At 69.5% G+C, this 56,107-nt stretch carries 54 protein-coding genes and 3 pseudogenes (1 of these 57 cut by a window edge); 25 read left to right on the forward strand and 32 right to left on the reverse strand.

Annotated features, from left to right (window positions below):
• A partial coding sequence (locus tag RF650_RS07715; RefSeq protein ID WP_368814157.1) for a transposase occupies positions 1 to 151 on the forward strand: 151 nt, incomplete at its 5' end.
• A gap of 120 nt (positions 152 to 271) precedes the next feature.
• On the opposite strand, the gene RF650_RS07720 is transcribed toward RF650_RS07715, so the two are convergent.
• Positions 272 to 775 (reverse strand): DUF4870 domain-containing protein, encoded by a 504-nt coding sequence (locus RF650_RS07720; RefSeq protein ID WP_035964427.1) that lies wholly within the window; start codon positions 773 to 775, stop codon positions 272 to 274.
• Positions 776 to 831: 56 nt separating this feature from the next.
• Positions 832 to 2,406, reverse strand: coding sequence for a DUF3533 domain-containing protein (locus RF650_RS07725; protein ID WP_131333679.1), 1,575 nt, complete (start codon positions 2,404 to 2,406; stop codon positions 832 to 834).
• A gap of 95 nt (positions 2,407 to 2,501) precedes the next feature.
• Here RF650_RS07725 and RF650_RS07730 point away from each other — a divergent pair, with 95 nt between their 5' ends.
• Both RF650_RS07730 and RF650_RS07735 read left to right on the forward strand, forming a co-directional pair.
• Entirely contained in the window at positions 2,502 to 3,197 is a 696-nt protein-coding gene (locus RF650_RS07730) for a TetR/AcrR family transcriptional regulator (protein ID WP_368814570.1), read from the forward strand.
• Positions 3,170 to 3,685 (forward strand): KUP/HAK/KT family potassium transporter, encoded by a 516-nt coding sequence (locus RF650_RS07735; protein ID WP_368814571.1) that lies wholly within the window; start codon positions 3,170 to 3,172, stop codon positions 3,683 to 3,685. The genes RF650_RS07730 and RF650_RS07735 overlap by 28 nt, the downstream gene beginning before the upstream one ends.
• Here the strand turns inward: RF650_RS07735 and RF650_RS07740 are convergent.
• The 3 genes from RF650_RS07740 to RF650_RS07750 all read right to left on the reverse strand — a co-directional run bounded on the left by RF650_RS07740 (position 3,651) and on the right by RF650_RS07750 (position 6,333).
• Positions 3,651 to 4,313, reverse strand: coding sequence for a CPBP family intramembrane glutamic endopeptidase (locus RF650_RS07740; RefSeq protein WP_131333682.1), 663 nt, complete (start codon positions 4,311 to 4,313; stop codon positions 3,651 to 3,653). The two genes, RF650_RS07735 and RF650_RS07740, sit on opposite strands and share 35 nt — an antisense overlap.
• Positions 4,314 to 4,317: 4 nt before the next feature.
• Positions 4,318 to 5,775: a tryptophan-rich sensory protein gene (locus RF650_RS07745; RefSeq protein WP_368814572.1), complete on the reverse strand. Its 1,458-nt coding sequence runs from the start codon at positions 5,773 to 5,775 to the stop codon at positions 4,318 to 4,320.
• A gap of 102 nt (positions 5,776 to 5,877) precedes the next feature.
• Positions 5,878 to 6,333 (reverse strand): Lrp/AsnC family transcriptional regulator, encoded by a 456-nt coding sequence (locus RF650_RS07750; RefSeq protein ID WP_131333684.1) that lies wholly within the window; start codon positions 6,331 to 6,333, stop codon positions 5,878 to 5,880.
• A gap of 369 nt (positions 6,334 to 6,702) precedes the next feature.
• On the opposite strand from RF650_RS07750, the gene RF650_RS07755 reads away from it, so the two are divergent.
• The 3 genes from RF650_RS07755 to RF650_RS07765 are packed head-to-tail and all read left to right on the forward strand — an operon-like array spanning position 6,703 to position 10,547.
• Positions 6,703 to 7,905 (forward strand): thiamine pyrophosphate-dependent enzyme, encoded by a 1,203-nt coding sequence (locus RF650_RS07755; protein ID WP_368814573.1) that lies wholly within the window; start codon positions 6,703 to 6,705, stop codon positions 7,903 to 7,905.
• Positions 7,905 to 8,915 (forward strand): alpha-ketoacid dehydrogenase subunit beta, encoded by a 1,011-nt coding sequence (locus RF650_RS07760; protein WP_239320908.1) that lies wholly within the window; start codon positions 7,905 to 7,907, stop codon positions 8,913 to 8,915. Before RF650_RS07755 ends, RF650_RS07760 begins: the two co-directional genes overlap by 1 nt.
• 3 nt (positions 8,916 to 8,918) lie before the next feature.
• The gene (locus RF650_RS07765) at positions 8,919 to 10,547 is read left to right on the forward strand and encodes a dihydrolipoamide acetyltransferase family protein (protein ID WP_368814574.1); all 1,629 of its coding nucleotides are present in this window, start codon (positions 8,919 to 8,921) and stop codon (positions 10,545 to 10,547) included.
• A 106-nt stretch (positions 10,548 to 10,653) separates the two neighbouring features.
• Here RF650_RS07765 and RF650_RS07770 read toward each other — a convergent pair whose 3' ends face one another.
• Both RF650_RS07770 and RF650_RS07775 read right to left on the reverse strand, forming a co-directional pair.
• Entirely contained in the window at positions 10,654 to 11,823 is a 1,170-nt protein-coding gene (locus RF650_RS07770; RefSeq protein WP_206400055.1) for a polyprenyl synthetase family protein, read from the reverse strand.
• Between the two features lie 41 nt (positions 11,824 to 11,864).
• Entirely contained in the window at positions 11,865 to 12,473 is a 609-nt protein-coding gene (locus tag RF650_RS07775) for a LysE/ArgO family amino acid transporter (RefSeq protein ID WP_368814575.1), read from the reverse strand.
• A 124-nt stretch (positions 12,474 to 12,597) separates the two neighbouring features.
• Here RF650_RS07775 and RF650_RS07780 point away from each other — a divergent pair, with 124 nt between their 5' ends.
• Positions 12,598 to 13,212, forward strand: a complete 615-nt coding sequence (locus RF650_RS07780) for a malonic semialdehyde reductase (RefSeq protein ID WP_064846850.1) — start codon at positions 12,598 to 12,600, stop codon at positions 13,210 to 13,212.
• A gap of 6 nt (positions 13,213 to 13,218) precedes the next feature.
• Here the strand turns inward: RF650_RS07780 and RF650_RS07785 are convergent, their stop codons facing one another.
• Complete coding sequence (locus RF650_RS07785; protein ID WP_085108500.1) at positions 13,219 to 13,692, reverse strand: MarR family winged helix-turn-helix transcriptional regulator; 474 nt, start codon at positions 13,690 to 13,692, stop codon at positions 13,219 to 13,221.
• Between the two features lie 17 nt (positions 13,693 to 13,709).
• Between RF650_RS07785 and RF650_RS07790 the strand changes: the two genes are divergently transcribed.
• A complete protein-coding gene (locus tag RF650_RS07790) occupies positions 13,710 to 14,501 on the forward strand; it encodes a hypothetical protein (protein ID WP_368814576.1) in 792 nt (263 codons plus the stop codon).
• A complete protein-coding gene (locus tag RF650_RS07795) occupies positions 14,489 to 15,241 on the forward strand; it encodes a CoA transferase (RefSeq protein WP_368814577.1) in 753 nt (250 codons plus the stop codon). Before RF650_RS07790 ends, RF650_RS07795 begins: the two co-directional genes overlap by 13 nt.
• Here the strand turns inward: RF650_RS07795 and RF650_RS07800 are convergent.
• Positions 15,207 to 16,391, reverse strand: a complete 1,185-nt coding sequence (locus RF650_RS07800; protein WP_131333692.1) for a PLP-dependent aminotransferase family protein — start codon at positions 16,389 to 16,391, stop codon at positions 15,207 to 15,209. The two genes, RF650_RS07795 and RF650_RS07800, sit on opposite strands and share 35 nt — an antisense overlap.
• On the reverse strand, positions 16,391 to 17,425 hold the full coding sequence (gene speB / locus RF650_RS07805; protein WP_098055286.1) for an agmatinase: 1,035 nt from the start codon (positions 17,423 to 17,425) through the stop codon (positions 16,391 to 16,393). The genes RF650_RS07800 and speB overlap by 1 nt, the downstream gene beginning before the upstream one ends.
• 215 nt (positions 17,426 to 17,640) lie before the next feature.
• Here speB and RF650_RS07810 point away from each other — a divergent pair, with 215 nt between their 5' ends.
• The 3 genes from RF650_RS07810 to RF650_RS07820 all read left to right on the forward strand — a co-directional run bounded on the left by RF650_RS07810 (position 17,641) and on the right by RF650_RS07820 (position 21,745).
• The gene (locus RF650_RS07810) at positions 17,641 to 19,086 is read left to right on the forward strand and encodes a sodium:solute symporter (protein ID WP_131333693.1); all 1,446 of its coding nucleotides are present in this window, start codon (positions 17,641 to 17,643) and stop codon (positions 19,084 to 19,086) included.
• A complete protein-coding gene (locus tag RF650_RS07815; protein WP_368814578.1) occupies positions 19,083 to 20,810 on the forward strand; it encodes a thiamine pyrophosphate-binding protein in 1,728 nt (575 codons plus the stop codon). The genes RF650_RS07810 and RF650_RS07815 overlap by 4 nt, the downstream gene beginning before the upstream one ends.
• Before the next feature lie 422 nt (positions 20,811 to 21,232).
• Entirely contained in the window at positions 21,233 to 21,745 is a 513-nt protein-coding gene (locus RF650_RS07820) for a nucleoside deaminase (RefSeq protein ID WP_368814579.1), read from the forward strand.
• 244 nt (positions 21,746 to 21,989) lie between these two features.
• Here RF650_RS07820 and RF650_RS07825 read toward each other — a convergent pair.
• The 3 genes and pseudogenes from RF650_RS07825 to RF650_RS07835 all read right to left on the reverse strand — a co-directional run.
• Positions 21,990 to 22,236 (reverse strand): annotated as a pseudogene (locus RF650_RS07825) (2Fe-2S iron-sulfur cluster-binding protein); the annotation flags it as partial.
• A 194-nt stretch (positions 22,237 to 22,430) separates the two neighbouring features.
• Entirely contained in the window at positions 22,431 to 22,637 is a 207-nt protein-coding gene (locus tag RF650_RS07830) for a hypothetical protein (RefSeq protein ID WP_035964387.1), read from the reverse strand.
• 4 nt (positions 22,638 to 22,641) lie between these two features.
• Entirely contained in the window at positions 22,642 to 23,199 is a 558-nt protein-coding gene (locus RF650_RS07835; protein WP_368814580.1) for a hypothetical protein, read from the reverse strand.
• A gap of 146 nt (positions 23,200 to 23,345) precedes the next feature.
• Between RF650_RS07835 and RF650_RS07840 the strand changes: the two genes are divergently transcribed.
• Entirely contained in the window at positions 23,346 to 25,979 is a 2,634-nt protein-coding gene (locus RF650_RS07840; protein ID WP_368814581.1) for an alpha/beta fold hydrolase, read from the forward strand.
• 177 nt (positions 25,980 to 26,156) lie between these two features.
• Here RF650_RS07840 and RF650_RS07845 read toward each other — a convergent pair whose 3' ends face one another.
• A complete protein-coding gene (locus RF650_RS07845; protein WP_368814582.1) occupies positions 26,157 to 27,497 on the reverse strand; it encodes an acyltransferase in 1,341 nt (446 codons plus the stop codon).
• A gap of 273 nt (positions 27,498 to 27,770) precedes the next feature.
• Between RF650_RS07845 and RF650_RS07850 the strand changes: the two genes are divergently transcribed.
• The 4 genes and pseudogenes from RF650_RS07850 to RF650_RS07865 form a co-directional block, all read left to right on the forward strand.
• Entirely contained in the window at positions 27,771 to 29,435 is a 1,665-nt protein-coding gene (locus RF650_RS07850; protein ID WP_368814583.1) for a sensor histidine kinase, read from the forward strand.
• A 1-nt stretch (position 29,436) separates the two neighbouring features.
• A complete protein-coding gene (locus RF650_RS07855; RefSeq protein WP_035964377.1) occupies positions 29,437 to 30,093 on the forward strand; it encodes a response regulator transcription factor in 657 nt (218 codons plus the stop codon).
• Positions 30,094 to 30,101: 8 nt separating this feature from the next.
• The gene (locus RF650_RS07860) at positions 30,102 to 31,271 is read left to right on the forward strand and encodes a DUF4097 family beta strand repeat-containing protein (protein WP_368814584.1); all 1,170 of its coding nucleotides are present in this window, start codon (positions 30,102 to 30,104) and stop codon (positions 31,269 to 31,271) included.
• A gap of 215 nt (positions 31,272 to 31,486) precedes the next feature.
• A pseudogene (locus tag RF650_RS07865) lies at positions 31,487 to 31,672 on the forward strand (transposase family protein); the annotation flags it as partial.
• A 227-nt stretch (positions 31,673 to 31,899) separates the two neighbouring features.
• On the opposite strand, the gene RF650_RS07870 reads toward RF650_RS07865, so the two are convergent.
• The 5 genes from RF650_RS07870 to RF650_RS07890 form a co-directional block, all read right to left on the reverse strand.
• Entirely contained in the window at positions 31,900 to 32,535 is a 636-nt protein-coding gene (locus RF650_RS07870; protein WP_131333701.1) for a vitamin K epoxide reductase family protein, read from the reverse strand.
• A gap of 70 nt (positions 32,536 to 32,605) precedes the next feature.
• Positions 32,606 to 33,844 (reverse strand): MFS transporter, encoded by a 1,239-nt coding sequence (locus RF650_RS07875; protein ID WP_207387852.1) that lies wholly within the window; start codon positions 33,842 to 33,844, stop codon positions 32,606 to 32,608.
• Between the two features lie 117 nt (positions 33,845 to 33,961).
• A complete protein-coding gene (locus tag RF650_RS07880; RefSeq protein WP_145007141.1) occupies positions 33,962 to 34,297 on the reverse strand; it encodes a co-chaperone YbbN in 336 nt (111 codons plus the stop codon).
• A 76-nt stretch (positions 34,298 to 34,373) separates the two neighbouring features.
• Positions 34,374 to 36,812, reverse strand: coding sequence for a heavy metal translocating P-type ATPase (locus RF650_RS07885; RefSeq protein ID WP_368814585.1), 2,439 nt, complete (start codon positions 36,810 to 36,812; stop codon positions 34,374 to 34,376).
• Entirely contained in the window at positions 36,812 to 37,039 is a 228-nt protein-coding gene (locus RF650_RS07890) for a heavy-metal-associated domain-containing protein (RefSeq protein ID WP_368814680.1), read from the reverse strand. The genes RF650_RS07885 and RF650_RS07890 overlap by 1 nt, the downstream gene beginning before the upstream one ends.
• A gap of 211 nt (positions 37,040 to 37,250) precedes the next feature.
• Here RF650_RS07890 and RF650_RS07895 point away from each other — a divergent pair, with 211 nt between their 5' ends.
• Positions 37,251 to 37,577 carry a hypothetical protein gene (locus tag RF650_RS07895; protein WP_207387853.1) on the forward strand — a complete coding sequence of 109 codons (327 nt, stop codon included), beginning with the start codon at positions 37,251 to 37,253 and terminating at the stop codon, positions 37,575 to 37,577.
• Here the strand turns inward: RF650_RS07895 and RF650_RS07900 are convergent.
• The 3 genes from RF650_RS07900 to RF650_RS07910 form a co-directional block, all read right to left on the reverse strand.
• A complete protein-coding gene (locus RF650_RS07900; RefSeq protein ID WP_131333706.1) occupies positions 37,559 to 38,002 on the reverse strand; it encodes a heavy metal-responsive transcriptional regulator in 444 nt (147 codons plus the stop codon). The two genes, RF650_RS07895 and RF650_RS07900, sit on opposite strands and share 19 nt — an antisense overlap.
• A gap of 124 nt (positions 38,003 to 38,126) precedes the next feature.
• Positions 38,127 to 39,098 carry an NAD(P)/FAD-dependent oxidoreductase gene (locus RF650_RS07905; RefSeq protein ID WP_368814586.1) on the reverse strand — a complete coding sequence of 324 codons (972 nt, stop codon included), beginning with the start codon at positions 39,096 to 39,098 and terminating at the stop codon, positions 38,127 to 38,129.
• Between the two features lie 143 nt (positions 39,099 to 39,241).
• Positions 39,242 to 39,742: an ArsI/CadI family heavy metal resistance metalloenzyme gene (locus RF650_RS07910; protein ID WP_368814587.1), complete on the reverse strand. Its 501-nt coding sequence runs from the start codon at positions 39,740 to 39,742 to the stop codon at positions 39,242 to 39,244.
• Between the two features lie 125 nt (positions 39,743 to 39,867).
• On the opposite strand from RF650_RS07910, the gene RF650_RS07915 reads away from it, so the two are divergent.
• On the forward strand, positions 39,868 to 40,209 hold the full coding sequence (locus RF650_RS07915; protein ID WP_368814588.1) for a metalloregulator ArsR/SmtB family transcription factor: 342 nt from the start codon (positions 39,868 to 39,870) through the stop codon (positions 40,207 to 40,209).
• Positions 40,206 to 40,781 (forward strand): N-acetyltransferase family protein, encoded by a 576-nt coding sequence (locus RF650_RS07920; RefSeq protein ID WP_368814589.1) that lies wholly within the window; start codon positions 40,206 to 40,208, stop codon positions 40,779 to 40,781. Before RF650_RS07915 ends, RF650_RS07920 begins: the two co-directional genes overlap by 4 nt.
• Positions 40,782 to 40,815: 34 nt before the next feature.
• On the opposite strand, the gene RF650_RS07925 is transcribed toward RF650_RS07920, so the two are convergent.
• The 7 genes from RF650_RS07925 to arsB all read right to left on the reverse strand — a co-directional run bounded on the left by RF650_RS07925 (position 40,816) and on the right by arsB (position 47,200).
• Complete coding sequence (locus RF650_RS07925) at positions 40,816 to 41,895, reverse strand: ArsO family NAD(P)H-dependent flavin-containing monooxygenase (RefSeq protein WP_207387854.1); 1,080 nt, start codon at positions 41,893 to 41,895, stop codon at positions 40,816 to 40,818.
• Positions 41,896 to 41,977: 82 nt separating this feature from the next.
• Positions 41,978 to 42,613 carry an arsenate reductase ArsC gene (locus RF650_RS07930; protein ID WP_311254167.1) on the reverse strand — a complete coding sequence of 212 codons (636 nt, stop codon included), beginning with the start codon at positions 42,611 to 42,613 and terminating at the stop codon, positions 41,978 to 41,980.
• Positions 42,614 to 42,641: 28 nt separating this feature from the next.
• Complete coding sequence (locus RF650_RS07935; protein WP_368814590.1) at positions 42,642 to 44,090, reverse strand: FAD-dependent oxidoreductase; 1,449 nt, start codon at positions 44,088 to 44,090, stop codon at positions 42,642 to 42,644.
• Positions 44,083 to 45,108, reverse strand: coding sequence for a thioredoxin-disulfide reductase (trxB, locus tag RF650_RS07940; RefSeq protein WP_368814591.1), 1,026 nt, complete (start codon positions 45,106 to 45,108; stop codon positions 44,083 to 44,085). The genes RF650_RS07935 and trxB overlap by 8 nt, the downstream gene beginning before the upstream one ends.
• Before the next feature lie 13 nt (positions 45,109 to 45,121).
• Positions 45,122 to 45,595 (reverse strand): arsenate reductase ArsC, encoded by a 474-nt coding sequence (locus RF650_RS07945; protein ID WP_131333713.1) that lies wholly within the window; start codon positions 45,593 to 45,595, stop codon positions 45,122 to 45,124.
• Positions 45,596 to 45,643: 48 nt separating this feature from the next.
• On the reverse strand, positions 45,644 to 46,075 hold the full coding sequence (locus tag RF650_RS07950) for a low molecular weight phosphatase family protein (RefSeq protein ID WP_131333714.1): 432 nt from the start codon (positions 46,073 to 46,075) through the stop codon (positions 45,644 to 45,646).
• A 30-nt stretch (positions 46,076 to 46,105) separates the two neighbouring features.
• The gene (gene arsB, locus RF650_RS07955) at positions 46,106 to 47,200 is read right to left on the reverse strand and encodes an ACR3 family arsenite efflux transporter (protein WP_131333715.1); all 1,095 of its coding nucleotides are present in this window, start codon (positions 47,198 to 47,200) and stop codon (positions 46,106 to 46,108) included.
• An 85-nt stretch (positions 47,201 to 47,285) separates the two neighbouring features.
• Here arsB and RF650_RS07960 point away from each other — a divergent pair, with 85 nt between their 5' ends.
• Complete coding sequence (locus RF650_RS07960; RefSeq protein ID WP_368814592.1) at positions 47,286 to 47,660, forward strand: ArsR/SmtB family transcription factor; 375 nt, start codon at positions 47,286 to 47,288, stop codon at positions 47,658 to 47,660.
• Between the two features lie 63 nt (positions 47,661 to 47,723).
• The gene (locus RF650_RS07965; RefSeq protein ID WP_242670516.1) at positions 47,724 to 48,269 is read left to right on the forward strand and encodes a DinB family protein; all 546 of its coding nucleotides are present in this window, start codon (positions 47,724 to 47,726) and stop codon (positions 48,267 to 48,269) included.
• Between the two features lie 79 nt (positions 48,270 to 48,348).
• Here RF650_RS07965 and RF650_RS07970 read toward each other — a convergent pair.
• Positions 48,349 to 48,941, reverse strand: a pseudogene (locus RF650_RS07970) (recombinase family protein).
• A gap of 51 nt (positions 48,942 to 48,992) precedes the next feature.
• Here RF650_RS07970 and RF650_RS07975 point away from each other — a divergent pair.
• A complete protein-coding gene (locus RF650_RS07975; protein ID WP_368814593.1) occupies positions 48,993 to 49,511 on the forward strand; it encodes a relaxase/mobilization nuclease domain-containing protein in 519 nt (172 codons plus the stop codon).
• 649 nt (positions 49,512 to 50,160) lie between these two features.
• On the opposite strand, the gene RF650_RS07980 is transcribed toward RF650_RS07975, so the two are convergent.
• Positions 50,161 to 51,351, reverse strand: a complete 1,191-nt coding sequence (locus RF650_RS07980) for an alcohol dehydrogenase catalytic domain-containing protein (protein WP_368814594.1) — start codon at positions 51,349 to 51,351, stop codon at positions 50,161 to 50,163.
• A 435-nt stretch (positions 51,352 to 51,786) separates the two neighbouring features.
• On the opposite strand from RF650_RS07980, the gene RF650_RS07985 reads away from it, so the two are divergent.
• Together RF650_RS07985 and RF650_RS07990 are read left to right on the forward strand one after the other, a co-directional pair.
• Positions 51,787 to 53,010: an MFS transporter gene (locus RF650_RS07985; protein ID WP_368814595.1), complete on the forward strand. Its 1,224-nt coding sequence runs from the start codon at positions 51,787 to 51,789 to the stop codon at positions 53,008 to 53,010.
• A gap of 43 nt (positions 53,011 to 53,053) precedes the next feature.
• On the forward strand, positions 53,054 to 54,340 hold the full coding sequence (locus RF650_RS07990; RefSeq protein WP_368814596.1) for a cytochrome P450: 1,287 nt from the start codon (positions 53,054 to 53,056) through the stop codon (positions 54,338 to 54,340).
• 163 nt (positions 54,341 to 54,503) lie between these two features.
• Here RF650_RS07990 and RF650_RS07995 read toward each other — a convergent pair whose 3' ends face one another.
• Positions 54,504 to 56,107 carry the 3' portion of a peptidoglycan DD-metalloendopeptidase family protein gene (locus RF650_RS07995; protein WP_368814597.1) on the reverse strand. It continues 442 nt past the right edge of the window, so 1,604 of the gene's 2,046 nt are visible here — the last part of the coding sequence; its start codon lies off the right edge, out of view; the stop codon is at positions 54,504 to 54,506.

Raw genomic sequence — 56,107 nt, forward strand, 5'->3', positions numbered from 1 at the left:
CGGGCCCACGGAAGCGGTCAATGGCGTCATCGAGACCATGCGTCGCGTCGCCCGCGGCTTCCGCAACTTCGACAACTACCGGTTACGGGCTCTGCTCGCCGCAGGCGGTCATCGCCCCTGGCGGAGAACCGCTACCCACACTCAGCTGTGAAGGCCCCGAAAAGCCACTTCGGACGGACCGAAGTGGCTTCTCGATGCCTCGATTTCCATTAACGGCTTCGCGCTGCCTCAGCAGTTGAGGAGCGGCTCACCCTCCGCGGGTGCGGCGCGCTCAGCGCAGGATCGGCAGCTGCATGGGATAGCGGTACACCACGCCCCGGCCGGCCCTGACCGCGGCCATGATGTGGCACACGAGCAACAGGACCCAGTACGCGGCGATCAGCAGCAGCCCCAGGGGCGAGAGGATCACCGTGAACAGCAGGATCCAGCCCACCAGGTTGACGAGCCACATGGTCACGTTGAAGTTGAACGCGCCCGCGGCGGCCGACCGCAGGAACGGGCTCTTGTCCTTGTAGACGAACCACACGATGAGCGGGCCCAGGAAGCCGAGCCAGCCCACGGAGACGATCGCGGCGATCGGGCCCGCGAGGTGGGTCAGCACGGCCACGGTGCGCTCGTCATCACGGGGCCCGGAGGAACCCGCGCGGTAGCCGTTGGGACCCTGGGCGTGCGGGCCGCCCTGCGCGTACTGCTGGCCGCGGGGGTCGGGCCCGCCGGGGCCCGTGGGTCCCTGCGAGCGGTAGTCGGGACGCGGTTGCTGCGGTTCGTAGCTCATGTCATCTCCGTGGTGTCCGAGCCGGGAAGGCTCACTGGTCGTGTCCTGGCTCCAGCCTAGGAGGAGGCGCCGTTCGGCACGGAGGGGTTATCCGCAGTCTTGGAGAGGGGTTTCTCCCCGTCGGATGCCGCGGCACGGGCGCTGTGCTTGCCGCCGCCGGCAGAGCCGCGCAGACCCACCCACTTGTCGTAGCCCCAACCGCCCAGCACACCCACGAGCAGAGCGAGCGCGAGCATGACGAACAGTCCGATGACCCCTGTGGTGAGACCGGCCTCCGGGATCGCGTCGAAGAACAGCGCGGAGCGGATGGACGTGAAGATGTGATGCAAGGGCTCGATCGGGGCGATCGCACGGAAGAACCCCGGAACCGCCTCCAACGGGACCACGGCGCCCGCGGAGGGCAGGCCCATGAAGACGAGGTAGGCCAGGCACAACAACATGCCCACGCTACCGCCCACGGAGATCAGGGCCAGGGCGATGGCCGAGACCGTGGACATCGCGAGCCACCCGAGCAGGAACACGAGCAGCCCGTGGGGAACGGGCATGCCCACGGCGGAGGCCACCCACATCATGAGCGCGGACGCGGGCAGTGCCGCGACCACGAACGTCAGCCACTTCATGAGGAAGCCCACCGGGCGGGGCAGCACGGCGCGTTCGTAGTCCTTGAAGAACGGGCCCATCTCGAAGGGCGCCATGCCCATCCGCGCATCCATGAGCAGGTTCAGGGCAACGGACCCGGAGAACCCCACCACGAGCAGGAGGATGGAGTAGTAGAAGGCGCTCATCCCCAGCGCAGTACCCTCCTGGAGGTCGTTGTACGGCTTGGAGACCATGGACACCGGGTCGGCCAGGGTCTTCTTGGCCACGGAACTGACCGTGGGCGAGAGATTCTGGGCGATCTGCTCCGCGGAGCCCTCCTGGGCCTTCTGCACCTGCTGCGCGAACTGCTGGACCTCGGGACCGCCCTGCGCGGCTTGGCGCTGTAGCTGCTGGGATTGTTGCTGCTGGGACTGCTGCAGTTGCTGCAGCACCTGGTTGTATGCCTGTTCCTCGGCGGGAGCCACAGATTCCGAGAGCTGCTCGCCGAGCTTCTTGCTGGCCTCGCGCACGCCGGGCTCGACCGCCCCCGTGGCCAGTCGGGTGCCCAGGGAACCAGCCTGCGGGTCCGTGTAGACCGTGACCTCGGGGCGCGCGGCCTTATCCCGGGTGAGGGACCCCTCGATGAGACTCACGGTGTCCTCGGAGAAGGACTCGGGCACCACCACGGCGGCGTAGAGCTCACCGCGATCCAACTGTTCCCGTGCCTCGTCGATGCTGAGCTGCCGGAGGTCGATCTTGTCCTCCTCCGCGGCCTTGTCCGCGAACTTCTGGACGAGGTCCTTGCCCAGGTTCTCCTGGCTGGCCTTGCCGTCGGCCTGGGGCACCTCCGCGCCCTTGTCCTGGTTGACCACGGCAATGGGGAACTCCTTGAAGTGCTTGTCCGGGCTGGACAAGCCTCCCAGGTAGAGGGCGGTGCCGATCACGCCCACGGCGATGATCGCGAGCATGGGCAGCAGCCAGAACCCGGCCTGGCCGAAAGGCCGTCCGAGTCGGGCCCGGAGGGAGTGGGCGGGAGCGTGTTTGGGTGTCACAGGTTTCTCCTGGCGCGAGGAATGCACGACGTGTCTGGGGGTTCCTGATCACGATACACTGATGTATTGAGATGTGACGACGAGGCGATGGATACGTGAGCAACCAGACAGACGCACCCGCTGCACCCGCTGCGGACCTCTCGGAGGGCCCGCGGTCCGTCACGAATGACCCCGCCACACAGCAGGCCGCGCGGGACAGGCGTTCCCGCAGCGCCACGCGGCTCAAACTGATCCGCAGCGCCCCGGCCGTCTTCGCGCGGCAGGGGATCGACGGCGCCTCGGTGAGCGACCTGTGCGCGGCCGCCGGTTTCACGCGCGGTGCGTTCTACTCCAACTTCGAGTCCAAGCGGGAACTCGCGATCCTCGCGTTCGAGGACCTCGCCACCCAGCTCGTGGACACCCTCGGCACGGAGCTGGACCACTGGCTCGGCTCGGGACTGGACGTAGAGGACGTGGTCACCCGCATCATCGAGGGCGTCACGGACCAGGTGGCCAACGTGAACCAGCAGGCCCTGCGCGTGGAGCTGTCCCTCGCGGCGTTCCGCTTCCCCGAGGTGCGCCAGCAGATGGCACCCATCCGCGCGCGGGTCTTCCACGCCATCGAGCAGGCCCTCGTGCGGGTCGCGCAGACCCAGCGCCTGGAGTTCCTGGTCTCCCCCGGGGACGTGGCCCGCATGCTGCTCACCAGCTACTCGGGCCAGCTCGCGGACCACATGGCCATGGGCGGCTCCGGGCACGGCGCGCAGCAGGTGATCCCCACCATGTGGCTCGCGTTCACGCGCCCCACCTGATCCCCGACCCCCTGCTCCTCGGGGTGCTCGTCCTGTTGGTGGTATTCCGCAGTTCAGAGCAACTGGCGATCGTCTACGGATTGGCCGTGACGGGCACGTTCCTGCTGACCACCACGCCGTTCTTGGTCTACGCGCACCCCAACACGGTCTCCACTCCCCTCGCGCTGAGCGAGAACGCGCGGTTCAACCGGGTCATCCACGAAAAGGTGTTCATCGTGCGCACGGTTCCCGCCAACGTCCCGCACCTGGCACCTCAGGACGCAGTCACGGTGGATCGCACGGGTGCGGACTCCGATCACATCACCCAGTTGACCCTGCACTACGGGTTCCTGGGCGACCCGGACGTCCCCGCCGGCCCGCGGATCGCGCGTGACCAGGGGGTGGACACCGCCCCCGGAAGCCCCGCAGCCGCGGGACGACCGGCGGCGATCGAACGCGAGCCGGACGGACCGGTCACACCACGAACGGCAACACGAACAACATGGTGAGCGACCAGATCAGGTGGGTCACGATCCCGGGGACCAGGGAGCGCGTGCGCTCGCGCAGGTACCCCACGAACGCGCCGAGTGCGGCGGCAGCGAGCGCAAGCAGGGGGATGCCGGCCAGGGACGTGACCGCGGTATAGGCGATCGTGGTCACGAGGATCCGGCGGCCCCGCGGGAGCACGCGCCACAGCGCGCCGCGGTAGTAGGTCTCCTCCGCGACGCCGTTGACCGCGGTGGTCAGGGCCACCATGAACAAGCTCCCCACGCGGGCGTGGTTGAGCAGTTCGTGGACGGGCCCGGCCAGGAACGGCACGAACCGCACCATGAAACCGCCCGCGACGAAAAGGGCGGCCAGCAGCAGACCTCCGATCACCGCGTCCCGCAAGCCCTTGGGGGTGACCTTCCAGGGCAGGCGCTCCCCCGTCATCCGCACGGCGATCGAACTGCCCATGATGTATACCCCCGCGAGGATGAAGGTCGCGGGGGTGAACCACGGGTCCCCGGCGGGGATGCGCAGGGACCACGCGAGACCTGCGGCGGCCAGGAGGCCCGTGATGATCACGACCCACACGGTGCGCTTGCGCGTGGCCTGGGTGGCGTCCCCGTAGGGGCTGACCCGGTATTCGCTCACATCATCACTTCCTGCGCCGATTGAGTGCTCGGAGGGTGTTGGTCAGGACGGCGGCGAACGCGGTCCAGCCCGCGTACGGGCTGAGCACAGCGCCCTTCTCGGGGGACACCTTTGCGCTACGGCGCACGAGGTCCGCACTGCTGAGTGTCAACAGGACAGACTCCACGGAGGACGCGGTGAGCTGCTTGCGGTGGAAGAACAGGATGCTCCACCCGGCGTTGAGCACCAGGTTGGTCCCGAGCGCGGCGATGTAGGCGCGCTTCTCCTTCTCCTCTTTCCTCTCCCCGAGGTCCGCGATGGACAGGGCCCCCACCGCGGCGATGTCCGCGTACAGAGCCGTCCATGCCACGGGGAACAGCCAGGCCGGGGGCTGGAACGAGGGCTTGCGCAGCGTCTTGTACCAGCGCGAATTGGGATCGGTCGCCAGGGAACCGACCACCGCCGTGGCCGTCACGGCCCCCGCGGTGGTCAGGAAGACGCGCCGCCACCGGCCGAGGTCCTCGTTCTTCACGGCGGCGCGCACGGCATCCGCGAAGGGGGTGTGACCACCCTTCGGGGCGCCGATGTAGTCGTCCAGGTCCCGTTCGTGCAGCACGGTGTCGTGCTGGAGGCTACCGATCAGCGGCCGCACGAGCTTGGTCTTGACGGGGGTCATGAGCCCGATCCAGTACGCCGCGAGGTTCGCGGTGGTGACGGGCGCGGTGAGCATGAACCGCCCGCCCTTGCCCACAGCCCGGGCGTACTGGTCCAGCATGTCCGCGTACTCGATGGCGTCCGGACCGCCCACATCGAACGTGCGGTTCACGTCCGACGGCAGGTCCGCAGCCCCCGCGAGGTAGTGCACCACATCCGCCACGGCGATCGGCTGGATCCGGTTGCGCACCCACTGGGGGGCGATTGCACCCGGCAGTCGCTCGGAGAGGTGACGGATCATGATGAAGGACGAGGACTCATCCCCGATCACCACACCCGTCTGGAGCGCCGCAGTGGGTACCCCGGAGTCCATGAGCGCCTGCCCCACCTCCACCCGCGAACGCAGGTGATCGGACAGTTGCTCGACCGGCTCGTCCGTGGGGTGCAGTCCCCCCAGGTAGACGATCCGCTGCACATGGGCGTCGTGGGCGGCCCGCGCGAACGTCTCCGCCATCTCCACTTCTTCCTGTACGAAGTTCTCGGAGTCGCCCATGGAGTGCAGCAGGTACCACGCGACGTCCACGTCCTTCAGGGCGCGGGCGACGTCGCTCGCGTCCGAGGCGTCCCCCTCCACCACTTCCGCGCGGCCGGGTTCGGCGCTCTGCCCATCGGGGACGACAGCGTCCCCCCAGGGGAGGTCGCGCACCTTCTCCGCACTGCGGCTGAGCAGGCGCACCCGCCACCCCCGCTGCAACAGTTCCTGGGCCACCTGGCCGCCAATGTATCCCGTGGCTCCCGTGACCAGGGCGAGCCGTGCGGTCTCAGTCATGCGAACTCCCAACCGTGAACGATCCGTGGATGACCGCGGCGGCCACCCCATCCATGTCGATCGTATGCTGAGCATCCCACGCCATCCACGGGCAGGGCTCCGTCACCCGCGGACGTCCACGTCCTCGAAGATCAGGAACGTCTGCGTGTCCACGACCTCCGGCATGGGCTGGATGCGGTCGAAGATCACATCCCGCAGTTCCGCCGTGCCCCGGGCGCGCACGAGGAGCATGACGTCGAACGTGCCACCCACCAGTGCGATGTGCTGCACCTGGGGGATCTTGCGCAGCTTCACGCACAGGGACGGCCACGTGTTCTGCTTCAACCGCACTGTTACGTATGCCGAGGCCTCAAGCCCCGCCCGCGCGGGATCGATCACTGCGGTGTAGCGCAGCACCACGCCCTGTTCGTGCAGCCTGCGGATGCGCTCGTAGGCGTGCGCGCGGGAGATGTGGACCTTGGCCGCGAGCGCGGTCACCGATTGCCGTGCGTCCGCCGAGAGTTCCTCCAGGATCCGCCGATCCGTGTCGTCCAGTTCGGGGCGCTCCCGCTCCGCCATCCGGTACTCCTTCTCTGTCATCGTGCCCCGCGGTCTCTCGTCATGGGCCTCGCGCGCCATGACCATGGGCCTCACGCCCCTTCGCGACGGCCCGCGTGCTCCGGGGCGACGACGCCGCGCCGAGCGCCGTCGTCACCGGTCGCGACGCGGTAGACGAAGCAGCATGACGCACGTCACTACCAAGCATATTGTCCATGAGAGCGTCCCAAGATCACCGTTCGTCCACGAATTCCCCCCGGTGTGGAGACGGGGCGGCCGAATTTTCCATACTGTGCGGACGATGTGTCCACCCCGCCCTTCGCTGCGCGCTGCCGCGGAACGAGGTGCCGGGCACCACCGAGTTCCACACAGAGAAGAAAGGGACGCGCCATGAGCGAGCCCACCTCCGCCGGTGGCGAATCCGCCGCCCAGGAGCACACCCCGCCCGTGAATCCGGCGGTGGAGGCCTCCAAGAACTTCGGGATCACCCCCGAGCAGTACATGCTGCCCGCGAGCAGCGAGATCCGGTTGCTGAACCCCGACGGCAGCGCGGTCCCGGAGTCCGAGCAGGGTCAGGAGCCCGGCCACGAGTACCCCATGCCGGAGAACTCCCGCCTGCTGGACGCCTACGAGAAGCTCGTGGTGGGCCGGCGCATCAACGACCAGAACATGGCGCTCGTGCGCCAGGGCCGCATGGCGGTCTACCCGTCCAGCCACGGCCAGGAGGCCTGCCAGGTGGCGGCTGCCCTGTGCCTCGAGGACGACGATTGGCTGTTCCCCACCTACCGTGACTCCGTGGCCGTGATGTCCCGCGGTGTGGATCCACTGGAGGTCATGAGCACCTACCGCGGGGACTGGCACGGCGGCTACGACCCCCGCAAGTACAAGGTCTCCGTCCAGGCCACTTCGCTGACCACGCAGCTGCTGCATGCCGTGGGCGTGGCCCACGCCGCCAAGCTGCGCGGCGAGAACACGGTGACGTTGGCCATGTGCGGTGACGGGGCGACGTCGGAGGGGGACTTCCACGAGGCCCTGAACTTCGCGGCCGTCTTCCAGCTGCCCGTCCTGTTCCTGGTGCAGAACAACGGGTACGCGATCTCCGTGCCGCTGTCCTCGCAGACGCGCGCGCCGTCCCTGGCCCACAAGGGTGTGGGCTACGGGATGGCCAGTGAGCGCGTGGACGGCAACGACCTCGCGGCGCTGCTCTCCGTCCTGGGCCGCGGTGTGGAGCTGTGCCGCCAGGGCGGCGGTCCGCTGCTCGTGGAGGCCATGACCTACCGCATGCAAGCGCACACCAACGCGGACGACGACACCCGTTACCGCGAGCGCGACGAGGTCAGGGAGTGGGTGACCAAGGACCCGATCACCCGCATGCAGCGCTACCTCTCCGACCAGGGCGTGCTGGACGACGCCGCGTCCCAACGGATCTCGGAGCACGCCGAGGCCATGGCCCAGCGGCTGCGCGAGGCCATGGCCTCCAAGCCGGAACTGGATCCCCAGGACCTGTTCCGCTTCGTCTACCACGAACCCACGACCCAGTTGCGCGAACAAGCCGCTCGGCTGGCCGACGAGCTCTCCCGAGAGGAGGCGTGATGAGCGTTTCGAAAGTCAGTTTCGCCAAGGCGCTGAACACCGCACTCGCGGACGCTATGGAGGCGTCCCGGGAGGTCGTGGTCTTCGGTGAGGACGTGGGGACCCTGGGCGGGGTCTTTCGCATCACGGACGGGTTGACCGCGCGCTTCGGCCGCGAGCGTTGCTTCGACACCCCGCTTGCGGAGTCGGGGATCATCGGCACCGCGGTGGGCATGGCCATGAACGGCATGCGCCCGGTCGCGGAGATGCAGTTCGACGCGTTCGCGTACCCCGCGTTCGAGCAGGTGGCCTCCCACGTGGCCAAGATGCACAACCGGACCCGCGGCAAGCTGCCCATGCCCCTGGTCATCCGCATCCCCTACGGCGGTGGCGTGGGCGGTGTGGAACATCACTGCGACTCCTCCGAGTCCTACTACGCGCACACCCCGGGGCTGAAGGTCTTCACCCCGGCCTCCGTGACGGACGCCTACGTGATGCTGCGCGAGGCGATCGACTCGCCGGACCCCGTGGTGTTCTTCGAGCCCAAGCGGCTGTACTGGTCCACCGCGCAGGTGGACCTGGACGAGCTGCGCTCGCAGTACGAGAACGGGACGCTGCCGCGCCGGGAGGGCCACGCAGTCGTCGCCCGCGAAGGCAGTGACGCGACCCTGATCAGCTACGGGCCGTCCGTGCCCGTGTGCCTGGCCGCAGCCGAGGAAGCCGCCCGGGACGGGATGTCCGTGGAGGTCGTGGACCTGGGCTCCGTGGTCCCCTACGACGACGAGACCGTGGCCGCCTCGGTGCGCAAGACCGGGCGCGCCGTGGTCGTGGCCGAGGCCCAGGGCTTCGCGTCCGTGGCCTCGGAGATCGCCGCGCGCACCCAGGAGCGCTGCTTCCACTCGCTCGCCGCCCCGGTGCTGCGGGTCACGGGATTCGACATCCCCTACCCCTCGCCGTCCTTCGAGCACCACCACATCCCGAGCTCCGAGCGCATCCTGGATGCCCTGGACGACCTGCAATGGGAGGACTGACCCGTGAGCATCAATGTGTTCAACCTGCCCGACCTGGGCGAAGGGCTCACCGAGGCGGACATCCTCCGCTGGCTCGTGGCCGAGGGTGACACCGTCACCATGGACCAGCCGATCGTGGAGGTGGAGACCGCCAAGTCGGCCGTGGAGGTACCCACCCCGTTCGAGGGCGTGGTGCACACGCTCCACGGCGCCGAGGGCGACACGCTGCTGGTGGGCCAACCGCTGATCTCCGTCTCCGACGGCATCGAGGCCCCGGAGTCCGCCGCGGGTTCCGGCTCCGACGACGACGCTCCCGAGCCCACCCACGGGGCCGGGTACCGCGAGGAGGAGCTGGCGGGCACCCGCCCGTCGACCGAGCTCTCCGTGGACGAGGCCGACCCCGAGGCCGGCGAGGACGAGTCCTCCGGCAACGTGTTGATCGGTTACGGGACGTCCGCCGCGGGGTCCTCCCGGCGACGGCGGCGCAAGCGCGGCGGTCCTGCCGCTCCGGACGGCGCTGCCCCCACGGGCGCGGCTGCCCACACGCACGACGCGCTGACCGCGGCACCCCGGATGGCCCTCACGGTCGTCTCGCCACTCGTGCGCAAGCTCGCGCGCGAACACGGCGTGGACATCACCGCGCTCGAGGGCACCGGCCCGGGCGGTCTCATCATGCGCCGCGACGTCCTCGTTGCGCTCGACCAGGTCGAGGACCAGCGTTCCCGGGCCGACGCCGCCGGGCCGGCTCCCACGGGTCTGGCCACGGCTGGTCCCGCGGCCCCGGGTCTCACGACCGGTGCACCCGTTCCGCCGCCCCCGGCACCGGGTGGACCGGGGGCTCAGGGTGGACCTGCGGGCCTGGCCGGGGCTCCGAGGCCGCCCGCGGCGCCGTCGTCCTCGCCGGAGCTCGGTGGGACGGGTCAGGACGTGGACCCCCGCACGGGGTTGGGCGTGGCCGTCCGGGAGCCCGTCGAGGGTGTGCGCAAGACCATTGCGGACGCCATGACGCGCTCGCGAGGCGAGATCCCCGAGGCCACCGTGTGGGTGGACGTGGACGCCACCGAGCTGCTGCGCTTGCGCGCCGAGCTCAAGGCCGCGGACCCGCAGACCACGCCCAGCCTGCTCGCGCTGATCGCGCGGTTCACGTTGGCCGGGCTGCAGCGGTTCCCGCAGTTGAACGCGCGCATGGACACCGCGCCGGACGGATCCCGCACGATCACCCGGTTCCAGGGCATCAACCTGGGGCTCGCCGTGGAGTCCGAGCGCGGGCTCATGGTGCCCAACCTGCGCAACGCGGACCGACTCAGCGCCGTGGAGCTCACGGGGGCCATGCGGGAGATCATCGACGTCGCCCGCTCCGGCAAGGCCTCCCCCGCGCAGCTGAGTGGTTCCACGTTCACGCTGAACAACTACGGGGTGTTCGGCACGGACGGTGCCACGCCCATCATCAACCACCCGGAGGTCGCGATCCTGGGGATCGGGCGGATCATCGACAAGCCGTGGGTGGTCAACGGTGAGCTCGCGGTGCGCAAGGTCGCGACCCTGTCGATCGCGTTCGACCACCGCGTGTGCGACGGCGGCGCGGCGGGTGGCTTCATCCGCTTCGTGGCCGACTGCATCGAGAACCCCGTGGGGGCGCTCACGCAGATCTGACGCCCTTCCGGGGTTTGCCGGTGAGCATCACGACGGCGCCCGAGCTTCGGCCCGGGCGCCGTCGGCGTGCACGGGCGGAGAACCATTCCGACCGAGGAATATCCCGTCAGACCGCCGTCTCGCGCTCCAGCCACGCGATGAGGCTCTGCACCAGGGCGGGCGGCAGGTCCGTGGCCGCCATGGTGTCCTTCGCACGGCGCACGGCGGTGTCCACCATGCGGGCCACCGAGCGGGCCGCACCGGAGCGGTCGAGGAGGTCGCGGGCGTGGGCGACGTCGTCGTCCCCCAGCGGCTGCCGCACGGCCCGCTCTCGCAGCGCCTGCCACTCCGCAGCATAGTCACCCGCCTCCACGAGGACCCCCGCAACCGTGCAGCGGTCCGGGGTCAGCACGGGCGACGCGCCCGCGGAGCCCGCTTCACCCGCAGCGTCAGGGGAGCCGGCGGCCGCGCGCAGCTCACCGGTGAGCTGGTGGGCCACACCCAGGGAGCGCCCGATGGTCGCCAGGGCGGTGACGTGCGCGGTGGGGGCCCCGCCCAGGACGGCGCCCGCGCGCAGGGGCGCCTCGTAGCAGGGCACCGCAATGGCCAGCCGGATGGCGTCCAGGGCCTTGTCGTGCGGAACGGGCTGGGTGCGCCGGGCCACCTGGGCCACGAGGCGCTCGCCCGCCACGGCGTGGAACACGGACTCGTCGAGGATCTCGAGCAGGCGCAGCATGCGCGTCTCCGGCACTCGGGAGGTGGCGATGAGCCGGTAGGCGCCGGTGAGCGCGAGGTCACCAGCCGCCGAGGTGAGGTCCGCACGGGAACCATCGCGGTCTGCCCACCCGGCAGGGTTGCTCCCGGAGGCCCCCTCCACGGCACCCGGGGCGTGCGCGATCGCACCTTGCACCGCGGCGTCGTCGTGCTGCTGCGGGGACCCCGACGGCACGCGGTCCGCCGCGTGGGCCGCGCGCGTCATTCCCCGCAGACCGTCGGCGTCGGCGCGCAGCACGATGGCGGTGTGGAGCAGCTCGAAGGAGGCGGCCACGGCGTTGAGCACCGGGCGGGTGGGTCGCGCGGGATAGGCCTCCACGGAGGTCATGACCAGCTCCTGCTGCAGCCCACGGCCCGCATCCGTGATCTGGGCGATGTGCTCCCACACTCGCTCATAGCCGGGACTCAGATCGGCAGCCCTGCGGCCCGAGTGGGAGAGGAACCCCCGCAGTGCAGAGGTGGGGGTGAACTCCTGGGACCTGCGCCCGGTGCCGCTGCTGGTGTAGGAGGAGGTGGGAGTCATGCCTCCATTCCAGCACACCAGCCGCCGGGGCGGTGCCCGGATCAGACGGCGGGCATCAGCGCCAGCTGGATCGCGATGAACACCATCACCACGCCCACCAGGGCGTCCACGATGCGCCAGGTGAGCGGGGTGTTCAGCACGTGCGACAGCGCCCGGGCCCCCGCGCCCAGTGCGGTGAACCAGATGACCGAGCCAGCGAACGCGCCCCCGGCGAAGATCCAGCGCTGCTCACCGTGCTGGTTGGCCAGGTTCCCCAGGATCAGCACCGCGTCCAGGTAGGCGTGCGGGTTGAGCCATGTGAACGCCAGGGTGGCGAGGACCACGCGACGCAAGGACCCGGCGTCGTCGCCCGAGACGTCCATCGCCTGGGGCTTGAGAGCCGAGCGGAAGGAGGTGACCGCGAAGACCAGGAGGTAGACCACGCCGGCCCAGCGGAAGAGGTTCAGCAGCCAGGGCACGCGGTCGATCAGGAAGCCGATCCCGGCGGTCCCCAGGCCGATCAGGAAGATGTCCGAGACGATGCAGATGCCCACCACCTCACCCAGGTGCTCGCGGCGGATCCCCTGGCGCAGTACGAACGCGTTCTGGGCGCCGATCGCCACGATGAGGGCGAGCCCGGTCACCAGTCCGGGAAGGAACGCAGAAGTCACCAGAGCAATGTACAGGTGTGCGTGACGTTGCCGACATTCGACCCCTCACGCGCCGCAACGTGGGTATAGTTTCCGGCGAAATGATTTCGGGTGGCCTGTCCACCCGCCTGATGGAAGGACCCCCATGACGACCGTGACCACCGAGGAACTGCCCCTCGCCATCTCCTCCGAGGACGCCGAGCGCCTGTTCATCGACGCCCGCACCGCGAGCCACTTCACCGAGGAGCCGGTGACCGAGGATGAGAAGCGGGCGATCTACGACCTCACCAAGATGGGCCCCACGGCGTTCAACTCGCAGCCCCTGCGCATCACCTGGGTGGAGACCCCCGAGGCCCGTGAGCGCCTGGTGCAGCACATGAGCGGCGGCAACCAGGAGAAGACCCGCCAGGCGCCGCTGACGGCGATCCTGTCCTACGACGAGAACTGGCACCAGCGCTTCCCCCAGTTCCTCCCCGCCGCCCCGCACCTGCAGGGCATGTACGACGAGAACGAGGACCTGCGCCTGACCAGCGGCAAGGCCAACTCCCACATCCAGGTGGGCTACTTCATCGTGGCCGCCCGCGCCGTGGGTCTGGCCGCCGGGCCCATGACCGGTTTCGACGCCGAGGCCGTGGACCGGGAGTTCTTCGCCGGGACGGGCAAGCGCTCGATCGTGGTCGTGAACCTGGGGCACCCCGTGGCCCCCGCCTACGAGCGCGGCCCCCGCTTCCCCGAGGACGACGTCACCGAGACCCTCTGACCCGGGTCAGTCCCCGCTCGACTCCTGGGCCCGCGCGAGCTTGGCCAACACCGGCAGTGCGGCGTCCAGGAGGTCGAGTTCCTCGGCACTCAATTCGTACAGCACATCCGCGACCCGTTCACTGCGGTGCTGATCCTCACGCGCGAGCACCTCTTCCCCCTGCGGGGTCAGCGACACCAGGACGGCCCGCGCATCGGTGGGGTCCGGATCGCGTTGCACGAGTCCGGCCTTGCTCAGCCGGTCCACGCTCTGCGTGGCTGTGGGTGTGCGCACCCCGAGGTTCGAGGCGATGCTCGTCATGCGGGCACCGCCCGGTTTGAGCATGGTCAACAAGCTGATCTGCTGACTCGTGAGCTCCCGCGCCCCCTCCATGCTGCGTAGGAAGTACACCCCTTGGCGCAGCACCGCACGCAGTCGCGCGGCGCTGCGCAGCATGCGGGCTCGGCGGTCGTCGGCGGCCGGAGCGTGCGAGGAGTCCATGACTCACAATCCTAAGCATGCGCGGTACGGCCTCCTCCCCCGTGAACCCCGCGGAGCGCGCCCGTGTGCTTGAATCGTGGCCCACGGTTCCGGCCCCGGGAGGCAGCGGCATGCAGGAGATCCTTTCGGCCCTCGACGGGCTGCTCCCGCGCGCGAGTGAGCACGCGGCGACCGTGGTGCACGGTAGTGGTCGGTACTGGTCCGGGCCGTTGGACGTCCAGCGGCTGGCGGTTTCGGGGGTGGGGCTGGCAGTGGCGGGCGCCCAGCAACTCGCCCGCACCATGGGCCATCGGGACAGCGTCATCACGGCGCGGCTGCCGGAGGTCATCGCGGCGTTCGGCTCGGTCTCCCACCTCCGCCTCGACGGGCAGTCCCTGCCCGGCTTCGCCCCGTGTTCCGGTTTCTTCCCCGTGTCGGACGGCTGGCTGCGCACGCACGCCAATTACCCGCACCACCGCGAGCGTTTGTTCCGCGCCCTGGACATCACGCACGACGACGCCCTCGCACCCGCCCTCGCCCAGCTCACCGGGGAGCAGGCCGAGTCCCGGATCGTCGCCGAGGGCGGCATTGCCGCTCGCGTGGCCACGGAACAGGAATGGCGCGTAGATGCGGCGTCCGAGCCGGGGCCGTGGCTCGAGCTCACCCCGGCGGACATCCCCGTCCGAGTGTTCGACCGTGCCGGTTCCAGCGCGTCGACCCGTTCGTCCGATTCCGCAGGCTGTCCGTCCAGTTCCGCGAAGGGTCCGTTCGCGGCACCGCGGGGACGGCGTCGCTCACTCCCCTGGCGGGCGTACGCGTGGTCTCCCTGACCCGGGTGATCGCGGGCCCCACGGCCACCAAGTTCCTGGCGGCCCTGGGCGCGGACGTGCTGCGCATCGACCCGCCTGCCCTGCCCGAACTGCTCGGCCGGCACCTGGACACCGATGCGGGGGTGCGCTGCGTGTCGTGGGATCTGGCGGATTCCGCGCGGGCGGGGGATCTGGCCGACGCCCTGGACGCCGCGGACGTCCTGCTCACGGGGTACCGGCCCGGCTCCCTGACCGATCTCGGTCTCGACGCCGCGAGCATCCGCGACCGCTTCCCTCACCTGGTCCACGTGGAACTCAGCGCGTGGGAACCTTCCGGCACCCGGGGCGGACAGCGTGGATTCGACAGCATCGTCCAGGCCGCCACGGGGATCGCCCATCACTACGGTGCGCGGGACGAGCACGGGAGGTGGCGCCCCGGGGCCCTACCGGTCCAGGCCCTGGACCACACCGCGGGCTACGGCATGGCCGCCGCGGCCTGCGCGCTGCTCGCAACGGGGACCGCGGGCCACGCACGGGTGTCCCTCGAACGCACCGCGCGGGCCCTGTTGGATGCGCGCACTCTCCGGGCCGCGCAGGACGCCCATCTCTCCCCCGCGACCCTGACCGCGCCCACCGACCACGGGATGCTCGAGTACGTCCCGTCACCGGTCCGCGTCGACGGCGCTCGGCCTCCGGCGGAAGCACCGCGGTGCGAGCACGACGGCGTCAGAGGTCCCGCAGCACCTGCGCGAACCGCTTGACGCCCTCCCGGATCCGCGCGGGAGCAACACCGGAGAACGCGAGCCGCACCGCGTCCGAGTCCCGGCCGTCCATGTAACACGCTGAGCCCGGTACCAGCACCACCCCATGGGCGATCGCCTCCGCGAGGACGTCCTTGCCTGCCAACTCGTCCGCCGTGACCCACGTGAAGAACCCGCCCGTGGGCGTGGTCCACCGCGCCGAGGACGGCATGAACTCGGTCAACGCCGCGTCCATGGCTTCCCAGCGCTCGCGATACAGCGTCACAGCGTCGTCGAGCGCGGGCTCCCAGTGCTCGGAACCCACCCACGCCGTGACGAGGGACTGTGCCAGGTTGGACGGGTGGATCACCACGGACTCCGCGGCGATCTGCAACCGGCCCCTGACCTCCGGGGGTGCCGCGATCCAGCCGATCCGCAGCCCCGGGGCGAAGATCTTGGAGAAGCTGCCCAGGTGGATCACGTGCTCCGGGTCCATCCCGTGCATCGAGGCCAGGGGCTGCGCGCGGTCGAAGGACAGCAGCGCGTAGGGATCGTCCTCGATGATCATCACGTCCCGCTCGGCGCACACTCGCACCAGTTCGCGCCGCCGCTCCACCGGCATGGTCACGCCCGTGGGGTTCTGGAAACTGGGGATCACGTACACGAACGGGACGCGCTCACCCTGCGCCGCGGCGTCGTCCAACGCGTCGGCGACTGCGCTCGGGTCCATGCCGTGCTCGTCCACCGGGACGTGACGCACGTCCACCTCGTACGCGCCGAACACGCCCAGCGCACCCACGTAGGTGGGGCCCTCGGCCAGGATCACGTCCCCGGGATCGCAGAACAGCTTGGTCACGAGGTCCAACCCGGCCTGGGACCCGGTGGTCGGCAGGACGTCCGTCTCCGTGACCGTGGACCCGCCCCGCGCCATGAGCCGCACGCCCAGTTCGCGCAGGCCCGCGGTCCCCGCGCCGGAACCGTACTGCAGGATCTCACCGGCGCGCTCACGGATCAGCTGCGCGGCCAGATCCCCCACGGTCCCGCCCGGCAGCACGGACAGATCCGGGTTGCCCCCGGCCAGGGACACCACCGAGGGGTCCATGGCCGTCTCGAACACCGCGCGCACCGGGGAGGGCCGGAACTCCCCCGCGCGGGACGCGAACGCGCTCATCACTGGCCCCCGTAACGGGCACCCGACATGCCGTAGGCGGGGCCGTCCGCGGACGCGCCGGCGCCCAGGCTGATGAGCGAGATCAGCTCGTAGACCACGTGGGCCGCGGCGATCCCGGTCAGTTCGGCGTGGTCGTAGGCGGGGGCGACCTCCACGACATCGCACGCGACGACATCCAGCCCGCGCAGACCGCGCAGGATCTCGAGGACCTCGCGGCTCGTGATGCCACCGGCCTCGGGCGTGCCGGTGCCGGGTGCGTGGGCGGGGTCCAGGACGTCGATGTCCAGGGAGACGTACAGCGGGCGGTCCCCCACGCGCTCGCGCAGAGCCGCGACCACGGCGTCCACGCCGGAGCGCATGACGTCCGCGGAGGAGACGATCTCGAAACCGAAGCGGGCGTCGTCGTCCAGGTCTTGGGTGCCGTAGAGGGGCCCGCGGGTGCCCACGTGCATCACGGCGTCCGTGTCGATGATGCCTTCCTCGAACGCCCGGCGGAACGGGGTGCCGTGGGTGTACTCGGCACCGAAGTAGGTGTCCCACGTGTCCAGGTGGGCGTCGAAGTGCAACAGCGCGATCGTGCCGTGGCGTGAGTGGGCGGCGCGCATGAGCGGCAACGCGATCGTGTGGTCCCCGCCGATCGCCACGACCTTGGTGGACTCCCCCATGAGCTCCTTGGCGGCGGTCTCGATGGACGCGATGGCCTCGGGGATGTCGAACGGGTTGCCCACGATGTCCCCGGCGTCCGCGACCTGCAGGTGGGCGAACGGCGAGTGGTTCTGCGCGGGGTTGTAGGGGCGCAGCAACCGGGAGGACTCGCGCACGTGATTCGGACCGAAGCGCGCACCGGAACGGTAGGAGACGCCCGAGTCGAACGGCACGCCCACCACGGCGATGTCCGTGTGCTCCACCTGATCCGTGCGGGGCAACCGCGCGAACGTGGCCGGCCCAGCCCACCGCGGTGTCAGGGCCGCGTTGACGGGGCCCACCCGTTGCTCACCCGCTGCATTGGTTTCGACGACGCGTTCCGGTTCCACTGCTGAACTCCTTACCTCCCGGGGATCACCCGGGGACGTGCACCGCGGTTCTCGGGGCATGGTTCCCACGAACACGGCACCCGCGGCGGCGTGAACCACCACCGCGGTGATACTTTTTGTGACCTGGTGCATAGAACCCTAGTGCCAACCACCCCGCCCACGAGCGCATCCGATCGCGCGCGCGGACACCCCGAGTTCTGTCGAGGAGACCCCCCGTGAACGTCCTGGTCATCGTGCTGTACCTGATCGCCATGGTGGTGATCGGGCTGTGGGCGGCACGCCGCGCCCGCACCGCCACCGATTACCGGGTGGCCGGGCGCCGGCTGGGAACGGGGTTGTACACCTCCACGATGGCCGCCGTGGTCCTGGGCGGCGCCTCCACCGTGGGCGGTGTGGGTCTCGGGTACCAGTACGGGATCTCCGGGATGTGGCTCGTGGTGGCGATCGCCGTGGGCCTGGGGGTCCTGAGTCTGTTCTTCGCCGCGCGCATCCAGTCGCTCAAGGTCTTCACCGTCTCCCAGATGCTGCAGTTGCGCTACGGCGCCAAGGGCGGGGCCACGGCGTCCTCCTTCGTGATGCTCGCGTACACGATCATGATCGCGGTGACCTCCACCGCGGCGTACGCGGCGATCTTCTCCGTCCTGTTCCCGATCTCCCGGCCGTGGGCCATCCTCCTGGGTGGCGCCGTGGTGATCGCATACTCGGTGCTCGGTGGCATGTGGTCCATCACCCTCACGGACCTCATGCAGTTCGTGTTCATGACCGTGGGGATCTTCGCGATCCTCCTGCCGTTCTCGCTGGCCGCCGGGGGTGGGTGGTCCGGGATCCGTGAGCGGCTGGACTCCTCCTTCTTCGACCTGGGCGTCATGGGTCTGCAGGGGATCATCACGCAGTTCGTGATCTACGGATTCGGCATGCTGATCGGCCAGGACATCTGGCAGCGCGTGTTCACCGCCCGCTCCCCCGGGGTCGCCCGCTGGGGCGGGGTGATCTCCGCCGGGTATGTGGCCCTGTACGGCGTGGCTGGCGCCCTGATCGGCACCGCTGCGGCCGCCGTTCTTCCCACCCTCGAGATGCCGGACGAGGCCTTCGCGACCATGGCCCAGCAGCACGTCCCCGTGGGCCTGGGTGGTGTGGTGCTCGCCGCGGGCGTCGCGGCCATGATGTCCACCGCCTCCGGGGCCACGATCGCCGCGGCCACCGTGGCGCGCGTGGACGTGGTCCCCACGCTGCGCGGCCTGTTCGGGGCGTCCGACGCAGACGTCGCCCGCTCCCGCTCCGAGGACGCCTCCGTCCTCAAGGACCGCGTCTACGTGGTGGTCGTGGGCCTGCTCATCACCGTGATGTCCATGCTGGTCAGCTCCACCGTGGTGGCCCTGACCATCGCCTACGACCTGTTGGTGGGCGGACTGCTCGTCGCGATCCTGGGTGGGCTGCTGTGGCCGCGCGCCACCGCGGCCGGCGCCATGTGGTCCATGGGGGTGGGGGTCGTCGCCACAGTGGCGGGCATGATGGTCTTCGGGGTGCTCGCCAACGCACCCATCTACATGGGGCTGATCGCCTCCGCAGTGGTGTTCGTGGCGGTGTCACTCATGAGCAGGCCCACCCCGTCCGACGTCAGTCAGGAATGGAACCGACGGATTCAGGAGTCCAAGGCATGAGCAACGAGAACACGGTCACCGCCGCCCCCGGGGGGTTCGAGAACCCGGCGGGGGCGGCGTCGTCGCACCCCGAGCGCACCACGGCCCGCGCTGTCCTGGAGACGCTGCGCGGCTACGGGATCGACACGGTCTTCGGCATCCCGGGCACGCACTCGCTCGAGTTCTACCGGCCGCTGCGCGAGCTGGGGATCCGCCCGATCACCACGCGCCACGAACAGGGCGCGTCCTACGGCGCGGACGGTTGGTCCCAGGTGCGCGGGCTGCCCGGCGTGGTCATCACGACCTCCGGACCCGGCCTGCTCAACTCGCTGTCCGGCGCGGCCACCGCGTACGCCGAGTCCCGGCCCATGATCCTGCTCTCCCCGGGGCGGCCCGTGGGACACGACTTCCGGGACATCGGCTCGCTGCACGAGACCAAGAACCCGTCCGCCGCGGTCAATGCGATCGTGGGCGTGTCCCGGCGCGTGACCTCCGCCGCCGAGGCCGTGACCATGATCCACGACGCCATGCGCGACTTCGCACACTCCCGGCCGCGGCCCATCCACATCGAGATCCCCCTGGACATCCTCGAGGCCCCCGCGGACGTCCCCGAGTCCGCGACCGCACCCCGCCCCCTGGGCGAGCCCGCGCCGGCACCGGAGGCCGACGTCGCCGCGGCCGTCGAGGCGCTCGCCGCGAGTGAGCGCCCGGTCATCCTGGCCGGCGGTGGTTCCCTGGCCGCCGGGGAGCACCTGCTCGAGCTGGCCGAACTGCTCGAGGCACCCGTGATCACCACGACCAACGGCAAGGGAGCGATCCCCGAAAAACACCGGCTCTCCCTGGGCGCGGACCTGCGGCTGAGCACGGCCCACGAGTTCCTGCGCTCGCGGGACGCCCTGCTCGTGATCGGCTCCAAGGTGGGCGAGGCCGAGCTGTGGGGCGGCGACATCACCCCGCAGGGGCCCGTCGTGCGCGTGGACATCATGCGCGACCAGATGCTGTGCAACCTCACCCCGGACGTCGAGGTCCCGGGCAACTCCGCCGCGGTGGTCCCCCAGTTGCTCGCGGGTCTGCGGGCGCGGGCCGACGCCGGGGGGCCCGGCCACGCCGCCGGCTCGGGTGACGTCGTCGGCTCGGATGCGGCGGGCGACGTCGCGCCCTCCGCGCGGAGGGCACCAGACCTGCGCGAGGTCTTCGATGCGATGGACGAGGAGGGCCGCACGTGGGCCCCCGAGCTCGCGGCGCTCAACGAGATCATCATGAACGTGGTCCCGGACGACACGATCCTGGCGGGCGACTCGTCCCAGGTGACCTACATGGGATCCACCACGTTCTTCCGCGCACCCGTTCCTCACTCCCTGCTCTACATGGGGACGTACGCGACGCTGGGTTACGGCCTGCCCGCGGCGATCGGCGCCAAGCTGGCCGCGCCCGAGCGCCCGGTGGTGTGCCTCGTGGGGGACGGCGCCCTGATGTTCTCCATCCAGGAACTGATGACCGCGGTTGAACTGGGCCTGGACCTGCCCGTGATCTGCGTGGACAACGGCGGCTACGGGGAGATCCGGCAGAACATGGTGGACCGCTCCATCCAGCCGCTCGGTGTGGACCTCGTGCAGCCGGACTGGGTGCGCTTGGCCGAGGGCTTCGGCGCCACTGGCCTCTCCGCGACCATGGACATCCTCGCGGACACGGTGCGCACGGCGCTGGAGACCAAGGGGACGAGTTTGGTGCACCTCAAGATCTGAGTGTGCCCGCCTGGGGCGCGGCCGGGTGAGGCGTGCGGCCGGACGGAGGCGCATGCTTCACCGGCTCGACCGTCACGTTGCCCTTTCCACCTCCCTGGGCATTTCTCGTGGAGCGAATGCACGCAGGGCGGCAGAAATCTGCTTCGACGGAGTAAAAGCAAAGGCGCATCCAGCGCTCGCACCGCAATCACGTGAGTCATCCGTTGGATCCAGGAGTGGGCACCCACTGGCCGTTGCGAGGCCCGAGGTCTCCTAGCTGTACAGCTAGGAGATCGCCATCGTGGACGACCACGTGGTGGAGGAGACGCGCCGTCGCGTGGAGAGCGGCGAGCTCACGGACACCGGCCAGATCCATCGCGTCTACAAGAGCGACTCCCCCTGATTCTCACCACCGCAATCTAAGACCCATGACAGGAAGCACCATGACCCCTCCCACCCACATCACCTCGGCCCCGGCCGACGCCTCCGTGCAACGCCACCTCCGCAGCGCGATCGACGTGGCCGTGCGCAACGCCTCCGAGGACGGCGGCCCGTTCGGCGCCGTCGTCGTGACCGAGGACGGGCGCGAGTTCACGGCGGTCAACCGCGTCACCGCGGACAACGATCCCACCGCCCACGCCGAGGTCTCCGCGATCCGCGCCGCGTGCGCAGCCCTGGGCACGTACGACCTCAGCGGCGCAGTGCTCTACTCGAGCTGCGAACCGTGCCCCATGTGCCTGTCGTCCTCGCTGTGGGCGCGCTTGGACGCCGTGTACTTCGCCGCGGACCGCCACGACGCCGCGGACGGCGGCTTCGACGACGCCGCGTTCTACGACTTCTTCACCGCCACCCGGGCCCAGCGGGACGAACTGCTGCCCGTGCACCACGTGGGCATCGACAACTGCACTGCACCCTTCGACACATGGGCGGCCAACACCTCCCGCACCGCGTACTGACCCGAATCCATCCACTGCACCACCGCTTTCGGAGCACAACACGTGCTCACCATGTACGGCGCGATCGTTGCTGCCCCCTCATCATCGGCCAGACCGCGGGGCTGGCACCCGAACGTATCGCGCGGATGATCTCGTCCGGGCGGCGCACGCTCTGGCGATAGCCGGTGTAGTACTCGTCCAGCAGCGGGACCCGGTGATCCAGGGCGCGCTCGTGATCCGCGGCGTGTTCCTCTCCGGTGACCTCCGTGACGACCGCCTGGCCGTCGAACGCCAGGCGGGCGGCAGACACGCGTTGAGGGAGGTCCACCGGATGCGGTCGGTGCCGTCCGGGCGGGCCACGAGCACGGCGCACGCCCCGCACTCGCCCTCCGCGCAGCCTTCCTTGGCCCTGGTCAGTCCGCGTTCCGCAGGAAGTCGAGCAGTCGGGTGTGGGGGCTGACGTCGTTGAACCCACATTGCCGACCGTGGATGGTCAATTGGATCTCGCTCATGGCACTGAAGTCCTCGTGACAAGCCACCGGTCACGACGTGGAGTGTGGATCCTCAGCTGTTCCGGGAGCTCCCTGGTGTCGCACCAGTGCATTTCTTGGTTGCTCGCCCGGTGGATAGTCCGATGCAGGACCCGCCGTAGGCTTCCCTCAAGGAAACCCAGATCACATGTCGGCGCAAGGCGCGGGGTCCGCCCTCAGTCCTTGTTGATGAGCTTTCCGATCCCGCTGGCGGCGCACAACACGAACACGGTGCCGGCCAGGATCAGCAGGAAGAAGGGGATGGCCGGGGACGACAGGGTGGCCTCCGGGAACCAGGAAGCGCTCACGTAGGACACCCAGGCACACAGAATCAAGACTGCGCCACTGACGGCGAGGATGATTTCTCCCTTGAATTTCTTCATGGTCCTATCCCTTGAAATAGGGTGCGCCGAATGCCCTGACCATCCAGTAGTAATAACTGGCGGTGCCGATGCAGCGTTTGTGTTCGATGCCCGCGCTCACGTAGGTGCGTGTGCAGGTGGCATTCATGGCATTGCGGAATTCGCTGTCGCATTGCGCGCGGGAGCGGCCAGCGTCACCCTCGGCCAAGTAGCACACGTCGTGCGCGTTGCAGTCGGCGTTGAACAGCGCGTTTTGGTAGCCATGGCCGGGCACGGGGTTCGAACAGCCGTTGACCTGGGCCGAGGCGCTCATGCTCACCACCCCGGGGAAACGGTGGGGTGTCGTGGTCTGGGTCGCGTAGTCGATGTCCGCGGCGACCTGCGTCTCGCTGATGCCCGCGGCGTTGGCTGCTCGCACGATCCGGGCGTATTCGGATGCGGATATCCCCATCGATTCCGCCGTTGTCGTGGTCACCGGTTGCGCACTCGTCGTGGACACCGGCTCCGACGCGAAGGAATTCGTCACGAACAGGGCGAGGAACAGCAGGGCAAGGAGCGTGATTCCCGCTGTCCTGCGGACCATCCCACCTACGGCATCCATGTCGATTCTTTCGCGTGGGCGATGATGTGGACCCCAGCCTAGGAACCCCATGGTCCACGGACAATGGCCATCCGGCCACTTTCCCGGGGTAGCGCGTGCGGTGCCCGCGAGGACCATACGATGAATCCATGAGCGAGCACGCCGGCGCAGCGCTGCCCGAGCACACCGACATCCTGATCATCGGGGCCGGCCTCAGCGGGATCGGGGCGGCCTGCAAACTCCGCCACGAACATCCCGGCAAGAGCATCACGGTGCTCGAGTCCCGCGGGAACTCCGGTGGCACGTGGGATCTCTTCCGCTACCCGGGGGTCCGCTCCGACTCGGACCTCTACACCTACGGCTACGACTTCCGCCCGTGGACCCGACAGAACCCCATCGCGAAGGGCTCCGCGATCCTGGACTACATCCGCGACACCGCTCGCGCCTCCGGGGTTGACAAGCTCATCCACTACCACCGGCGCGTCACCGCCGCGGATTGGTCCTCCGGGACCAGCCACTGGACCGTGACGGTCGAGCGCACCGCGCCACCCGAACCCCGCGCGGGGGTGGCTCCGAGCGACGTCGGCGGCGGCGCACCCGGGCACTCGGCTGATGGCCCGCAGCCTGACGACGCCGCACCGTCCAGTCGCCGCCCCCGTAATGACACCGTGTCGGGCAACGCCGAACGCCCCGCAACTTCCGATCGATCCGCCCACGCCGCGGTCGACGGCGCCGCGCGGCCCGAACCCATCGGCACCGGCGAGACCCAGCCGATCACCGCCACGTGGGTGTTCGTGGCCACCGGGTACTACGACTACGACCGTCCCCACATCCCGGACTTCGCGGGGGTCGAGGGGTTCAGGGGCCAGCTCGTGCATCCCCAGTTCTGGCCCGAGGACCTGGACGTCCGGGGCAAGAAGGTCGCCGTGATCGGCAGCGGGGCCACCGCGGTGACCCTGCTGCCCGAGCTCGTCACGCGGGGTGCCGAGACCACGATGGTGCAGCGGACGCCGTCGTACATCCTGCCCCTACCCTCCCCCGGCGTGGCCGAGAAGGTGCTGTTCATGGCGCTCGGCAGGGCACGGGCGGCGCGAGTGCTGCGCCCGCTCATGGCCGCGGGGCAGAGAGCACTGTGGGTGGCGAGCAAGGCCGCGCCGCGCGTGGTGCGGGCGGGAATCGCGGCCGTGAACCGCCGTCGCCTCCCTGCGGACGTCTCCGTCCGGGGGCACTTCACCCCGCCGTACGACCCGTGGGACCAACGGCTGTGCGTGGCGCCCAACGGGGATTTCTTCGCCGCGTTGCACGAACCCAACGCCCATATCGTGACCGCGGGCATCGACCGTTTCGACGCGGACGGCCTCGTCCTGACGGACGGGCGGCGGGTGGCGGCGGACGTCGTCGTGAGCGCCACGGGCTTCGACCTGCTCATGTTCGGCGGCGCGCGCTTGAGCGTGGACGGGCGACCCGTGAACCTCCCCGAGCGGATCGCCTACCGCGGCGCCATGCTGAGCGACGTGCCCAACCTGGCCTTCGCGATTGGGTACACGAACGGGTCGTGGACGCTGAAGATCGGACTCGTGGTGGACTGGCTGTCCCGGTTGATCGCGCACACGGATTCCGTGGGCGCGGCGTCCGTGCGCCCGGTCGCACCCGAGGGTCTGCGCACGCGCCCGTTGCTGGACTTCGACGCCGGCTACGTCCAACGCTCCCTCGACCAGCTGCCCCGCCAGGGGGGCACGGCGCCGTGGCGGATGGCCATGAACTACTTCGATGACCGGCGTCAGTTGTTGCGTAAGCCGGTCGTGGATCGATTCCTGCGGTTCGACGACGCCGCCGCTCCCGTTCCCGAGCAGCTGCCCGCCCTGCTCACGGGCCCCGGTGAGAGCGGTGAGGAACGCACGGTGCAGTTGGATGATGACCGCTTCATCTGCGTGCGCCTGGACGGGCCGTCCGACGGGGCGCCGCTCGTGTTGATCACCGGGCTCGCGTTCGACCTGGCCACGTGGCCCGTGTCCTTCGTCCATGCCCTCGCGGATCGCGGGTACCGGGTGATCCGCCTGGACAACCGGGACGTGGGCCGTTCCTTCCGGGTGACCTCCACGTCCCCTTCGGCCCGCCGGTTGCTGCGCGGGCCCCTGCCGGAGGGGCAGTACTCCGTGGAGGACATGTCCGAGGACGTCGCGGACACCCTGCGGGCGCTGGGGGTCGAGCGAGCGGATGTCATGGGGTTCTCACTCGGTGGGATGATCGCCCAGTCGTTGGCGGGCCACCACCCCGAGCTGGTGCGGCGACTCATTTCCCTGTGCTCCACCACGGGCGATCCGTCCGTGGGGACGGCCGCGACCTCCACCGCGGCGTTGCTCATGTTCCCCGGGGCGAAGACCCGGGACATGTACATCCGGGGGCGATTGGTCATGTCCCACCACCTGGCCGGTCCGGGGTTCCCCGTGGACGTGGCGTACGAACGTCAACTCGCCGCAACCCACTGGGACCGCAGCCTGGATCCGCGAGGTGAGGCTGAGGCGATGCGCCGTCAGATCGGGGCGATCCGCTCATCCGGGGACCGCACGGAGGTGCTGTCCCGGATCACCGCCCCCACGCTGGTGATCCACGGGGACAAGGACAAGATCGTGCGCCCGGACGGCGGCCCCGCCACGGCCGAGGTCATCCCCCATGCGCGCTTCGTCCGGATCCCCGGGATGGGCCACCAGGTGCACCCCATGGTGGTCCCGCGGTTGTTCGAACTGGTCATCGACCACCTGGGGGATCCGCGGGAGGGGTGAGCCTCTTCCGGCGGGGCTCCCGCGCCGAGGCGTAACTCTCAGGCACTCCGAGGCCATGGCGTAATTTCTGGTCGCGTGGAAGCCACTTCACTCCACCCCATGTGGCCTCCGCGTGCCCACAATTCGCCGCGTGGCCTCAGCGTGCCTCACAGTGTCCAGCGCTAAAGCCGTGTGGCCTCAGCGGGCCTGGGAAGTGGGCGCTGTCTCGGCCCGCTCGGCCCGCGAGGGGACGCGGCCACTGCGCAGCAGCACCACCGCGGCCACCGCTCCCACGGCGCCGGCCACCGTCAACGGCACCGTGAGCAGTGTGACGATCTCCCACAACGGCGGCACCACGGCACACACGAGTGCCACGACCACGGCGGCATTGGAGAACCGGATGGGGCGGGCGCCCCACGGTGCCGTGGATGAGGATTCGAGCCGCCGCAATACCGTGGCCACCACGAGCACCACCGCCCAACACAGGACGGTCAAAGGGATCCGCAGCCACCACCAGGCGGCGGAACCGGGGACGGGGTCGTAGCCCACGGCGAAGAACCACACCGCCATGACCGCCACCACCACGGGCAGGTGCCACAGGTAGATGGTCAACGCACGAGTGCCCACCACATACACCACCGCGCGGACCACCCGGGAGTGCATGGCCCGCCGCAGCAGCGGGGAGAACACCTCCAGCAGACACGCCTGAGCGAAGCCCAGCAGCACCATGCACACGGTGGGCGGATTGAGGTTGGTGAGCATGTCCGGGGCGTAGGACCCGGAGGCCACGCACACCCCGGACACGGTGTAGCATCCCGCGGCAAGCGCCACGAGCACCGGTCGACGCCGCGCCCCGAACCACCCGTCCGCCCGGAAGAAGCCGAACTGCTGGATGAGCGGCCACACGAACACCATGTTGAGCAGCCCCCACCACTGCCAGCCGGTGGTCAGGCGCAGCAGGTCCACGACCACCGCACACGAGAACAGGAACCAGCACCACACCCACCCCATGCGTTCGTGCAGGTCCACGAACAGCGGTGCCAATCCCTGGCAGACGAGGTAGGCCGCCAGGAACCACAACGCCATCCCCACACCGGACAGCGCGAACGTCACGAGTTCGATCCCGGCTCCCGCCACCACCGCGATCCCCGCACCGAGGGTGAGCACACACCACAGCACCGCCGCGGGTTGGATCAGCCGCAGCGTGCGTTCCCGCACGTACTCGCCCCGCGCCATTCCCCGGGCCCGACGACGCCGCCACGCCCCCGCCGTGGCCGTCCCACCCACCACGAAGAACAGGGGCATGATCTGCAGGAGCCACGTGGCCCACCAGTACCAGGGCTGCTGGGTCGGGACCAGGACAGAGCGGATCTCCCCGGTGGCGGGATCCGCCGTGAGGGTGACCATGAGGATGTGACTGCACACCACGGTGATCACGCACCCCACGCGGGCGACGTCCACGGCGGGGTCGCGTTCGAAGTCCCCCGCGGGGACGGAAACGGCAGTGGGCCGCCCGAGGGCGCGGACGTCGTCGTTCATGGCACACACTGTAGGGCGCGCGAACACGGAACCCCGGGCGGGCGCGCACATGTGGATCATCCGCGCCGCCGCGGCACCCGGATGGGACGCACCTGGCGCCTCACGAGACGCGCGCTCGTGGAGCGGACGCCGCACCCCGCAGCACGCACCCCGCACCACGTAGCAGGCGCCCCGCAGACCACATCCCGCAACCCGGGGGTGCGGAAAACCCCACCCCGACTCGGTGGCCAGCTCTGGCGCTGGATCCACGGGGGTGTCCGTAGCGTGGAGGCCATGAGCACCACAGCCTCGAATCCCACGCCACCGTGGGACGCCACAGAGCCCATCTCCTCGGACATCGAACGCACCCGGCCGATGCCCTCGGCCGGTTCCTCACCCGCAGACGCTGAGACCACCCGGACCCTGCCGCCTCCCGGGCACCCGGAACCCCCGCGGGCCGCCTCCGTGGCACGCCCGGCACCGGAAGGGCCGCACATCGCTCCCCGCGAGTGGCGGACCTTCTCCCTCAAGACCCTGTTCTTCGGGACCCTGGACCTCGTGGTGGACTCGGTGCTCAACACCGTGCTGCTCGTCGTGATCCTCACGTTCCTCGCGGTGGGAGCCGCAACCGTTCCGGCGCTGGGCCTGGGCGTGTTGATCCTCGCCGCGACCGTGTACGTGATGATGGGGGCGGTGTGGCTGGAACGCAGGCGTTCGGCTTCGTCGTTCGGCCTGGACATCCGGGACCCCCAGCGCCGCCGCAGCCCGCATACCGACTGGGTGCGGGTCCCGCACCAGTGGTGGCTGGACGCGAGCGACGGGTCCCTGTGGCTCGGCATGCTCCACGTGGCGCTCACGTGCGCGCTGGGCTGGCTCATGCTGTTGCCCTTCGTGGTGGGTAGCGCGGCCCTCGTGCTGACCTTCGCGCCGTGGTTCGCCCCCGAATCCTCGGTGCTGTGGCCCGCACTGCAGAGCACCCCGCGCTGGACGCTCCCGATGCTGGGTGTCGCGGGCGTGCTGCTGAGCATCACGCTCGCGGTGCTGCTCACCTTGGCTCACCGCGGTCTGTCCGCTGGGCTGTTGCGGCTGAGCGAGGCCGCGCGACTGCGCCGTGAAGCGGACGAGCTGCAGCGCCTCGCCGAGTACGAGACCGCCGCCAAGGAGTCCGCGGTACGCGGTGCGGAGACCGAGCGCTCGCGCATCGAACGCGATCTGCACGACGGCGTCCAGCCCCAGTTGGTCTCGGTCGCCATGAACCTCTCGATGGCCGGTTCACGCATCGACACGGATCCCGCCGCGGCCAAGGAGCTCGTGGCGGAGGCGCACGGCACCACCAAGGCCGCGATCACCGAGCTGCGCCGGCTCGCCCGCGGGTTCCACCCCGCCGTGCTGGAGGATCGGGGGCTCGACGCCGCTCTGTCCGCCGTCGCCGCCCAGGCACCCTTCCCCGTGGACGTCTCCGTGAACGTCCCCCGGTTGCAGCCGCGCACGGAGGCGGCCATCTACTTCGCGGTCTCCGAGAGCCTCAGCAACGCGATCAAGTACTCGGGGGCGCGCTCTGCGGACGTCGCAGTGTCCATCCAGGACGGCGCCGCACCGGGCACGAACATCGTGGTCGCCGGTGTGCGCGACTTCGGCCGCGGCGGCGCCCGTGTGGTCCCCGGGGGCGGGCTCTCCGGGATCCAGGACCGGATCCGCTCGGCCGGGGGCAGGTTCTTCGTGAACTCGCCCGCAGGCGGGCCCACCGAGGTCATCGTGGAGCTGCCCCTCACGGGTGTCCCTCCGACGACGACGCACAGCGCCCCGCGCGCGTCCGGCACCGCATACCCCCCTCACCCCGGCCACGCCGACGGGGTCCACACCGCGCCCGGAACCGGTCCTACCGCGCACGGTGCGGCGGGGGCGGGAACGGGCGGAGCGGCGTCGTCGTCCGCCGGGCAGCACGGACGGGGGAACTGAGATGCGCATCGTGATCGCCGAGGACGCCGTGCTGCTGCGCGCCGGACTGGTCCGCCTGCTCACGGACGCGGGGCACGAGATCGTGGCCGAGACGGATACCGCCGAGGGACTCGTGCGGGCCGTGGAGGAACACCGGCCGGACTTCGCGCTCGTGGACGTGCGACTGCCACCCACCTTCACCGACGAGGGGATCCGCGCCGCGGTGCTCATCCGCTCGAGCCACCCCGGCGTGGCCGTGCTGGTGCTGTCCCAGTACGTGGAGGAGCGCTACGCGTCCGAGCTCATCGCGTCCCGCCGGGAGGGGCTGGGCTACCTGCTCAAGGACCGCGTGGCGGACGTGGACCAGTTCCTGGAATCCGTGCAGACCGTGGGCTCGGGCGGGACCGTGCTGGACCCGGAGGTGCTCACCCAGATCCTGGTGCGCTCGCGGCGCCGGGAGGACATGGAACTGCTGTCACCGCGCGAACGTGAGGTCCTGTCGCTCATGGCGCAGGGGCTGTCCAACGCATCCATTGCCACGAACCTCTACCTCACCGAATCGGCCGTGGAGAAACACATCGGCTCGATCTTCGCCAAGTTGGGCGTCACCTCCGAGACCGGCAACCGCAGGGTTCTGGCCGTTCTCAAGTACCTGGGCTACTCGGACCACTCTCTTTAGGACATCTCATGAGCAATCAGAATCCCTCGCATCCCACGCCCGATCCTCACAACGCAGCCGACCCCCGGGACCTGCCTGATCCTCGGAACGACCGTCCCGTGGGGCGCGGTGAGCGCCGCGCCTGGAACACCGCGACCGCCGTGGTGGGCGGTGTGGGTGCCCTCGCCCTGCTGCTCGGCGGGGCCGGAACCGCCACCGCGGTGGCCATGACACAGGAGCGGGACGGTTCGTGGACGGCGTCGTCGGACGTGGAACGGATCCGGATCGACGCCCCCTCGGGCATGGTCAGCGTGAACACGAGCCCGGCCGCTGATCGTGTCCAAGTGCAGTGGCACGAATCCGGATGGTCCTTGTCCGAGCGCGGCGTCATCCCGTCCGTTCGCGACGGCGTGCTGCAGCTGGATGTGCCCGGCCGGCCCTCTCAATGGGGTTCCGGCGTGCAGAGCGTCAGTATCACCGTTCCTCAGGACGGCCCGCGCACCTCGCTCGACCTCAAGAGCGGCACGGGAGCGGTGCACGTGAACGGCACGTACCGGGACGTGCGGACGAGGACCGATCTGGGGTCCATCAGCGCCACAGACGTGGAGGCCGCTGTGTTCGACGCCCACGCCACCACGGGTCAGGTGCTCCTGGACGGGGTCAGCGTGAAGAACCGGTTGGACGCGCATACCAACCAGGGCGGGGCGCTCGTGAACGTGCGGGGCACGGCTCCTCAGCGCACCTCGGTCACCGCGACCAGCGGGGTCTATGGGATCTCGATGCCCGCCGCCGACTACTGGTACCCGCAGGACAGCCAGCGCGACGTCGCGGACCCGCGGCACCCCGTGACCACGACGCCGGGGTCCAACGATCGGCCGGGTGGGGCTCGTTCCTCGGGTGCGCCCACCTCTCGGGACTCTACGGGCGACGACGCCGCGCGGCCGTCCGAGGTCAGCGCGGACACGGTGTGCGCCGCAGCCCCCGAGGGCCGGCCGTGCTTGTTCGTGTCGGGTACGCCGGTGGGCGTCAATGACTACTCCTACATGCGGGAGTGGAGCCAGGGGTGGGACGAAGTGGCCCGCGAGTACGGGGAGGCGCCTCGGTCTTCCGAGCGGGCTGCGGAGTCGAAACAGCCCATTGACCGTGCAACGGATGCGGCCACGGCATCCGCCACACCGTCCCCCGCCGACGGGAACTGAGACTCCCACTCCCGGGCGTACGGGTCCGGGAGTGGGCACCCCGCGTCACCGCTGACCAGGTGGGCGCGGGGTTTTTCATGGGCGTTTCCACGCGCCGGCGCGGTAGTGGTTGGTTACGTCCTACTGGGTGAAGGCGGCCACCCAGGCTGCCGAGCTGCACGAGGCTCTGGCCAAGGCACAGGACGATCATCTGCCCTAGGTGACGCTTGAGGGGGGGCACGTTGATTCCCACCGATCGGGTCGCCAAACGGACGGAGGCCGGTAATCACGCCTGGTACTCGGGCAAGCACAAGAGATTCGGCGATAATGTCCAAGTCATCGCCGACCCCAACGGCTTCCCGCTGTGGACCTCCCCAGTAGAACCCGGCTCCGCCCACGACATCACCGCAGCCCGGGCCCACTGCTGGGGCGCCCCGTACCCGATCGCCGCCAAGGGTTAGCCGACTTTAGCCGACAAGGGTTACCAAGGGGCTGGGATCGGGGTGCACACCCCCTTCAAAGGCTCCCGCCTCGGGTCCGATAACCGGCCATATGTAAAGCGGGAGGTCGCAGCGAGATCTGGAGGTCCTCTGCACTCCGCGGGCATTGGCCCCGGCATCCATGAGAGGAGTGCCGGGGCCGGGGTGGGTCAGAGGCCGGTGAAAGCGGTGAAGAAGCGGAAGAACACCGAGGCGGCCACCGCCACGTAGGTGATGGCCACCAGCGTCCAGGCCCACTCGGCGGCGAAGCGCACCAAACCCACGGGGGCGGGGATGACGCCGTGGACCAGGTTGCGCACGGTGAGCAGGATGGTCAGCGGGATCATCGCCGCCCACACGATCATGCAGTACAGGCACAGGATGTAGATGGAGAACAGCGCCTGGGACCACAACCAGATCGCGAACACCGCCCCGGCAGTGACCCCGGCCTGCAGGCCTACCCAGTACCAGCGCCCGAACCTCGCCCCGGACAGCAGCGCCATGGCGGTGGTGATGACCACGGCGAAGCCCACGATGCCGATCAGCGGGTTGGGGAAGCCGAACAGCTCCGACTGCCAGGTGCCCATCACCTGCCCGCAGGACACCCACGGGTTGATGTCACAGCTGGTGACGTGGTTGGGGTCGCGGTAGAGCTGAAGGCGTTCGAGCACCAGGATCGCCGAGGCGACCCACCCGATCACCCCGGCCACCAGCAGGATCAGGGCGAAGGGGCGGTGCCGGGCAAAGGCGGGGAGATCCGCCTCGGTCTCCGAGGGGGTGGGCTGGTGAGTTTCGGTCTGAGTCATGGTGCCGTTTCTGATGCAGGCGCCGCTACGGCGCAGGAAGGATGTCGAGGGCCGAGATGGCCGCCACGTTTTAGAGGGTTGTGCTCGGTTTGGAGGACGGGGAGGGTTGGTGGGGAGCCACTTGTCGCAACCCCCGCCAGCCGATCCACGCGGCGATCAGCAGAAGTGCCCCGCCGAGGTAGAAGACGGCACGGATGCCGAACAGGTCCGCGGCGATGCCTCCGAGCAGCAGGGAGATGAGTCGTCCGGACTGCCAGAGCATGTCGAAGGTGGCGAAGATGCGCCCGCGCAGCTTTTCGGGCACTTCGGCCTGGAGCAAGGAGTTGAAGGTGACGGCCCCGGTCGAGGTTCCCAGCCCGTAGACGAGGAGGGTGGCCATGGCCGAGGCCAGCCCGGTGATGCTCGCCAGAACGGCATCGACCAGTCCGCGGAGCACGAACGGGCCCAGGACGTAGCCGGGGCGGCGGGGGTTGTCGGTGATCTTGGACAGGATCAACGGGCCGACGGCCGCGCCGACGCCGATCGCTCCCAGGAGCAGGCCATAGTCGCTGTCTTTGAGGCCCAGGTGGTCTTTTGCCAGCACGACCAGTAGCGCCCCGGTGGCCCCGGCGGAGAGGGCGGCCAGGAACTGGGTGATGGCCAGGGCGCGCAGCAGACGGTGGGAGCCGAGCTCGGAGAGCCCTTCACGAGCATCCCGGTACCACGAGGAACGCTCCGTGCGGGCCGGGTGAGCGGGAACCTGCAGCCTCAGCAGGGCCGCAGCCGAGACGAGGTAGCTGGCGGCGTTGATCCAGAACGCCCAGTCATAGCCGAAGGCGGCGACCACGATCCCGGCCAGGGGGGCCAGCACGATCTGGGAGAGCACGGCGGCGGTCCACAGCCCGCTGTTGGCGGCCACCAGCTCTCGCTCTTTGACCAGTGCCGGCAGCACCGATTGCGCCGCGGGGTTGAAGAAGACGGCTCCGGCCGACAGTCCGATGGCGATGAGATAGACGGGGACGACGTGGCTGTCCACGAAGGGCAGGGCGAAGGCCAGACCGGCGCGGAGCAGATCGGCGGCGATCATCACCTGGACCCGCGGCAATCGGTCCACCAGGGACCCGGCCAGGGGCGCCAGCAGCAGGACGGGGAGGATCTCGGCGATCACGACCCCGGAGACCCCCAGTCCCGAGCCGGTCAGGGAGTAGACCAGCAGGACCAGGGCCACCGTGTTGAAGGCGTCCCCCCATTGGGAGATGGTGCGGGCGGTCCACAGCATCCGGTACGGGCGCTGTGTGAGCAGGGCGGGGACGGAGGTCCGTGGGGCCATGTCTCCTCTTCGTCGAAGCATCTATCGGATCGGGGGGCAGTGCCTCACGTCGCGGGCTGTTGCTGTCGGTAGCGCACTTCCGGGACGCCACAGGTGGGGGTTCCCGGCGACCGGGCTTTAATTCTGTGCTGACGGTTGGGCGCGGGTGAGCGCCTCTTCCAGGTCCGCGTCGTGGATCAGGCCGTCGAGGCGATCGATTTCGCGGCCCTGCCGCAGCAGGAGGATCGTGGGGATGGACTGGACGCCGAACCTCTCAGCGGTGGGCAGATCCACGTCGATGTCGATGCGGTAGCCGGTGAAGGCATCGGGGTGGCGTTGCACGAAGCGGTTCAGGCGCGGTTCCAGTGCCCGGCAGGGGGCGCAGGAGCCTTGCCAGAAGTCCAGCAACACCAGTCCAGGGCGGGCCAGGGCCGCCTCGAGCTGGTGGTGGCGCAGGATCGGGAACTCGCTCATGGGATTTCCTTCCCGGACGGTCGCTCCTGACCACTCAGTGCTCCCGCCGGTGGCGGCACCGCGCGGTCAGAGGCGCCTAGTCCTCGTGGTGGGTGCGTCCGACGCTGCCGATGGCTTCGAACAGCAGTGACGGACGCCCGCCGAGGCTGTTGATGAAGATGGTGGTCACGGACAGGGCCATGGCCACCATCGCCCACACCGGGTAGACCAGCCCGGTGGTGGCCGCGGGGATGCCGATGCCGTTGAACACGAAGGCCAGGGCGACGTTCTGCCGGGTGCGTCGGTAGCTGGAGCGGCTGGTGTCGCGGGCCTCGAGGATGGCGGTGAGGTCGTCGCGGACGATGACCACATCGGCCGATTCCACGGCGATGTCGGTGCCCCCGCCCATGGCGATGCCGACGTCGGCCTGCATTAGGGCCGGGGCGTCGTTGATCCCGTCCCCGACCATGGCCACCCGGGTGCCTCCGGTCTGGAGCTGGCGCACCAGCGCCGCCTTGTCCTCGGGCAGGATCCCGGCCCGCACCTCCTCGATGCCGACCTCGGCGGCCACATGGGCGGCGGCCCGGTGGTTGTCACCGGTGGCCAGCACGGGACGGATCCCGGCCTGGCGCAGGGCTGCGACCGCTTCGATGGCCTCGGGGCGGATCTCGTCACCCAGGGCGATCACCCCGGACAGCTGCTGGTCGACGGCCACGGCGACCACGGTGCGCCCGATCCCTTCCAGGGCCTCGATGGACCCGGCCAGCCGGTCGAGGCCGATCCCGCGCTGGCGCAGGAACTCGGGTCGGCCCACCAGCACCTCGTGGCCTTCGACGTGGGCGGTGACGCCGAACCCGGTCACGGTGCGGAAATCCTGGGCCGCGGGGATGGTGAGGTGGCGTTGCTCGGCGGCGGTCACCACCGCCCGGGCCAGGGGGTGCTCGGAGGGGTGCTCGGCGGCGGCGGCCAGAGCCAGCAGCCGCGCGGGGTCGTCGACCGCTTCGATCTCGTGGACGGCCGGGCGTCCTTGGGTGAGGGTGCCGGTCTTGTCCAGCACGATGGTGCGGACCTGCCCGAAGGTCTGGAACGCCTCCCCGGTGCGCATGATGATCCCACGGTCGGCGGCCTCCCCGGCCGCACGCACGATCGCCAGCGGGGCGGCGATTCCCACCGCGCAGGGGTAGCCCATCACCAGCACCCCGATGCCGGCGAACACGGCCCGGCGTACCTCCGGCTCCCCGGTCACGGCCCAGGAGCCGGCCAGCCACCCGGTCAGGGCGGTGGCGGCGACGATGAGCACGGTGGGGGTGTAGACGCGCAGGACCTTGTCGACCAGGTGCAGGATCCCGGGTTTCAGGGCCCTAGCGTCCTCGACGTGGCGCACCACCTGGGCCAGGAAGCTCTCGGCCCCGGTGCGGGTGACCTCCACCAGCAGGGATCCGGCGCCGTTGATGGACCCGCCGATCACCTCGTCGCCGGTGGTGCGTTCAGTGGGCACCGGTTCCCCGGTGACCAGGGACAGGTCCACCGTGGAGTGGCCCTCCAGGACCCGCCCGTCCACGGGCACCCGCTCCCCCGGGCGGATGCGCACCCGGTCCCCGGTGGCCACCTGCTCCAGCGGGATCTCCTCTTCCCGGCCGTTGCGGATGACCCGGGCGGTGTCCGGTTGCAGCTCCAGCAGTTTGCGCACCGCCTGGCTGGAACGGGTCTTCACCAGCAGGGACAGCCACTCGGAGAAGATGTGGTAGTTGGCCACCAGCACGGTCACGGCGAAGAACGGGGCGGTCGGGTAGTCCTCGAAGACCCCGGTCAACCCGATGATCCCACCGGCGATGCCGGCGAAGGCCCCGATCTCCAGCAGCACGTGCTGGTTGAGGATTCTCCGGCGGGCCGCCTGGACGGCCATGCGCAGAATGTGCGGGGCCACCCCGAAGACCACCGCCACCGCCAGGACCCCGGTGGCCCACCCGGCGGCGGTGCCGGAGATGAGCCCGGCCTCCCGCCCGGCCCACGCCAACGCACCCGGGGTGATGAGGGCCAGGGCCCCCAGTCCCGCCCGGATCTTCCCGGCCGGCAGCAGGATCGCGTAGGCGACCGGAACCATCAGCGCCACCACGGAGGCCGGGACCAGCACGGACCAGATCCCGGAGACCTCCAGGATCAGCGCGATGGCAGTGAGGCTGGCGGCCACCGCGGCGAGCAGGCGCTGACCCTCCCGGATCAGATCGGCTTCCTCCTCCTCGAACGGGCGCAGCTTACGCGGGTCGTAGAGGTCGTAGCCGATATCGCGCAGTGTGCCCAGGATCTGCTGCGGGACGATCACCGCCGGGTCGTAGTCGATCAACGCCTGCTCGTGGGTCAGGCTCACGGCGACCTGCTCGACCCCGGCCATCCGGCCCAGGGCCTTTTCGATCGTGCCGGTGCACAAGGAGCAGTGCAGCCCGGCGATGCGGGCCCGGATCCGGGCGTGGCCTTCCAGGTGGCTGGGTTCTTCGGCCCACAGCTGGGTGTCCTGGGCAGCGGTCTGGGTGACCATCAGGACGAGGGGGTGGTGCCGGCCACGGTGTAACCGGCCGTTTCCACCCGCTCGGCCACCGCCTGCTGGGTGGTCACCGCCGGATCGAAGCGCACCACGACTTCACCGCTGCGGTAATCGGCGGTTGCCTCGCTGACGCCCTCCAGGCGCCGCAGGGCCGTGCCCAGCCGCTGCTCGCAGTTGGCGCAGTCCATGCCTTCGACCTGCAATGTCACCGTCGTGGCCATGATGCTCACCTTCACCTTGCGTTGGGACGAATCGGTTCGGGCCGCCCCTGCCCTTTCGCAGGGAACGGGCCGTGCCCTCACGCTAAACCTTCCACTCGACTGGAAAGTCAAGGGGTGTCGGACGTCAGGCCCGCGGAAGGGGTTGACCTTCTCGCGGCGGGAAGGTCAAGGCTGAAGAGGTCCGACTCCACACCAGTGAAAGGTCCATGCCATGCCCATGATCGAGGATCAGATCAAGCAGGTCATCGCCGCCCTCAGCGACTGTCTGGCGTTGTGCAGCGCCTGCGCTCAGGGGTGCGCCGAGCAAGGGGACAAGGACCTGGCCCGGTGCATCTCGCTGTGCTCGGACTGCGCCCAGTTGTGCGCCGCCTGCATCCCGTTGCTGGCCCGCGGCAGCGAACTGGCGCCGGAACTGTGCCGGGTGTGCGCCGAGGCCTGTGACCGGTGCGCCGCAGAGTGCGACCGCACCGGCATGAGCGAATGCGCCCAGGCTTGCCGGGCGGCCGCCGAGGCCTGCCGTCAGGTGGTCTCGGCCTGAACCATTGCCTCGGAGGCCGATCCGGTTGTGTGCCGGTCGTGCTCGATCAGCTGGCACGTGCACCCCTCCTGGGGTGCGGGAAGCTGGTCGGCCTCCGAGACGATCTGCACCAGGTGCTCGCGCAACACCTGAAGCTCATGGATGCGTTGCCCGATCCCTTCCAGCTGGGATTCCAGGACGCCGCGCACATAGCCGCACGGGGCCTCGTTGCGCTCACGGATGGCCAGGATCTGCCGGATCTCCTCCAGGCTCACCCCCAGCCGCTGGGCGCTGCGGATGAACGTGAGGCGGTCGACGAAGGACTGCTCATAGTCCCGGTACCCCGAGGTGGTCCGGGCCGGTTCGGGCAACACCCCGATGGACTCGTAGTAGCGGATCGTCTTGGTGGAGACGCCGGACAGCTGAGCCAGTTCGCCGATCTTCATGGGTCCTCCTACGGAAAATGTTACAGCTGGCGGGAAGGTTCAGATCCTTCCCCCGGGGCGCCAGCGAAGGCTGTGGAACGCAGCCCTGGATTCCCGTGTCCCGCTGGAGCCGGTGGCACCGGATTCACCGGTGCGGGGTGAACCGTCGCGTCGGAGGAGCCGGGGAGGGCCCGTGCTCGGTGGTGCGATGCCCGCGCATCGAGGTCGCACACGCCACCCCGGCGACCGCGCCTTCGGCGATGGCCACCGAGACCAGTTGCATCCCAGGGGTGATGTCCCCGGCGGCGTAGACGCCGTCGACACTGGTGAGCTGAAAGCCATCCACAGCGATCTGCCCGTGGTCATCAAGCTCGCACCCCAGCTGGGCAGCGAGGCCGTTGGTGGGGTGGTGGGCGTAGGAGAAGAACACCTTCTGCACCTCCACCACGGTCCCGTCCTCCAAGCACAGCCCATCCAGGGCCCCCGGGGCCCCGACCAGAGCCTGGGCCACCCCGTCCACGACGCCGATCCCGTGCTCGGCCAGCGTGGCGCGCTGGGCCTCGTCAAAGGCCCGGTCGGTGGTGTCGGTGACGATGCACACGGCCCCGGCCCACTCCAGCAATTCGGCGGCGTAGGCGGGCACGTGCTCCCCGGATCCCAGGACGATCACGGTGGCTCCGCGGGCGGTGTACCCGTCGCAGGCCGGGCAGTGATGCACATCGGTCCCGTAGTGCGCATCGATCCCGGAGATCTGCGGCACCTCGTCGCGGACCCCGGTGGCCAGCACCACCCGTCCGACGGTGACCTGGGCGCCGTCGATCGTGGCCAAAAACCGGCCCTCGCCGGTGCGTTCCAGGGTGCTGACCCTGGCCTCGTGGACGCTCACCTGTGGGTACTGGACCAGGTCGGCGCGGGCCTGGGCCAGCAGTGCACTGGGGCTGATCGGGTCCCGGCCCAGCAGGCCGTGCACCTGGTCCGTGAACCGGTTGCGGTACTGGCCGGCATCCACCACCAAGGTGCGGCGCTGATACCGACCCAGCCAGGTGGCAGCCGACAGTCCGGCGGCGCCGCCACCGATGATCAGGGCATCAACGTCAGCAGGAAGAGAAGTGCTCATCGGTCCTCTACGGGTCGTGGGGCAACCCGTCGATTCTCAACGTTCCAGCAGAAGGAAGGTCAACCAGTCACCACGACCACCCCCAAGGCCATGTACACCAGCTTGTGGCCTGTCCGCTTCGGGATGATCTGCGGCATGAGGAATCAGCAGCAGCTGGGCTGCTTGCCGGCCGGACCGGCGGCACCCGTCGCGGCGGGCTGGGTCTCGGTGGTGCAGCAGGTGCCGTCGCCGGCCACCGCGGACTGCTCGGGATCGGTTTGACCCTCCAGGTCAGGACGGGCATCGGCGGTGACGGTGTAGATCTCCCACGGTTCGGTGCCGGGGGCGGTGACCCAGACCTTGTCCTGGACGGCGTAGCAGCAGGTGGTCTCCTCCTCAGGGCGGGTAGCCAGCCCGGCCTCGGCCAGGCGGGCAGCGGCGGCGTTGACGATCTCGGTGGACTCGACCTCCACCCCGAGGTGATCCATCCTCGTCCCCTCCCCCGGCTCGCCCTCGAGCAGGACGAGCTTGAGCGGGGGCTCGGTGATGGCGAAGTTGGCGTAGCCGGGCCGGCGCTTGGCCGGGGCGGTGTTGAACAGCTTCGAGTAGAACGTGATGGAGGCCTCGAGGTCGGCAACACGCAGGGCGAGCTGAACTCTGGACATGACGGGCTCCTTTCCGGAAAAGACGGCCACCATAAGATATAGACCGCCGTCGATGTACTAACGTTGCCACCGGCATCGACGTGGGTCAATATTGATGCATGTCTATTTCTGGTGACGATGCCTCTGTGACGCCGACGGCCCTGGCGTGCTGCGCTCCGCTGTCGCGAGAACCGCTGGGGCGGGAGCGGGCGGAGCGGATCGCCCCGTTGTTGAAGGCCCTGGCCGATCCGGTGCGGTTGCAGCTGCTGTCGATGGTGCTCTCCCACCCCGGTGGGGAGGCGTGCGTGTGCGACCTGCTCCCGGCCTTCGAGCTGTCCCAGCCCACGATCAGCCACCATCTGAAGGTCTTGCACGAGGCCGGGTTGCTGGAGCGGGACAAGCGTGGGGTGTGGGTGTACTACCGCACCCGCCCGGAGGCGATGGAGGCCCTGGTGACCCTGTTCGCCCCCGAGGCGGCCACCGTATGAGCGGCACACCGCCGCGCATGAACGACGCGGTGAGGCCACACGTGGCGCACGGTGACACCGGGGCGGTCACCCTGGCGGGGTTGGAGGAGCGGCACTGGCCGGCCGTGCGGGAGATCTACGTCGCCGGCATCGCCACCGGCCAGGCCACCTTCGAGTCCCAGCCGCCGAGCTGGGCACGCTTCGCGGCGGGCAAGCCGCCGCGTTTGCGCCACGTGGCCGTGGACGAAGACGGAACGGTGCTGGGCTGGGTCGCCGCCTCCCCGGTCTCGGCCCGGACCGTGTACGCGGGGGTGGTGGAGGAGTCCGTCTACGTCCACCCTGCGGCGTCCGGGCGCGGTGTCGGGCGTCTCCTGCTGGAGACCCTGATCGCCTCGGCGGAGGCCGCCGGGGTGTGGACGATCGAGGCGAAGATTTTTCCGGAGAACACCGCCAGCCTGGCCCTGCACCGCAAGGTGGGCTTCGAGACGGTCGGGGTGCGCCGGCGTCTGGGGTTGATGAGTCACGGTCCCCAGGGTGGGCAGTGGCGCGATGTGCTCTTGCTGGAGCGGCGCAGCGCCACCGTCGGCATCTGAACCCCACCCCTGAAGGTTGGTGGGCCTGCCCGGGTCAGCGGGCGGGAACCGGCGCCGGGGCGGTCAGCTGCCGCTTCAGGGCGGCGGCAGTGGCCTTGGCGGTGGGGCCGACCCCGATGAGGGTGGCCGAGCCGGGCCCGGTCCAGTCCCCATAGCCGACCAGGTACAGGCCCGGCACCTTTACCGAGGCCGTGCCGTCGGTGCGGATCGTCCCATCGGCCTCGTGTACATGCAGAGGCCGCAGGTGGCGCAGGGCCGGGCGGAATCCGGTGCACCAGATCACCGCGTCCACCTCTTGCTCCTGCCCTTTGGCCCAGGTGATGCCGGTGCGGGTGAAGCGGGTGAACATCGGGGTGGGGTGCAGGAGCCTCGCGTCCCGGGCGCGCTTCACCGGGGGCACCACGACGATGTTGCCCAGTGCGGCGACCCCGCCGGGGTCCGGCTGCCCGGCCGCCAGGGCCTGGGCGCGGGCGGTGGCGATGCGGAACAGTTCGCGTCCGTCGACCTCGTCGGGCAGATACTGCGGGGCCCCGTTCAGGCACCAGGTGACCTGGCTGGTGGCGGTGAGATCAGCGGCGATCTGGGCGGCGGAGTTTGCCCCGCCGACCACGACCACCCGCTGGGCCGCATAGGGGGCGGGGCCGGTGTAGTGGGCGCTGTGCACCTGGGTTCCGCGGAAGTCGCGTTGGCCGGGGAGGGCAGGCCAGAACGGCTGGGACCAGGTGCCGGTCGCACTGACCACCGCCCGGGCGCGCCACTGCCCCTTGGTGGTCTGCAGGCGGAAGCCTTCCTCGTCGCGGTGCACCGCGCTCACGCGCACGGGCCGGTGGACGGGCAGCTCATAGCGGGTCTCGTAGTCGGTGAGGTAGTCGATCACATGGGTCGCGTCCGGGTTCTCCGCCCCGGTGGTGGGCATGAGCCTCCCGGGCAGGGAGGAGTAGCCGGCCGGGGAGAACAACCTCAGGGAGTCCCAGGTGTGCCGCCAGGCCCCGCCCGGGCTGTGCTGGTCGTCGAGGAGCACGAAGGACAGGTTCGTGCGGCGGCGCAGGAACCAGCCCACGGCCAGCCCGGCCTGTCCGGCCCCGATGATCACCACATCCACCTGATGCTCCACGGTGGTCAGCCTCCCTTGGCTCGCCCACGGGCTCGGCCCCGCCCCGCACGACACGGGAGCGGGGCCGAGCCTGAGGGGTTGGTCAGTCGCGGAGCTGGTCCCACAACGCCTGCACCCGGGCGTCGATCGCCTCGACGATCTCCCGCACGCCCTCCAGGGTCTGTTCGGAGGGGTCAGCCACCGCCCAGTCCAGGTAGCGCTTGCCCGGATACACCGGGCAGGCGTCCCCGCAGCCCATGGTGATCACGTAGTCGGCGGCACGCACCACGTCGTCGGTCAACGGTTTGGGGTAGGCCCCCGACAGGTCGATCCCACGCTCGGCCAGGGCTTCGACGACCAGAGGGTGGACCTCGGCCCCGGGCAGGGACCCAGCGGAGCGGACCTCCACCTGCTCCCCGGCGTAGTGGGCCAGCAGGGCCGCGGCGATCTGGGAGCGGCCGATGTTGTGCACGCACACGAACAGCACCTGCGCCACCGGCTTGTCGATCTTGCCCTGAGACTGGGCCAAGGCCCGCAGCCGGTCATCGGCGAAGTGCCCGGCAGTGGCCGCCAGATAGGTGCGGATCCGCGCGGTACGCGACAGCGTCGCGTAGGACTCGAAGACGTAGCGCTCCACCGTCTCCGGGGAGAAGATCCCCTCGTAGCGCTCCGCCAGGTGGGCGGCGGTGCGGGTCAGGACGTGGGTGTCGAGTTCGGAGGTGGAGGTGGACTCGGTCATGGCGACTCCTGGTTCCGTGAAGTGATGGTCAGCAACAGGACGAGCGGACGGAGACCGGGACGAGCCCGAGGGTGACCGGCTGCGGCCCCGAGCAACAGGCATCAACCAGCTCCTCAGCCACGGCCGGGGCACAGCAGCCCTGAGTCTCAGCGCCGGGGGCCGGGAGGTCGCAGGAGCCACCGAGGTCGGTGGAGCACACCCCGGTCTCGGGCAGCACCAGCTGCACGTCGTCGGCCGCGGCGCGGTCCCCGGCCAGGGCCGCGGCAATGGAGCGGACCTGCTCGTAGCCGGTGGCCATCAGGAAGGTCGGGGCCCGCCCGTAGGACTTCATGCCCACGATGTAGAAGCCCGGTTCGGGGTGTGCCAGCAGCTTCTCCCCGTGCGGAGCCACGGAGCCGCAGGAGTGGACCTCCGGATCGATCAGCGGGCCCAACTGGCGCGGGGCGTCCACGGCCGCATCCAGCTCCAGGCGCAGCTCCGCCAGCATGCCCAGGTCGGGGCGGAAGCCGGTGGCCGGCACCAGCAGATCCACGGTGAGCTCCTGGTCGCCGGCCGGGGTGGTGGCCCGCACGGTCAGGCCGTGCTCGCCAGGGGTGAAGCCGGTGATGACGAAGGAGGTGTGCACCTCGATCACCCCGGATTCCACGAGGTGGCGCAGCCGGGTGCCCAGGGCCCCGCGGGCGGCCAGCTCGTCGCGGTCCTCCCCGCCGTAGACGCCGGCGACATCAGCAGAGCGCACAGCCCAGCAGATCCGGGTGTCCGGCTCGGTCTCGGCCAGAGCACCCAGCTCGAGCAAGGTGTTGGCCGCCGAGTGTCCGGCACCGACGACCAGGACGTGACGGCCGGCGAAGCGGCCCCGGTCGCGGCCGGTGACGTCGGGCAGCGGGGCGGTGATGCGTCCCACGGCGAGGGCCTCAGCCTCGCCCGGTGCCGGCAGGCCGGCCATCCCCAGCGGGTTGGGCGTTGACCAAGTGCCAGAGGCATCAAGCACCGCCGAGGCCCGGAGGTCCGCGCACGTGCCGTCGGGGTGCTGGAGACGGACCAGGAACGGGGTGGTCTCCCGGCCAGTGGTGCGGGTCTTGTCCATCCCGGCCCGGGAGACAGCGAGCACGCGGGTGCCGGTGCGGATCCGCGGGCCCAGGGCCTGGGTGGCGGCCAGGGGTTCCAGGTACTGCTCCACCAGCTCGGCCCCGGTGGGCAGGACCTCGGGGTCCGGGGCAGCCCAGCCTTCCGTCGCCAGCAGGCGGGCGGCGGCGGCGTCGATGTTGTAGCGCCACGGGGAGAACAGGCGGGTGTGGCCCCACTCCCGGATCGCGGCCCCGACCTGGGGGCCGGCCTCGATGATCATCGGGTGCAGGCCACGTTCCACCAGGTGGGCGGCCGCGGCCAGGCCCACCGGTCCGGCGCCGATGACCACGACCGGCAGCTCCGTGATGTCCGTGGTGATTCCTGTGGTGTCAGCGGTGGCCTCAGGCATGGGTGGTCTCCTCCACAAGGGCGGTGGCGATGGAGTCGGCGTCCTCGAGGGCGGCCAGGTAGCGTTCGGCGTCCAGGGCGGCGGCGCATCCGGTGCCGGCGGCGGTGATGGCCTGGCGGTAGCGGTGGTCCACCGCGTCCCCGCAGGCGAAAACCCCGGAAAGGTTGGTGACGGTGGTGGGGGCATCCACGACGATGTAGCCGTCGCCGTCCAGCTCCAGCTGACCGGCCACCAGTTCCGTGCGCGGGAGGTGGCCGATGGCGACGAACACGCCGGTGGCGGCCAGTTCCTGGGTGGCGCCGGTGGTGGTGTCGGTCAGGGTCACCCCGGTGACCTTGTCGGTGCCGTGGATGGCGGTGACCGCGCTGTGGTAGGCGAAGTGGATCTTCTCGTTGTCCTTGGCCCGCTGAGCCATGATCCTCGAGGCCCGCAGGGCGTCGCGGCGCACGACCACGGTCACCGAGGCCGCGAAGCGGGTGAGGAAGATCGCCTCCTCCATGGCGGAGTCCCCGCCGCCAACCACGACGATGTCCTGATCGCGGAAGAAGAACCCGTCGCAGGTCGCACACCAGGACACCCCGTGACCGCTGAGCCTCTTCTCCTCGGGCAGGCCCAGTTCCTTGTAGGCGGAGCCGGTGGCCACGATGACCGCCGGGGCCCGGTAGGTCTTCCCCTCCAGGGTGGTGACCTCCTTCAGGTGACCCTTCAGATCCACGGTGGCGGCGTCGTCGTACTCGACGATCGCCCCGAAGCGTTCGGCCTGCTCGCTCAGGCCCGCCATGAGCTCCGGGCCCTGGATGCCACCGGGGAAGCCGGGGAAGTTCTCGACCTCGGTGGTGTTCATCAGCGCCCCGCCGTGGGTGACGGACCCGGCGATCACCCGCGGGGTGAGCCCGGCCCGGGCGGCGTAGATCGCGGCGGTGTAGCCGGCCGGGCCGGAACCGATGATGATCAGCTTGTCCGTCGCAGTGACCGTCGCAGTGACCGTCGCGGGGTCGGTGGTGGTGTTCGTGGTCATGGCCGCCCCGCCCTTACTTGGTGGCGGTGGTGTCGCCGGCGGGCAGCAGCTCGGAGATCAGCTGCTGGATCCGGGCCTTGATCTCATCGCGGATCGGCCGGACGGACTCCACGCCCTTGCCGGCCGGGTCCTCCAGCTTCCAGTCCTCATACCGCTTGCCCGGGAAAAACGGGCAGGCATCCCCGCAGCCCATGGTGATCACCACATCCGAGTCCTGCACGGCCTCGGTGGTGAGGATCTTGGGCGTCTGGGCGCTCATGTCGATGCCCTCCTCAGCCATGGCTTCCACGGCGGCCGGGTTCACCGCATCGGCCGGGGCGGAGCCGGCCAAGCGCACCTCGATGCGCCCGCCCGAGAGGTGGGTGAGGTAAGCGGCGGCCATCTGGGACCGGCCGGCGTTGTGCACGCACACGAACAAGACGGAGGGCTTGTCCGTGGCCTCGGCCGGGGTCGTCACGGTGGTCTCGGGGGTGGTCTCAGCAGTCATGGGGATCATCCGTTCTGTCGGAAGGGGGAAGAGGAAAGGGAGGATGGTTCAGGCGGGGTTGCCGTCGGTGAGCTCGGTGAGCAGGACCTGGACGCGGGCGTCGATGTCATCGCGGACCAGCCGCATCCGCTCCGCACCCTCGATGCCGCGGGCGGAGGGCTCGTCGGTGTGCCAGGTCTCAATGGTCCCGGTCATGCCCTCGACCGGATCCACCCGGGCCTCGTCGCCCAGCACGATCACCCGGTCCACCCGGCGCAGCAGGTCAGGGTCGATGGGCTTCGGGTGCCCGTGGGACATGTCGGCGCCGACCTCGGCGATCACCTCGGCGGAGAGGGCGTTAATCGCCTTTCCCGGCTTGGTGCCGGCGGAGTGGACCTCCACGGCACCTGCGGCGCGCTTTTCCATGAGGGCGGCGGCCATCTGCGACTTGCCGCCGTTCTTGGCGCACACGAACAGGACGGAGGGCTTCTCGGTGCTCATCGCGGGTACTCCTCAGGTAAGGGCGGAAGGTCAGCGGGTGGGGACGGTCGGGTCGTGCGGGAAGAGCTTGCGCCCGGCCCACAGGGACACGTAGACCAAGGCCACCAGGACCGGGACCTCGATCAGGGGCCCGACGACCCCGGCCAGGGCCTGCCCCGAGGTGACCCCGAAGGTGCCGATGGCCACCGCGATGGCCAGCTCGAAGTTGTTGCCGGCGGCGGTGAAGGCCACGGTGGTGGACCTCGCGTAGTTCAGCCCCAGTGCCCGGGAGGCCAGCAGGCCGATGCCGAACATGAGGAAGAAGTAGGCCAGCAGCGGCCAGGCGATGCGCACCACGTCCCAGGGGTTGGAGGTGATCGCCTCGCCCTGCAGGGCGAAGAGCAGCACGATGGTGAACAGCAGCCCGTAGAGCGCCCAGGGGCCCAGCTTCGGCAGGAAGCTGTTCTCGTACCACTCCCGGCCCTTGGCCCTCTCGCCCAGGGTGCGGGTGAGGAACCCGGCAACCAGCGGGATGCCCAGGAAGACGAGCACGGAGACGACGATGGACCACACGGAGAACTCCGCCGACGTCGTCGGCAGCCCCAGCCAGGAGGGCAGGACCTGGAGGTAGAACCAGCCCAGGGCGCCGAAGGCGATGACCTGGAAGACGGAGTTGATCGCCACCAGCACGGCGGCCGCTTCACGGTCGCCGCAGGCGAGGTCGTTCCAGATCAGCACCATGGCGATGCACCGGGCCAGCCCCACGATGATCAGCCCCGTGCGGTACTCCGGCAGGTCGGGGAGGAAGATCCAGGCCAGGGCGAACATGAGTGCGGGCCCGACGATCCAGTTCAGCACCAGGGAGGCGCCCATCAGGCGGCGGTCCCCGGCCACGCGATGGGTCTCGTCGTAGCGGACCTTGGCCAGCACCGGGTACATCATTACCAGCAGCCCGACGGCAATCGGCAGGGAGACCTCCCCGATCTTCACGGCCTCCAGGGCGGTGTTCAGGCCCGGGACGAACCGGCCCAGGGCCAGGCCGGCGATCATGGCAATGATGATCCAGGCGGGCAGCCAGCGGTCGAGGAAGGACAGGTCCTTCATCACCCCCTGGTGGACGGCGGGGGCAGTGGTGGTGTTGCTCATGGGCAGACTCAGTCCTTCGTATCGACGACGATCTATCGGAAACATTAGGGGGTCGCATCGACAGTCGTCAATGTAGAATGGGGTGATGACTCTCGCACCCGACCTTCACGCCACCACCGCCGATCAGTGCAGCCCTGGCGCACCGGATACGGAGTGCTGCTCGCTCTGGGGCGGACCCATGACCGTGGACGATGCCCAGCGGATCGCCGGGCGACTCAAGGCCCTGTCCGATCCCACGCGCCTGCGCCTGCTCTCCCATGTGGCCGCCCAAGGTTGCGGAGCGGCCTGCGTATGCGACCTGACCGCGATGGTGGGCATCAGCCAGCCCACCGTGAGCCACCACATGAAGAAGCTCGTGGACGCCGGGTTGCTGACCCGTGAACAGCACGGGAAGTGGGCCCACTACTCCGTGGTGCCCGACGCCTTCGCCGAGCTGCGGGCATTCCTGGACCTGCGCTGAGGCCCCGGTTTTAGGGCGCTCGAGCCTGTGCTCTCTCCGCCATTCCGGACACTGCATGAGGGGATGACCACGATGAACAGCACACCGCTCACCCGCCAAGCAATCCATGACGAGCTCGAGCGGGTTCGGGCTGACTTCCACGCCCTGGTGTCCATGGCGAGCCCGACGGATCTGCGCCGGCCTTCAGCCGGCACCCGCTGGACCAACGGGCAATTGCTGTTCCACATGTTCTTCGGCTACCTCGTCGTGCTGCGCCTGCTACCGCTGGTGCGCCTGATGGGTCGCCTCCCCGATACGGTCAGCCGGACCTTCGCCCGGATACTGGAGGCCGGCACCGGCCCCTTCCACGCCATCAACTACGTCAGCGACCGGGGTGCAGCCCGGGTCATTCACGGCGCGCGGCTTCTCCGGTGGTTTGACCGCACCGTCGACACCCTGCAGGCCCGGCTCGAAGCCGAGCCTGCAGGCACGCTGGCCCGCGGCATGCACATGCCGGTGCACTGGGACCCCTACTTCCATGACTGGATGAGTCTGACCGAGATCTACCACTACGGCACCCAGCACTACGAACACCACCGCCAGCAGCTCACCATCACCCCAGCATCGTGAAACCACCCCATCTCACGGGCTCGGCAATGCAGTCGGGGCACCGGCCTACACGCCATCCAATTCGACGACGAGCATCCGATCAGATGGTCGTCGGAATGAGCAGTTCGCGGATCCGCCGATAGAGGGTGGCCCTGGACATCCCGAGGTCACGGGCGACCTGGGTGGCCGGTCCCCGGCCTCGATCAGTCGAAGGGCGTTGCGGATCTGGGAATCAGTGAAGGTCTGCCTTCGCCCGCCGAGGTCCTTGCCGGCGGCCCGGCGCTTGGCCACCGAGTCGGTGATGCGCTCTCATTTGATCTCCAGCTCCATCTGGGCCAGAGCCGCCATGACGGTGAAGACCATGGACCCCATTGGGGTGTGGGTGTCCACGTCTCCCCCACCCAGATTGAGCACCCGCAGACCGGCGCCTTTGCCCCCTAGCTGATCCGCAAAAGCGAGCATGTTCTGTGTCGACCGCCCCAGACGATCCAATGTCGTGATCACTAGGGTGTCGCCGCTATCCAGGGCATCCACAGCCTTGTCGAAGGAGGGACGGGATGCGCGTCCTCCAGACACTCCATGGTCGACATAGAGATCATCGCGCCGTACGCCCACGTTCAACAGGTCAGACACTTGACGGTCGGCATCCTGCTGCCGCGTCGACACGCGCGCGTACCCAATCAACTTGCCCACGTCATCCCCTATGTGTCTCGCAACCTACGGTGAGCATCCGATTCTAGGCACATGGATAAAGCACATAGCTACGAGACACCTCGCACCGCGGAAACATGCGGGCACGAAAAAGTTCGACGAGACGTCTCGCATCCCATGGGTTTCGAGGAGCACCCGTGGCTGATGGTTCGCCACGCCGATGACCATGTGCATGTGGTGGTGTGCCGGGTCAACGACGAGGGCAAGGTGTGGCACGGGCGCAACGACCGGCGCGCGGCCCAGAGCGCGTGCACCCGCCTAAAGTTGGAGCACGATTTGCAGACCGCGCCGCGGCGCAGCGAGGCGGGCCGCGGTAAACGCTCGGTACTCGCAGTGCGTCAGCAGCAGGAGCAACAGGCTGAGGTGGCGGCGGCCCGCCGCGCGGAGTGGGAGCAGATCCGCAAGGTCGTGGAGCTGGACACCCCGGCACCCCGAAAAAGAACCCCGGCGCCCCAGCAGCAACAGCGGGTAGCCCCGCTTCACCCGTTGGAACAGGCGCAGCACCTTCGTCGCCCCGGTCCTGGTCGGGAGGAGCGCGGACGGGGCCTGTAGCTGGGCTTAGGACGAGAAGATGCGGGAGAAGAACCCCCGGCGCGGCTCCTGAGGGGTCGCGGGTGGAGCGGGTTCCGGGGGTGTTTTCGGCTCCGCCACAGGTGCGCGGTGAGCAGGCTCGGGAGCTGTAGGAGCCTGTGGTGTGTGGGAGCTCTGTCCGGTGAGCATGCGCAGCGCCATGCGCTCGGTTTCGTTGGCGATTTGCAGGGCGTCGAGAGCTCGCCGGCGTTCTTCGGCTCGTGCTTCAGCAACTTCGGCGCGCCGGCGCCATTCCTGGGCCTCGGTTTCCAGCTCGCGGACGCGCTCGAGCAGCCGACCGGTGCTCTCCGATGCCTCAGGGGTTTGATCGGAAGATGCCAAGGGACTGGTCTGGGGGCGGTACGGAAACCTTCGCCGTGGATGAGGCCCACAGCGATGAGTGCGGTCATGGGCATCTGCCACCCGGCGGAGGTGATGGTGGCCCCCGCTTCCTCCAGCTCGACGCGCCGTCGGCGGAGGGTGCTGTGGAACCCCTGGCACCGGGTTCACGGCCAGCTGTTTTCCTGACCGGCCATAAGAGAGAACGAAAAGGCGCCCTCAGCTTGGGGCGCGTCCTGGCGGTAGTGAGGCCCTGGCAAATTGCCAGGGCCTCACTACCGGGTGAGCAAGATCAGGAGGCGATCATGCCGTGGGGGTCGATGATGTACTTCTCCTGCGAGCTGTTGTCGAAGTCCGCGTAGGCCTGAGGAGCATCGTCAAGGCCGATGACCTTGGTCTGCAGCATGTCCGACAGGTACGGCATGCGGTCCCACAGGATCGCCTGCATCAACTCGTAGTTGTAATGCATGATCGGCGCCTGGCCAGCGGTGATCTTCGGGGACTTGATCCAGGCGTTGCCGAATTCAATCGGGTAGATGCCGTTCTGCTCGTCCTTGGAATCCGCCAGGGGGTCAGGCCCATAGATGCCGATGATGCCGGTGGCGCCTCCCGCACGGGTAACGTCGATCACCTGGTTGATCGCATAGGCCGGATCCTCTTTGTCCGCGTCCTTGCCGATGCCGTGAGCTTCGGTGCCGACGTAGTCCACGGCGCAGTCGACCATCGGCTCGCCAAGGATCTTTTCGATCTGGTCCTGCAGCGGGACATCCTCGTTGAGGTCAATGGTTTCGCAACCGTTGCGCTTCATCAGGGCCAAGCGATCCTTGTCATGGTCTCCGACGATGATGCAGGACGCCCCCAGCAGGCGCGCAGCTGCGGCGCCGCAACGGCCCACGGGGCCGGCCCCCGCGATGTAGACAGTGGACCCGGGCTTGGCGCCGGCCTCCATGAGGCCGTGGAAGGCAGTCGGGAGGATGTCAGAGAGAAGCGCCAGATCGCGGATCTTCTCCATGGCCTGGTCACGGTCCGGGAACTTCAGCAGCTGGAAGTCCGCATAGGGAACAAACAGATACTCGGCCTGTCCACCGTCCCAGCCGCCCAGGTTGAAGCCGTAGGCAGCGGAATCGGCGTCCGGGTTGCAGGTCTGGCAGACCTCGGTACGACCGTTGCGGCAGTTGCGGCAGCGGCCGCAAGCCACGTTGAAGGGAACCGAGACCAGGTCGCCTTCCTTCAGGAACTCGACGTCAGAGCCGATTTCCACGACTTCCCCGGTCATCTCATGCCCCATGACCATGCCTTCCGGGGCGGGGAAGGACCCGCGGTAGATGTGGAGGTCACTACCGCAGATGTTGGAAGCCACGACCTTCAGGACAACACCGTGGGGTGCCTTCTTGCCGTTGGGCATCTGGAGCTTCGGGAAGTCCAGATCCTCAACCTGCATGTTCTTCACGCCGCGGAAGACGACGGAACGGTTGCCTGCCATGTTCTTCACTCCTTCTTGAGTTCTCACACCGGGGCCCGGGGAGACTCGGTCCAGCCCCAGTCTTGAGGCTTCTCTCAGTAAACCATAGGTCTCGCACAACCTAAATCGACCCCCAGGGGCGTCGTGGGGAGGGAGGCGTCCTGGACGAATCCGCGTTCTGGGGGGGGTGGGCTTGCCCCGGCTCGTAACGGTCGTGCAAAACCACAAGGTACCGATGGGATCTCACAACCTGTGGGTTTCGAGATGATCGGCGGTTTGGCGTTGAGGGCACCTTCACCGGGCAGTTTGTGAGCGGGGCTTACGGGGGAATCAGTGAGGGACTGGATGCTGGCTTTCGCCAGGAGCTAACGACAGTGGCAAGCTGACCCTTTCGGGGGCCGACGGGCAGACCACCCCCGAGTGTGCTCCACCCTCCCCGGCCCGTAGCCTGACGGGGTGACGCCAGCTTCCCCACCACCGGCCATGGACCGCCTGCGGATCACCCGAGCGCGCATCGCGGTGTCCCTGCTGTTCCTCACCAACGGCGCGATCTTCTCCAACCTGTTGCCCCGCTTGCCCGAGATCAAGGACATGTACGACCTGTCCAACGCCCTGTACGGGTTCGCGCTAATCGCGTTCCCCATCGGAGGTGTGGTGGCGGGTCCCCTGCCGGCCCCCATCCTGCGGAGGTTCGGAACGGCGCGCGTCGCCGTGGTGGGTTCGATCCTGCTCGCCACCGCGGTGTTCGTGGCCGGATCCGTTCCCCTCGTGGCCGTGTTCTGGATCGGATTGTTCGTCGCGGGCATGCTGGACGCCCTCGTGGACACAGCGCAGAACGCGCAAGGACTGCGAGTACAACGCCTCGCCGGAACCTCCATCATCAACTCCATGCACGCCCTGTGGAGCGTAGGTGCCGTGATCGGCGGCCTCATGGGCACCGCCGCCGCGGCCATGAACCTACCCCTGCCCTGGCACTTCCTGATCAGCGGTGTCATCTTCGCGGCCGTGGCGGCCTTCGCCATGCGCTGGGCCGTCCCCGATGACCACGCGGAACACGCCGCCACCCAGGCCGAGAACGCCCCCCTGGACACCGCCGGGATACCCAAGCTCCCGCGTAGCGCGGGAGTGGCCGCGCTCGCGCTGCTGCCGATCGCCGTCGTCGCCATGTCCGGGGTGCTCGTGGAAGACGTGGGCTCCAACTGGTCCGCCGTCTACCTGCGGGACGCCCTGGGCGCACCCGTGGGCATGGTGGGGCTCGGCTACGTCAGCCTGGTGGGCGCGCAGTTCGTGGGTCGCCTTTTGGGGGACAGGCTGATCGACGCGTTGGGCGCTGTGCTGGTCACGCGCATCGGGGGCGTACTGATCTTCGTGGGCCTGGGCGCCGTGGCGCTCGCGCCGACACCGTGGGTGGCCCTGGCTGGGTTCGCCCTCGCGGGCTTCGGCTGCGCAACCATGGTCCCCAACGCCTATGCCGCCGCGGACCGCGCCCCCGGCCTGAAACCCGGCACGGGACTCACCCTGGTGAGCTGGTGCATGCGCATCGTGTTCGTGCTCTCGCCCCCGCTGATCGGCCTCTTCGCCGATGCCGCCGGGTTGCGGACCGCGCTGTTCGTCTTCCCGCTCATGGGCCTGTTCGCGTTCCTCTTCGCGGGCGCCCTGCGGGTGCGTGCCCGGCGTTGAAACCTCCCAGTCGGCGAAAGGTCAGTACCCGTACGATCGGAGCATGACTTCCACCGCGGGACGCACCCGCCCCGACCAAGTCCTCTCCTTCCTGCGCTCAGGCTACCTCTTCGCCTCGCGCGTACGACGTCGCACGGGCATCTCCCCGGAGTCCGGCACCCCGGTGAGCATGAACCTGCTGGGCAAGCGCTCGGTCCTGGTGCGCGGGGAAGAAGGGGTGGACCTCTTCTACGACACCTCCCGCATGAAGCGCCACGGCGCCATGCCCTTGTTCATCCGCGGCCCGCTCTTCGGGTCGGGTGCCGTCCACGCCCTGGACGGGGACGCCCACGCCGCACGTAAGAACCAGATGGCGGACATGGCCTACGAGGACGAGCGGGTGGCCCAGTACAAGCCGTTCGTGGCCGAGGAACTCGAGATGCTCATCCGTGAATGGACCTCCCCCGGCAACGTCTACGACGGCACGGCCCTGGCCTTCGGCCGTGCGTCCTTCCGGTGGGCCGGGATCCCGTGGAGCCGCCAGGAGATGGACCGGCAGGCCCGCCGCATGAGCCGTCTGCTGGACACCTTTGGGCGCCCCGCCACGCACCCGATCTCATGGTTCGAGCGCTTCCGCCTGGATCGCACGTTCACACAGCTGATCCACGGGGTGCGTTCGGGCACCGTGGCCGCCGACCCGGATTCGGTGCTCACCCACATGGCGCGTCTCGTGGACGAGAACGGTGGCCTCGTGGACGAGAAGACCGCCGCGGTGGAGTTGCAGAACCTCACCCGCCCCAACGTGGCGGTGGCTCGCTTTGCGGCTTTCGCCGGGGCAGCACTCGTGGAGCACCCGGAATGGGCCGCCCGTATCCACGAGGCGTCCCAGGCACGGGGTGGTTCTCTGCTCGACATCCCGGAGGCCGTGGCCTTTGCCCAGGAGGTCCGCCGCGTCTACCCGTTCGTCCCGATGCTCCCCGCCGAGGCCACCGCGGACACTGAGATCAAGGGCTGCCCCATCCACAAGGGTCAGCGCGTGCTGATCGACATCCTGGGCACCAACAACGATCCCGCCTCGTGGGAGCGCGCCGGCACTTTCGACCCCGAACGCTTCATGGGGGTCGACGACGCCGAGGCCATCCGCACGTTCATCCCCCAGGGCGGTGCCGAGGTCCGTACGGGCCACCGCTGCCCCGGTGAGAAGATCGCGGTGACATCCCTGTCCGCGGCCGTGGTGGCACTGGCCCGCCCGAACGTGGAACTGGGCACCGACCCGGACGACCTCACGTTCTCGTGGACCCACATGCTGACCCGCCCCGCTACGGGCATGCGGGTGCGTACCGCCCACTGATCCACCCGAGCGAACCGAAGGGCCACCCCGCGTGCGAGCGGGGTGGCCCTTCGGGTAAGCACCTCCATGTCCGGAACACCGGGGTGTCACCCGCCGCTGTGGGCGGGATCACCGGTCCACGGGTACGCACCGCCGTTACGGGCGGGAGGTGGAACCCCGGTCCTCACCCGTCCTTGGCGGAGGGAGCCGGGGACTGGTACGGCGGGGCATCGGCCACCAGCTTCTGCAGCGTGGTCAGCTCGGCCGTGGCCGCCGCGGTGAGTTTCTTGTCCGCCGGTTTCGCCGACGCCGCCGCCACCGCGTGCTGGGTCTTGTTCAGCTGCGCGGTGAACGACGGATCCGCGGCGGCCAGCTTGGAATCCGTGAGCCGCTGGGACAGCAAGGTCAACTCGGTGTTCAGTGGCGTGGCGGGTCCGAACTGCTGAGCCGGGGTCAGCACCAACTGCGTGGCCAGCAGGTGCTGCGTGCGCTGCTGCACCTGCTCCAGCGTGGTCAGCTGATCCACGCGCGCGGTGTAGGGATCCACACCGGGCACGTTCGGCTGAGGGTTGGGATCCCTGCCCGGCTCGGTGTGCCCCGGTGGCTTGGGGCGCCCGGACGTCGACGGATTCGGGGTGGGCAGGGTATTCCCCGGATCACTCGGGGTGCCCGTGGCGCCACCGGACTTCGACGGGGTCGGCGTAGGACTCGGAGTCGGGGAGCCGCTCGGGTCGAGCTTCTGCTTGCCCGGATCGCTCGACGTACCCGTGGGGCCACCGGACTTCGACGGGATCGGCGTAGGACTCGGAGTCGGGGAGCCGCTCGGGTCGAGCTTCTGCTTGCCCGGATCGCTCGGCTTACCCGCGGAACCACCGGACTTCGACGGGATCGGCGTGGAAGTCTTGTCCCCCGGCTTCTTGGCGCCGGAGTCGTGTCCTCCCGGTGTCGCCCGGCCCGGGGTCTGCTCGGGCCTGCCTGGCGTGGATGCTCCGGACGGGGTCGTGTTCGGGCGCGGCGTCGTCGTCGACCCTGGCTCGTGAGCGGGCCCCTTCTCGGCAGGGGCCTTCGTGGCCGGTGCAGCCTGGGGCGCGGACTTCTTGGCATCGTTCCCGGCCTTCTCGCCGGACGCCTGCTTCGCGGCGGCCGGTTTTCCGGTGTTCGACGACGCCGCTGCCGGCGGCGGGGTCTTCCGGCCGAGTGCCATCACGCGTTCGTGATCTGCATCGGGAACGTGGGACGGCGCGGGACCGGAATCGGTGCCGGGTTCCGCGTGCGGATCCACGGGAGGCTGCGTCGCGGCCTGGTCCTCCGTGGAATACGGCGCACGCGACGCGGGGATCACACCCTTGCCGGTCTCCCAGTCGAAGGATTCCGGGTCCGCGACCTTGCCGTGAACCCAGATCTCGAAGTGCAGGTGAGGGCCGGTGACACGCAGACCCGTCTGCCCCACGGTGCCCAGTTGCTCGGAGGCACGCAGGGTGTCCCCCACGCGCACCATGACGTCCTTGAGGTGGTTGTACGTGGTCTTGATGCCGTTCGCGTGCGTGACCTCCACCCGGTTGCCACCCCACACGTCCCAGAAAACCGCTGTGACGGTGCCGTCCAGGGCGGCTACCACGGGTGTGCCCTCCGGTACGGAGATGTCCGTGCCGTTGTGGAAGTCCTTCTGCTTGGTGTCCGGGGCGATCCGCCATCCGAAGCGGCCACCGTCCAGCACGACCACCGGTTGGGCCGGGGCGATGATGGTGTTGACGGGCAGCTCACCCTCGAAGGTCGCCGGAGCGCGCG

Origin of the sequence: Kocuria sp. CPCC 205297 (assembly GCF_040981035.1) — a bacterium.
Classification (GTDB): Bacteria; Actinomycetota; Actinomycetes; order Actinomycetales; family Micrococcaceae; genus Kocuria; species Kocuria marina.

Coding starts and splice junctions, on each gene's coding strand:
- RF650_RS07720 (WP_035964427.1), bottom strand. CDS start 775: ATGAGCTACGAACCGCAGCAACCGCGTCCCGACTACCGCTCGCAGGGA.
- RF650_RS07745 (WP_368814572.1), bottom strand. CDS start 5,775: ATGACTGAGACCGCACGGCTCGCCCTGGTCACGGGAGCCACGGGATAC.
- RF650_RS07750 (WP_131333684.1), bottom strand. CDS start 6,333: ATGGCGGAGCGGGAGCGCCCCGAACTGGACGACACGGATCGGCGGATC.
- RF650_RS07755 (WP_368814573.1), top strand. CDS start 6,703: ATGAGCGAGCCCACCTCCGCCGGTGGCGAATCCGCCGCCCAGGAGCAC.
- RF650_RS07760 (WP_239320908.1), top strand. CDS start 7,905: ATGAGCGTTTCGAAAGTCAGTTTCGCCAAGGCGCTGAACACCGCACTC.
- RF650_RS07770 (WP_206400055.1), bottom strand. CDS start 11,823: ATGACTCCCACCTCCTCCTACACCAGCAGCGGCACCGGGCGCAGGTCC.
- RF650_RS07780 (WP_064846850.1), top strand. CDS start 12,598: ATGACGACCGTGACCACCGAGGAACTGCCCCTCGCCATCTCCTCCGAG.
- RF650_RS07785 (WP_085108500.1), bottom strand. CDS start 13,692: ATGGACTCCTCGCACGCTCCGGCCGCCGACGACCGCCGAGCCCGCATG.
- RF650_RS07790 (WP_368814576.1), top strand. CDS start 13,710: ATGCGCGGTACGGCCTCCTCCCCCGTGAACCCCGCGGAGCGCGCCCGT.
- RF650_RS07800 (WP_131333692.1), bottom strand. CDS start 16,391: ATGAGCGCGTTCGCGTCCCGCGCGGGGGAGTTCCGGCCCTCCCCGGTG.
- RF650_RS07815 (WP_368814578.1), top strand. CDS start 19,083: ATGAGCAACGAGAACACGGTCACCGCCGCCCCCGGGGGGTTCGAGAAC.
- RF650_RS07820 (WP_368814579.1), top strand. CDS start 21,233: ATGACCCCTCCCACCCACATCACCTCGGCCCCGGCCGACGCCTCCGTG.
- RF650_RS07830 (WP_035964387.1), bottom strand. CDS start 22,637: ATGAAGAAATTCAAGGGAGAAATCATCCTCGCCGTCAGTGGCGCAGTC.
- RF650_RS07835 (WP_368814580.1), bottom strand. CDS start 23,199: ATGGTCCGCAGGACAGCGGGAATCACGCTCCTTGCCCTGCTGTTCCTC.
- RF650_RS07840 (WP_368814581.1), top strand. CDS start 23,346: ATGAGCGAGCACGCCGGCGCAGCGCTGCCCGAGCACACCGACATCCTG.
- RF650_RS07845 (WP_368814582.1), bottom strand. CDS start 27,497: ATGAACGACGACGTCCGCGCCCTCGGGCGGCCCACTGCCGTTTCCGTC.
- RF650_RS07850 (WP_368814583.1), top strand. CDS start 27,771: ATGAGCACCACAGCCTCGAATCCCACGCCACCGTGGGACGCCACAGAG.
- RF650_RS07855 (WP_035964377.1), top strand. CDS start 29,437: ATGCGCATCGTGATCGCCGAGGACGCCGTGCTGCTGCGCGCCGGACTG.
- RF650_RS07860 (WP_368814584.1), top strand. CDS start 30,102: ATGAGCAATCAGAATCCCTCGCATCCCACGCCCGATCCTCACAACGCA.
- RF650_RS07870 (WP_131333701.1), bottom strand. CDS start 32,535: ATGACTCAGACCGAAACTCACCAGCCCACCCCCTCGGAGACCGAGGCG.
- RF650_RS07875 (WP_207387852.1), bottom strand. CDS start 33,844: ATGGCCCCACGGACCTCCGTCCCCGCCCTGCTCACACAGCGCCCGTAC.
- RF650_RS07880 (WP_145007141.1), bottom strand. CDS start 34,297: ATGAGCGAGTTCCCGATCCTGCGCCACCACCAGCTCGAGGCGGCCCTG.
- RF650_RS07885 (WP_368814585.1), bottom strand. CDS start 36,812: ATGGTCACCCAGACCGCTGCCCAGGACACCCAGCTGTGGGCCGAAGAA.
- RF650_RS07890 (WP_368814680.1), bottom strand. CDS start 37,039: ATGGCCACGACGGTGACATTGCAGGTCGAAGGCATGGACTGCGCCAAC.
- RF650_RS07895 (WP_207387853.1), top strand. CDS start 37,251: ATGCCCATGATCGAGGATCAGATCAAGCAGGTCATCGCCGCCCTCAGC.
- RF650_RS07900 (WP_131333706.1), bottom strand. CDS start 38,002: ATGAAGATCGGCGAACTGGCTCAGCTGTCCGGCGTCTCCACCAAGACG.
- RF650_RS07905 (WP_368814586.1), bottom strand. CDS start 39,098: ATGAGCACTTCTCTTCCTGCTGACGTTGATGCCCTGATCATCGGTGGC.
- RF650_RS07910 (WP_368814587.1), bottom strand. CDS start 39,742: ATGTCCAGAGTTCAGCTCGCCCTGCGTGTTGCCGACCTCGAGGCCTCC.
- RF650_RS07920 (WP_368814589.1), top strand. CDS start 40,206: ATGAGCGGCACACCGCCGCGCATGAACGACGCGGTGAGGCCACACGTG.
- RF650_RS07930 (WP_311254167.1), bottom strand. CDS start 42,613: ATGACCGAGTCCACCTCCACCTCCGAACTCGACACCCACGTCCTGACC.
- RF650_RS07935 (WP_368814590.1), bottom strand. CDS start 44,090: ATGCCTGAGGCCACCGCTGACACCACAGGAATCACCACGGACATCACG.
- trxB (WP_368814591.1), bottom strand. CDS start 45,108: ATGACCACGAACACCACCACCGACCCCGCGACGGTCACTGCGACGGTC.
- RF650_RS07945 (WP_131333713.1), bottom strand. CDS start 45,595: ATGACTGCTGAGACCACCCCCGAGACCACCGTGACGACCCCGGCCGAG.
- RF650_RS07950 (WP_131333714.1), bottom strand. CDS start 46,075: ATGAGCACCGAGAAGCCCTCCGTCCTGTTCGTGTGCGCCAAGAACGGC.
- arsB (WP_131333715.1), bottom strand. CDS start 47,200: ATGAGCAACACCACCACTGCCCCCGCCGTCCACCAGGGGGTGATGAAG.
- RF650_RS07960 (WP_368814592.1), top strand. CDS start 47,286: ATGACTCTCGCACCCGACCTTCACGCCACCACCGCCGATCAGTGCAGC.
- RF650_RS07965 (WP_242670516.1), top strand. CDS start 47,724: ATGACCACGATGAACAGCACACCGCTCACCCGCCAAGCAATCCATGAC.
- RF650_RS07975 (WP_368814593.1), top strand. CDS start 48,993: ATGGATAAAGCACATAGCTACGAGACACCTCGCACCGCGGAAACATGC.
- RF650_RS07980 (WP_368814594.1), bottom strand. CDS start 51,351: ATGGCAGGCAACCGTTCCGTCGTCTTCCGCGGCGTGAAGAACATGCAG.
- RF650_RS07990 (WP_368814596.1), top strand. CDS start 53,054: ATGACTTCCACCGCGGGACGCACCCGCCCCGACCAAGTCCTCTCCTTC.